The following is a 57,671-nucleotide window of genomic DNA, read 5'->3' as shown; positions in this document are numbered from 1 at the left end:
GGCTTCTCCTGTATCACCAATATGGCTGCAGGCATTCTGGACCAACCTCTGTCCCATGGTGAAGTAATGGAGACGGCGGAGAAGGTTCGTGAACAATTTCTGAAACTGGTACTGGCAATTATTCCACAAATGTAGATGGAATAAAGTTTTCCGTCAGAACGGTAGACATATCCAAAGAACCCCATATCCGAGCGCCTTTTGACGGCGTAGGATACGGGGTTCTTTTTACATGCCACAGTTGAGCACTATCGCCTAGTGAAAAGGGCGTGTGCTCCATATTGCTGTATTCGCTTTTTCTGCTACAGCTAGTCGATGTCGCTCTTGCACCTTGATCACAATCACCATAAAGATAATCCAGTAAATGGCTAAGGAATTCAGGAAACGACTATCCGTTATATTGTTTAATACGATGAACAGGAAAAAAACGACTGCCGTCAGCCATGTATACATATCAGTTTTGCCAATTCTGAATTTAAATAGGGTAGTTACAACGAGTACAACCGTTGCAAGTAGTCCTACAAGACCCACATCAATCCACAGATCTCGAAAGCCGCTATGGCTGCTTGTCAGATCAAAGCGGATGCCATTCGCATAAATGCTGGGCCGGGCTGCCCAGAAGGAGCCGTAACCATGGCCGAACCAGTAGTGGCTCTGAATAGCACCATCAATTCCCTGCCAGATTTCCGTTCTTCCGGTTAAGGTTGTTGTTTTTCCAAATTCCGAGGCAATCGCATCTCCATAAGTAAAGGTAAGGGTCAAACCCAAAAGAACAAGTAAGCAGGAACAGCTCAGAAAGAACCCCCGCAACGCGATGCTTCGCATTCTTTTAAATAGCAATATGAACAAAATAAATACGAAGAGTGAGGATGTCAGCACCAATGAGGTGGTGGACTGGCATTTGATGAGCAATAAGGCATTGAGTAAGATGAAGCCGATATGCAAAGCCTTGCGTGTGCCCCTGAAAAAATAAATAACATGTGCAACAAAACTTAACAGCGAGAGGGTTCCGAGTGTATTTTTATGGCCGGAGATTCCTTTCCACAGTCCAGTATGTTCTACACCGCCATGAATGGCGAAGGAAGGAACGAGCACAACGGCGAGTAAATTGAGTACGCTCAGGATACTTAATGTAATGACTAAAAGGCGTATGCAGCCCTGAGTTGTATAATGGGTGACCAGATAGAGCCCAAAGGTGGAGAAGGCAACAAATTTGAGAACCATGAGCAAGGAAGAGGTCTGCTCTTGTTCAGCCCATAAACAGGAAGCGGCAATGTACATCATGAGTAAAGTCAGCAACGGATTATCAGCCAGGGTTGCGATTAATGACTTGAGTGAAGGTAGAAGCATAGCATAGCTGAACAATAAGATAAGCAGGGAAATCGTGATCACCCTGGGGGACAAACCCTGACAGGCAAAGGGAATCGAGAAAGCCATTAAACCGGCTACTGTGAGTATGTGTTTCACGGTTTCACCGCCTAGATACGTTATGTATCTATAATATACAAAATGTATCTCCTTGTACAATCATAATAAAATTATTATTTTCATTTTTATCGATCCTAGAGCAAGCCTCATGATGCATATACTCAGTCCATGCCAAGAAAATGAAGAATTCTTCGGCATTGTCTGAAGGCGTTTTTCACGTTTTAAACATGGGGGTGTTTGGGTGGCAGATCATTTTACAGAACAATTGAAGTTGAATTTGAGTGGTGCGGGCAAAGAATTAACGCCTCAGCAATTAAATGACAATTTTAAAGCCATTGAAAATGAATTCGTGGAACGCAGTATAAACGTAAGCTGGTTTGGAGCTGCTGGCGATGGTATTCAAGATGACACGGCAGCTTTGCAAGAATTGATTAACAAGACCCCCGATTACTCCATTCTTCACATCCCCAGTGGTCGATACAAAATAACATCTACCCTTCAAGTTCGGAAGCAGGGTGTGCGCATTTTTGGCATTCATAAGGGGAGGTATAGACAAGGTAAGGGAGTTACGTCGATTGAATATTATGGCACCGGTCCTTGTTTCCAAATTGGAGACGAAAGTCTATCATCGTTTAGTGGCTACCAAAATGTGCAGTTCCATGACTTATCGATCCGGTACGAAGGGACTGATACAGCCACCTTAAATAATCCGTTTTCGCAGTCTGTGAAGCGTGGATATTATGGCAAAGGTACAATGGGCATTCAGGATTGGAAAGGCGGAGGCGTTGTCCTCGATAATGTGCTAATTGAGCATTTTGAAACGGCTTTTTGGGGCTATGAAAGTGACGTGAACTTATTTAAATGCACGGAGATTAATTACAATAAAACAGGGATTCACTTGCAGAACAGAAGTTCACAGTTTACTAGCATTGCACTTTTTACACTCGGGAACGATACAGCTTTGGATCTGAACAGCTCTAACGGGGCGAGATTTATGGCTAGCCAGCACATTAAGGATGGGAGCTCCAGTGATATTCCCATTCTAATAAATGATTTTATGAATGCAGAATTTTTAGGCTGCTGGTTCGAAGGATTAAGCAGAGAACACAAGACGACAGTACCTTCTTTTATACAAATTGGTGCTACCAAAGAAACCAAAAATGTTGCCCTGCGCGACTCTATTTTGGCGATAGCAGACAAATACGAGGACACCCAAGCTGTGTGTAACTATTTTGTGGACGTGGTCATTGGTAAAAAAGTTTTGGTGGACGAGGTGGGCGGGTATCCCCGTAATCTGAAGCAGCTTATTAGTTTCTCAGGCAGCTCCTCCACACAGCAGGTGACACTTCGTTCACATTTGGATTTTAGCTATAGCAATCATCGTTATGACGAGAATAATGGGACAGGGCAAGCTTTGTTGCTCGTCGAGAAGTATTCGAATAACGGTATCGAGCATTTAAATGAAACCTTTGTCAAAGCCTACCTCGGTTCAAGGCAAAATATCCCTGCAGGTAGCTGGCAGAAAGTGAAGTTCGATCAAATCAACTATGATGAATTGACCGAATTCGACGCATCGAATAGTCGATGGCGCGCCAAGCGAGCTGGCAAATACAGAATACAAGTCTACATCTCGACCGATCCCCAGGTAGATGGCAACCGGACACGGCTGGCGCTTCATCTGAATGATGAGCAGCTTGCCGGAAGTTCTGCCTATGCTTATCTCGATGACAGGGTGATTGGCGGACGGAACTATGGTGCATTAAGTGGAGCAATGGAACTTAGACTCGAAGCGAATTCTTTTATTGATATACGGGTGTTTAGTCAAAACGCAGTGGATATTTTACCGGGTGGAGGTATTGCATATCTTACCGTTAGCCGAATTTAAACGTTTTTTATAGATCATTTTACAGACGATATATGTTGTGTCGTTTATATATTGGAAAATAGCGCCATGCTGACTCAGCTTGGTGCTATTTTGCGTTTTTATTCATATGGAATATTTTTCTTTCATTCTGACGACAATGGTTAGCAGCACGCGAATAGATCGGAGAGGTTAGCAAATGGGCTCCGGTGCTATACGCCAATATGTTGAGGAGGGAACCGATTGTGAAGAAAAAAATGGTGGCGTTCATCCTGGCTTGTCTGATAGCCTTGACTGCCGTCCCTGTCGGAGGTTGGGCCGAAGAAAGCAGACCTGAAGGCAAAACCAACGAAGGATCAGCAGCTCAGCTGGCTCCCCAGGCTCTTTCGGCGATCTTGATGGATGCAGATACTGGCACAGTTATCTATGAAAAAAACAGTCGTGAAAAGCTTCCTCCAGCAAGCATCACCAAGATCATGACGATGCTGCTGACAATGGAGGCCATTCATGATGGCAAACTCAAGCTGACCGATAAAGTGCGGGCAAGTGAGTATGCGTCCTCAATGGGAGGCTCGCAAATTTTCTTGGAGCCGGGTGAGGAAATGACGGTCGATGAGATGCTGAAGGGAATTGCAATGGCTTCGGGCAACGACGCTTCTGTGGCGATGGCTGAAAAAATTGCAGGGTCTGAGCAGGCTTTTGTCGAGATGATGAACGCCAAGGTGCAGCAGCTTGGGCTCAAAGATACGCATTTTGCCAATTGCAACGGTTTACCCGTAAAAAATCACTATTCCTCTGCGCACGATATTGCGGTTATGAGCCGGGAACTGTTGAAGTATCCGCATATTACAAAATATACGGGAGCCTACCAGGACTATTTGCGCAAATCCTCGGTCAAGCCCTTTTGGCTGGTGAATACGAATAAGCTTGTTCGCTTCTATACGGGAGCAGACGGTCTGAAAACAGGCTATACGTCAGAAGCGAAGTTCTGTCTTTCCGCCACGGCGAAGCGTGATGGCCTACGCGTCGTAGCTGTCGTACTGGGTGAACCGAACACCAAGATACGCAATAATGAAGTAGCTTCCATGTTCGACTATGCGTTTTCGCAATATACGATGAAATCCATATATAAGCCAGGTGAAAAGCTCGGCAGTATAAAAGTTGAAAAAGGTGTATTACCAGAGCTGGAAATTCAGGCTGATCGTTCATATAGTGTGCTGGTGAAAAAAGGTGGCAACAAGCAAACGCTGCGTCACGAGCTGCAACTGTCCCCAAGTCTTAAAGCTCCTGTTCGGGTGGGTGATCCTGTTGGTAAGCTGGTTGTCTATCAGGATGGAAAACATCTGAAGGAGTTCAATATCACTTCGCCTGTGGCGATCGAAAAGGCCGGCTGGTGGAAATTGTTTAAACGTACCATGTCGAATCTATTTTCTTTGTAGATTTTACGGGGTTTTCTTCTAGTTTTGTCGGAGGGCAGGAATCGTCTGCGATTACGTAGAAATCCTTGTCCAAGACCGGGAGGAGAGTGAGTAAGCATGAACCTGCAAATTGAAATGGAGCATCACCGGGGGGTACTTATTGTTAGGCTGTCTGGTGAACTTGATCACCATACGTCGGATATGGTCCGTATGCAAATGGATGAGGCGATTCAGCGCCGGCAATGCGAGCATATCGTGCTCAGCCTGAAGAATCTTCAGTTTATGGATAGTTCCGGCCTAGGTGTTATCTTGGGACGATACAAACTGATCAAGCAAAAGGGCGGGAAAATGGCAGTCTGTGATGTCAATCCGCCGGTTCATCGACTGCTGGATATGTCAGGCTTGTTTAAAATCATGCCCATATATGACAACGAGGGAAATGCGCTCACGGAACTGGAGGTTGTGTCATGAGAGAAGGCACGGGGAACAATTTCATGAGCTTGCAGTTTGCCGCCAAATCGGAAAATGAAGCATTTGCCCGCGTGGCTGTGGCGGCCTTTATTTCCAGGCTTGATCCTACAATGGATGAGCTTAGCGATTTGAAGACCGTTGTGTCTGAAGCGGTGACCAACAGTATTATTCACGGCTATGACAGCGATCCATCGGGTGTCGTAACAATTAAAGTCGGAATTGAAGCGGATGTAATTACGTTGGTCGTTGAGGACGCAGGACGGGGAATTGAGGACCTAGAGCTGGCCAAGCAGCCCCTCTACACGTCCAAGCCAGAATTAGAGCGATCCGGCATGGGCTTTACAATTATGGAAAATTTCATGGATGAGTTCGAAGCAGTCAGTGAGCCGGGCGGAGGCACGTCGGTCCGGATGAAGAAAAGGATTGAATCCAAGAAAGCTTTATATAATTAGGAGTTGATCCTATGGAAGCAGGAGGAAAAAAGACTTCGCACAGCTATTTGGAGGATACAGAAGTCAAGCGGCTTATTGCACTGAGCCAATCTGGTGACAATGACGCTCGTGAGACACTGGTCAATAGTAATATCCGGCTCGTTTGGTCTGTCGTGCAGCGCTTTATGAACCGGGGGTATGAACCTGACGATCTTTTTCAAATTGGTTGCATCGGATTGTTAAAATCGGTGGATAAATTCGATCTCAGCTACGATGTCAAATTTTCAACATATGCGGTTCCGATGATTATCGGTGAGATTCAACGCTTCCTTCGAGATGACGGTACACTCAAGGTTAGCCGCTCTTTAAAAGAAACAGCCAATAAGGTCCGCAAAATGAAGGACGAGCTATCCAAACGGCTTAATCGTCTGCCTACCGTCAAGGAGGTTGCTGATGAGCTGGGAGTGACACCGGAGGATGTTGTTTTTGCACAGGAGGCTAACAAGCCTCCTACCTCCATTCACGAAACGGTATTTGAAAATGACGGAGATCCGATTACACTTATGGATCAGATTGCTGATGAATCCCAGGAAAGATGGTTTGACAAGCTGGCACTGAATGAGGCTATAGACGGATTATCTGAGCGGGAACGATTGATTGTGTACCTGCGCTATTACCGGGATCAGACTCAATCAGAGGTTGCAAGTCGTCTAGGTATTTCGCAGGTGCAGGTATCACGATTGGAAAAAAAGATTTTACAGCTAATCCGCGATCAGATTGCCCAATAATGAGACAGGATTTAGTGAGTGAAATCCTTATACTAACGCATTCTAAAGAGTATTCCAAAGCCATTTGTATGGCGAGGAGTACTCTTTTTTACGTGTGACAAAAGACAAATATACAGAATAGGTTTGCTTGCTTCGTTCCATACTAATCGGTAATTACGAGGATAAGGAGGGAATCGGATGAATCACAGTCCGGCTCCTACAGTGGCTCCTATTGTCTATTTGCGGCTCCGTAGCCGTGTGCGCATGATCCAAGGCCAGGACCTACATTTGGGCGATGTAGCCCATCTGCTGGCGGATCCTGAACGGGAAAAGGATCTGCTTGGACTTGTTCTCAAGCGGCCGCAGAAGCAGGACGGGAATCTGATACTGGTAGACATGCTGCAGATCATATCAAAAATTAGAGACCACATTCCGGGAGTCGTAGTTGAATCTCTTGGGAAACCGCATGTGCTTGTGGAAATCGTGGAGAGACCCCGTAAGCCATCCAAAATACTGTTTGTGTTGGTGTGGCTGCTTCTATTTTTTGGCTCTGCGCTGACGATTATGAACTTTCATGCTGATGTTAACATGATGGAGGTACAGGTTCGGATTGTGGAAATGATTACGGGACAAAAGGATGAACATCCGTACTTGTTCCAAATTGCTTACTCATTCGGCATCGGCTTTGGCATGATCGTATTTTTTAATCACTTGTTCAAGAAAAAATGGAATGAGGAGCCGACGCCACTGGAGGTGGAAATGTATCTCTATCAGGAGAATGTGGATCAGTATGTTGTGGCAGAGGAGTATGAAAAGATGGCTCGCCTGCAGACAAAGGATAAGGAACCATGATATTTATACAGGCCGCACTTCAGATTATTTTGGGCATTGCTGGGGGACTGGCGATAGGTAGCGGTGTGATTGCCTTTTTTATTGTGCTGGATATCATGCCGCGATTAGCACAACTTACCCGAACGTACAAAAAATCGCGTGCATACGAAAAGGCAATGATATTAGGTTCAGTGGTGGGAACCGTGGCTGATTTTTGGAACATCTGTTTGCCGTTACCGGCCATGTTTACATGGATACCTGGGTTATTTTGCGGAGTGTTTATTGGCTTGCTCGCCGCGGCTCTAACAGAGGTACTAAATCTCCTGCCGATACTGGCCAAGCGACTTCATATGACCGTATACATGTTCGGTCTGTTAATGGCAATGGTGCTTGGCAAGGTGATGGGTTCCTTATTTGATTGGTTTGTATACAACCGTTAATAGCGAAAGAGAAGGGGGCAAGAGATATGGATCATAGAACGGAGCAGGATCAGCAGGAGCAACATCATGAAGACGGAGCAATGGGAAGGGAACATGATACTGACGGGGAAAGTTCGGGCTCCCGGAAGCAAGAGCAGGAGCAGGAAGACGCCCATATTAAGCACAAAAAAGAAAGCGAGCATTCTGATAATGTAGAGGAATCCATACGTTATTGGCAAATTGAGGATGATATTTCGCCAAAGATGAAGGAAAATTGCGAAACCCTTAAAATGGTATTGGGCTTGGGAGAGACGTTTGATGTTGTATTCAGGGAAATGACAACGGGCGGTCGCCATATCGGGTACCTGTTTCTGAATAGCTTTGCCAAGGATCAGATCATGCTCGAAGTGTTAAAGCGGCTCACCTATCTGACACCGGATGACATGACTTCAGCTGGGCTTCAAGCGTATTTTGAAAAATTTATTCCACATATACAGGTGGAGAAGTCAGATAAAATGTCTGCTGTCATCAATAAGGTGCTGGCGGGATATAGTGCGTTCTTCATGGAAGGCGAACGTTTTTCTGTCATTCTGGATACCCGTAATTACCCCGTGCGGAGTCCAGAGGAACCTTCCTTAGAGAGAGTCGTGCGCGGTTCACGCGATGGGTTTACGGAAACAATGCTTATAAATGTAGGCCTGGTGCGTCGGCGCTTACGGGATCCCGGACTTAAATTTGAGGCCATGCAAGTAGGACGCCGAACCCGAACAGATGTATGCTTGGGCTACATTGATGATATTGTGGATAAGGTTATGGTTGATACTGTACGAGACAAAATTAAAAATGTTAATCTGGATGGTATTCCACTGGCTGATAAGCAATTAGAAGAGACGATTATCAATAAAGGATGGAATCCATATCCATTAGTGCGCTATTCGGAGCGACCAGATGTCGTGGCTTCGCATATTATGGAAGGAAGACTCGTTATTTTCGTTGATACCTCACCCAGTGTGATGATTTTGCCGACCACTTTTTTCGACCTGTGTCAGCATGCAGAAGAGAATCGGCAAACCGCATTTATGGGAAGCTACTTGCGCTGGGTACGTTTTATAGGCATATTTGCCTCAATGTTCTTGCTTCCGATGTGGTTGCTGATGGTTATCAATCCCGAATTAAAACCAGCGTTTCTCGATTTTATCGGTCCTCAAAAGCAAGCACATCTTCCGCTGATTGCCCAATTTATCATTGTGGAACTAGGGGTTGATCTTATGCGAATGGCAGCCGTGCATACTCCGACACCCCTGGCTTCCGCTATGGGTTTGATCGCAGCCATTCTGGTGGGTGATATCGCGGTTAAGACGGGGCTTTTCGTAAATGAAGTTGTGCTATACATGGCGGTTGCTGCCATAGGAATGTTCGCAACACCCAGCTATGAGCTAGGACTTGCGAATAGACTGATTCGACTTTTCCTGCTGGTTGCTGTTGCTATTTTTCACGTACCGGGCTTTGTCGTGGGTACGACACTGATCATTTTGATGCTGACGCTGCATCGGTCATATAATTCTTCCTATTTATGGCCGTTTATACCCTTTAATGTCAAGGCGTTAGCTTCCATCTTGTTCCGTATGCCTGTACTTAATGCGCCTAACCGCCCGTCATTTAATAAAACAAGGGACAATACGCGTATGCCCCATTCGGATGCCAATACAGATTCGAACTCAGGCAATGGACAGGAGCATTAATGTAAATGATCTGCATAAAAATCCATTGTTCTTGATGTTTTTTTTGCTATACTGGTGTAAACATTCGATGGAATATAACTAGCTTGTTCCAGAAAGAGAGGCGCCAGAACATGTATTTGCATGGAAGCAGTAAAATTAACAGCAATGGACATTTGGAGATTGGCGGATGTGATACCACGCTTTTGAAAGAGCGTTTTGGCACGCCGCTATATATTGTAGACGAACAGTTAGTCCGTCGGCGTTGCCGGGAATTCATGGAAGCATTTCGTGAGACCGGTTTGAAATTTCAAGTGGCTTATGCAAGCAAGGCATTTTGTGTGATGGCGATGTGTGCTTTAGCTGCTGAAGAAGGAATGTCGCTCGATGTCGTTTCCAGCGGAGAGTTGTTTACAGCACTGCAAGCAGGATTCCCGGCTGAGCGAATCCATTTTCACGGCAATAACAAGACGCCGGAAGAAATTGAAATGGCATTAGAGGCGCAGATTGGCTGCTTTGTTGTTGATAGCGAGATGGAATTGCATTTGTTGCAGGCCCTTGCCTTTGAAAAAGGACAGCAGGTGAATATTTTACTGCGGGTTACGCCAGGGGTTGAAGCGCATACGCATGAATATATGGCTACAGGTCAAGAAGATTCAAAATTTGGTTTTGACATTGCAAACGGTACAGCACGTCAAGCGGTCGAACAGGCGATCGAGCTGGACCATCTTAATTTGCTGGGAGTACATTCTCATATCGGTTCGCAAATCTTCGAAGTCAATGGCTTCCAAATGGCTGCTGAGCGGGTCGCAGCTTTTTCCAGGGAGATTAAAGAACAGCTACAGTATTCCTTCAAGGTGATTAATCTCGGTGGAGGATTTGGCATCCGCTACACAGAGGAGGACACACCGCTGAAGCTATCCACCTATGTAAAGGCGATCAGCGAAGCAGTGAAAACTCATTTTTCAGGACTTTATGATGAGCTTCCAGAAATTTGGATTGAGCCGGGGCGTAGTATTGTAGGGGATTCAGGTACGACCTTGTATACAGTAGGAAGTATCAAGGATATTCCGCAGGTTCGTAAATATGTTTCCGTAGACGGCGGAATGACAGATAATCCACGTCCTGCACTGTATCAGGCCAAGTATGAAGCGATGCTGGCTAATCGCGCACAAGATGCGAACGAAGAGACAGTATCCATTGCAGGCAAATGCTGTGAAAGCGGCGATATGCTTATTTGGGATGTAGAACTGCCTTGTCCGAATAGCGGGGATTTGCTCGCTGTTGCCTCAACCGGAGCTTATAATTACTCCATGGCGAGCAATTATAACCGGATACGTCGCCCAGCAGTTGTATTTGTCAACAACGGGGAGGCCGAACTGGTAGTGCGTCGGGAAACGTACGAGGATATCGTTCGCAATGACGTTATTCCACAGCGCTTGGTTCGTGACCAAGCTAGTTCAATGGCTCAGCCCAACGCCAAAATTACGGTTTCGTCCTGAATTTTGGAATTCTAAAATCAAGCAGGCCATTGTGTCGGTAATCATAGACCGGGGACAATGGCCTTTTTTTTGGACAAGGCTTTGCTAAGCGCGCCAATTCATAGTAAACTGGAACTTGATGTTATTTAGTTCTCAAAACAGGTTGAAAAGGAGATACAAACAATGAAAAAAGGTAGAATAGATCTTGAAAACGGCGGCATCGTCGAAATTGACTTTTTCCCAGAAGAAGCTCCAAACACCGTTGCTAACTTTGAAAAGCTGGCAAACAGTGGTTTCTACAACGGTTTGAGCTTCCACCGCGTCATTCCAGGCTTTGTTGCTCAAGGGGGTTGTCCGATCGGTAACGGTACAGGCGGTCCTGGCTACACAATTGACTGTGAAACAGCTACGAACACAACCAAGCATGCCAAAGGCGTTCTGTCCATGGCTCATGCAGGTCGCAACACCGGTGGCAGCCAATTCTTTATTTGCTACGCTCCACAGCCACATTTGGATGGAGTACATACTGTATTTGGTAAAGTAACCAAAGGTATGGAATTCATTGATGCTGTAAAACAAGGCGACAAAATGAAAGAGGTTAAAGTATTTGACGCGTAATTTTACCGTCACATGCCTTCCCTATTTTGAATAGCGTTGCTCGTAAGCCGCTCTGTCTTTGGACAGGGCGGCTTTTGATGTCTTTTGTTTGACGGTTTGCTAATTTTCACAATCACGTACGTATTACAGTGCGTAAGATCACATTCGAAAAGTAAGTGTTGTGATAGCCTTTTCACAAGAGTGCATATTTCCATTTATTTTATATGAGTGTTCAAGCTCAGTAAGAGTTGGAAAAGAAGGGGGCTTATCACATTGTCTATTTTAACGCGCACAAATCGACTCGGATTTTTTGAAATCCGGCTGGAATCCATTGGTGGACTCGGCGCAAATCTGGCTGGCAAAATGTTGGCCGAAACCGGGGTACTTGGTCTGGGACTGAATGCTTCAAATTTCTCATCCTACGGTTCGGAAAAGAAGGGATCTCCGGTTAAAAGCTTTGTTCGCTTCTGTGAGCCGGAGGTGGATATTCGCGATCACAGTCCGATCGAGCAACCGCATGTGGTAGGCATTTTCCATGAAACGTTATACAAAACGGTAAATGTAATCAGCGGCCTGCCAGCAGATGGGATTGTAGTGGTAAATTCCACACGTCCGGCAGAAGAAATACGGGCTGATTTGGGACTGGAATCCGGTACATTAGCAGTGGTGGATGCGATGGGCATTGCACTGGAAGAGCGGACCAAACTAAATACGTCCATGCTTGGTGCCTTGTTCCGTGTCTGTGACTTCCTGGACCCGGAAGCAATGAGATCGGTTATTCGCAGTACTTTTGAAAAGAAAAATCCACAATTAGTGGAACCTAATCTGCGTACATTTAATCGTGGTTTTGAAGAAATGCAACTACATGTATATCCGGTTACTGCTGACGCGCAGGATCGGGTTTTCGAACGTCCGCAGCCTTTGCTAGGGTACGAAACTCAATTGCTAGGGGGCGTTATTGCAACTCAGGGCAACAGCATGACGAAAGATGTTAGTGGTTCACGCCAGGGTTATGTACCTGAGTATGAAGCTGATAAATGTACTCATTGTGCCAAGTGTGATTCGATTTGCCCGGATTACTGCTTTGTATGGGAAGAGCAAGCAGACAAACGCGGAAGAATGATGCCGTTTTTGCAAGGGATTGATTACCAGTATTGCAAAGGGTGTCTGAAGTGTGTAGATATTTGCCCGTCGGGGGCATTAAGCTCGCGTCGCGAGCAATGGGGCTGGGCGGAGCAGAATCGCATTGCCCACCAATTTCCAGTATATGAAGGAGGGCGTGCGTAATGGCAAAGCTGGAGGAAGAACTCAAACAGACGGGCGCCGCACAAGTGACAACATTCGAATCCGGTAATGAAATGGCAGCTACAGCGGCTGCGCAGATCAACTATCATATGATGGGATATTTCCCGATTACGCCGTCGACTGAGGTAGCACAGTATCTGGATCAAATGAAAACGCGCGGTCAGCATAATATTAAGCTGGTTGCAGCAGATGGAGAACACGGATCGGCAGGGATTTGTTATGGAGCTGCGGCGGCCGGAGCACGGGTTGTCAATGCCACCAGTTCGCAAGGTTTCCTGTACATGCTGGAGCAGTTGCCTGTCCAGTCAGGTACCCGTTTTCCTATGGTTATGAATTTGGTGACACGTGCAGTCAGTGGTCCCCTGGATATTCGAGGGGATCATTCGGACCTGTATTATGGTTTGAATACAGGCTGGGTTATATTGACAGCGAGTACGCCACAGGCTGTGTATGATATGAACATCATGGCCCTAAAAATCGCAGAGCATAGCGATGTACGATTGCCAGTAATGGTCGCGTATGACGGGTTTTATACGTCCCATCAAAAACGTAAAGTGCAATATTTTGCCGATGCAGAGACCGTACGCGATTTTGTAGGCCCCAACCCGAACCTGAATTATCCGAATATTACGGATTTTGATCGTCCTGTCACTGTGGGTGCGCATATGAACGGCGATGACCTGACGAATAATCACGCTCAACTATCCAAAGCGTTGAAGCTTTCAGAAGGAGTATATGAGCAGGTAGCAGCAGAATATGCCGCTTTATCCGGGCGGGAATATCCGATTTTGGACCTGTATCATATGGAGGATGCTGAGGTTGCGGTCTTCCTGCTGAACTCGGCGGCCGAATCGGCCAAGGATGTGGCGGATCAACTCCGCACGCGCGGCATTAAAGCGGGCGTGATTCGTCCGAATATCATCCGTCCATTCCCTGCTGCACAATTGCGGGAGGCATTGCGGCATGTCAAGGCGCTGCTGGTGGGTGAACGTGCAGATTCATACGGATCAGATGGCGGTAATTTGACGCACGAAATCAAGGCGGCGTTGCAGGAGGACCCGTTGAACCAAACCATCGTGTTAAGCCGTATCTTTGGCTTGGGTGGTAAGGACTTTTATGCGGAAGATGCAGAGGCCTTCTTCCAGCTTGCGATTCAGGCGGCAGAGGCTGAACGCGCGGAGAAGCCTTTTGATTATTACGGGATTAATCCAGGCTCTCCAGACAAGGTGATGCCGCAAGTCATGCAGCCACCACGTGGCAATGCATACCGTACGGGGCTGATTCAGGTTACACCGGACGAGGCGACTGGGAAGCTCAAGGTCAAGGTACCCCCTTTGCGTTCGTTGACAACCAAACCTCGCCGTCTTACACCGGGTCACGGAGCTTGCCCTGGTTGTGGGGCATTGTCTGCGCTGGAACTGTTTTTTAAAGGGATTGAAGGCGATATTGTCGTACTGTTCCAGACCGGCTGCGTATATGTGGTTACGACAGGATACCCATATACATCACACAAACAACCGATGATCCACAATCTTTTTCAAAACGGGGCCGCTACAATTTCAGGAGCGCTGGAAGCTTACATGGAGATGAAGCGACGTAATGAAATTGAGATATCCGATGATCCAACCTTTATCATGATTAGTGGTGACGGCGGGATGGATATCGGTATGGGGTCTGCAATTGGTGCGGCTTTGCGTAACCATAAACTAATTATGCTGGAATATGACAACGAGGGGTACATGAATACAGGTTCGCAGCAATCGTACTCCACTCCAATGGGGCATATGACCAGTACGTCGGGTGTAGGGAAAATGCAAAAAGGGAAGCAAGGGCATCATAAGGATACTGTGCAAATCATGGCCGCCTGTAACATCCCGTATGCTTTTACAGCAGCCGAAAGCCATCCGCAGGATATGCTTCGCAAAGCTGCCAAGGCTCAATGGTATGCCAACAACGTTGGTACGGCTTATGGTAAAATTCTGTGCGCTTGCCCGCTCAACTGGAAATCCGAAGACAGACTGGGTACTAGCATCGTAGGCGCCGCAGTTGAGTCTTGCTTCTTTCCTTTGTACGAAATCGAGCAGGGAAGCACGACGATTACGTACAATCCGGAAGACAAGGGAAAACGGATTCCAGCTGCAGAATGGCTAAAATTAATGGGTAAAACGAAGCATCTTCTCAAAGAGGAAGCAACGCTGGCTGCTTTTGAGCAGGAGATTGAGCGTCGCTGGACCATTCTGAAAAAGAAACATGAAATTTCGGAGCTATAATTTTAATTTTTTTGCATAATAAATGTGTAACATTGTTAGCCGCTGTTTCGGCACCGGTCTGATAAAGATTCCTTGCGCTTGCTGCGCCAGGAATCTTTTTTTGCGTTTATGGGTTGAAGCATAAAAAAACAGGTAATGATTTCCGATATAGGAGTGGAGGCCTATAGGAGACACGTTATAAAGTTTTCTTTTGAATTTTAAGATGCAATGAGGTGCAGGTAATGATTAAGCTGAATACAGTTGAAATAATTGAAATTATAAAGAAGCAAATCCCCAAGGTCATGAACATCACGCCAGTGGAACTTAAGTTTACGGATGATTTTGGACGGACATCGCTGGCGGCGACAGAACACAAATTCACACTGACGAATCAGCATTATTCTGCCAAGGTGATGGATTGCGTGTTAGAAACACAGGTGCGCCCTATTTTAATGTGTGAAATTATTTATTTTCTAAAATGTGAGTTTATTGATGGACATGTAGATGTACGACTGGAATATGAAGCATGTTCTGAGGGAGGGCGAGAGCCTGTTGCCTCAGCCGTTATTACCTTTGACCATGCTACACAGCTTGGCGTCGACGAACTGGCTGACCTGATTGATTTGGCGCTTCATATGAATGATAAAACCTGGTTTGAAGAACTCTCCAGTCAATATGTCAAAACCATTGCGGGAGCCTCCGTTAGGTAACTTGCTTTTTTTAGAAGTCGGTGCTAATATACTTAACAAGTTTAGTGTTAATTCAATTAAATAAGAGCAAATCCTTCGGGGCGGGGCGAAATTCCCCACCGGCGGTGATGACATGTTTGTAAATCGCTTTTGCGAAATTACCATGTCTTAGTCCGTGACCCGGATGCTGAACAATCAGCAGAAGGTGGACCTGGTGCAATTCCGGGACCGACAGTATAGTCTGGATGGGAGAAGGATACGAAGCGCATGTGGCTGACTTGACATGTGCCAATTTTTAGCATACGTAAATGCAGGTAGAGCTTATTTCGTTATAGGACAGCATCGAATGACAGCTATTTAAGCTTTCTTTTTGATAGACGTTCTGAGCGTTATTAGCTGTATCATTAACCATGCTTTCTTTTGGCAATCCTATGATTTCATGTCATTTTAGACGTAATTATTTGCGCTTGTATACTACATATGTGACTCTCATCACCCCCATGACGGATTGAATCCTGACTGGGGGTTATTTGCGCTTATAGCGGGTGAATTAGGGATAAACTGAAATATAGTGAAAGGAGTGAAAGCATGTTTACCGGTTTGGTCGAGGAAGTGGGGCGCATTCAAAGTATCTCTAAAAGCGGTGAAGCGATGGTGCTGGGGATTTCGGGTTCTGTGGTATTGGGCGACTTGAAAATAGGCGACAGTGTCTCAGTGAATGGTGTCTGCCTGACAGCAATACAGATTGGGACTAAAGATTTTAAAGTTGATGTGATGCCGGAGACTTTCCGCAGCAGTAATCTCAGAGAACTCAGATCCGGCAGCCGAGTCAACCTGGAGCGGGCGATGGCGGCAAATGGAAGGTTCGGAGGACATATCGTACAGGGACATGTGGACGGAACGGGGACGATTCGCAGCGTAACATCAGACCAGAATGCGGTTGTGTTCGAAGTTGAGCCTTCTGATCAAGCACTATTTAAATATGTACTCCTCAAAGGGTCAATTACAATTGATGGTATCAGCCTCACAGTCGCGCAGCGTACGAGGAATAGCTTTGCCGTATCCATTATCCCCCACACTTTAGCCGAAACGGCCTTACAAGCCAAACATGAGGGAGATACCGTGAATATTGAATGCGACATATTGGGCAAATATGTGGAGCAGCTTTTAAATTACAGAGGTTCAGCACCGATGGAGAGAGCAGATCAGGCTCCGCTTAGTTTGGACTATTTGGCGAAACACGGCTTTGCCTGATACAGCCTAATATACCTGTTAGGGAATTTATATCAGGAGCATTCATAGCGCAGGATAAAAGGAGGAACGGAATATGGATAGAGGCATCCAAACAAGTGCAACGGCAAACATCTTAGAGCAGGGCGAGTTGCACCATGGCGAAGAGATTCGATTGGATTCCATCGAAGAAGCTTTGGAGGATTTAAAAAACGGCAAAGTCGTTATTGTAGTGGATGATGAACAGCGGGAAAATGAAGGCGACTTTATCGCTTTAGCTGAAAAAGCATCGCCCGAGGTCATCAATTTCATGATTACAGAAGGTCGCGGGTTGGTCTGTGTGCCGATCACACGGCACAGAGCCGAGGTATTGGAATTGGATCCCATGGTAGAGCAAAATACTGATTTTCACGGTACTGCCTTTACGGTATCGGTAGATCATATGAAGACAACAACCGGGATTTCAGCGGTCGAGCGTTCTTTGACTGTTCGGGCCTTGGCCGACGAAGCAATCACGGGAAACGATTTTCGCAAACCTGGTCACATGTTTCCGCTCATCGCCCGAGATGGTGGGGTCTTGCAGCGTGCCGGTCATACTGAAGCGGCTGTCGATTTGGCCCGGCTCAGCGGCTTCAAGCCTGCCGGAGTCATTTGCGAAATTATAAAGGAAGATGGCTCGATGGCCCGTTTGCCTGATTTGGCTGTGATCGCCAAGCGACATCAATTGAAGCTGATCAGCATTCAGCATTTAATCGACTACCGTCGTCGTTTGTCATTGTAAATAATTCAAAAAAAGAGAGGTTGATCAGCATGGCACGTTTTCTAGAAGGTAATCTCGTATCGAGTGGTTTGAAGTATGGTATTGTAGTGGGCAGATTTAATGAGTTTATTACAAGCAAACTGTTGAGCGGTGCACTTGATGCACTTCAAAGACATGGCGCACAGGAAGATGAAATAGATGTAGCATGGGTGCCGGGTGCATTTGAAATTTCACTGATTGCTCAAAAAATGGCTGCAAGCGGAAAATATGATGCCGTTATTACGCTTGGTACGGTTATCCGTGGTTCTACTTCACATTATGATATCGTCTGCAATGAAGTTGCCAAGGGTGTGGCGGCAAGCAGTCTAAAAACGGGAGTCCCTATTATTTTTGGTGTAGTGACTACGGAAAACATTGAGCAGGCTATTGAACGAGCAGGAACGAAGGCTGGCAATAAAGGATGGGATTCTGCACTAGCTGCAATTGAAATGGCCAATCTCGGTAAGCAGTTCTAATGATATAAATGGCTGAAAGAATGGCATAAACTGCAAAGTGGAAAAGGGATTGGATTGTTAAGCAGGGCGATGACGTATATACTACAGAAAGAGGGATTGATAACGTAGAGCATAAGTGCTAATGGGGAAAGGTATTGTGAATGATGATTGGAGTAAGGCAGGGGGAAGCACATTGACAGTCGTAAATTACAAGCTGGAAACATTCGAGGGTCCTCTGGATCTACTGTTGCATCTGATTGATAAAGCCGAGATCGACATTCAGGATATCCCAATTAGCGATATTACTGATCAGTATATGGCTTTTTTGCACAGTATGCAGGAGCTAGAGCTGGACATTACAAGCGAGTTTCTAGTGATGGCGGCGACGCTCTTATCCATTAAGAGTAAATTGTTGCTTCCCAAGCCACCTGTGATGGAATATGACGATTTTGATTTTTATGAAGAAGAGGATTATGATCCACGTGAGGAACTGGTTCGCAAGTTGGTGGAGTATCGTAAATACAAAGGGATTGCTCGCCATCTGAGTGAACGGGAATGGGAACGAAGTCTGATTTATGGCAAGGAGCCGGAAGATCTGAGTGCATTCCTGCCGACCGAACCCGCAAATCCGGTGCATGGGCTGCATGCAAGCGATTTGGTCGCGGCCTTTCAGCGAGCGTTGCGCAAAGCGGAACGACGTACGACGGTAACCCGTGTCCATCGGGATGAAATTTCAGTCAAGGACCGGATCCGGCAGGTTATCGGGGCGTTAGAGATGGTGGGGACTGGAGGACGGCTGCTGTTCTCCAAGCTGATGCATGAGGACATGTATCGGCATGAGGTGGTTGTGACCTTTTTGGCTATCCTTGAATTGATGAAAATGAAGCAAATTTTCTGTTATCAGGAGAAGCTTTTCGATGATATTGTAATGGAGTGGAGAGGGGATTTACGGGTTAATGGATTATCTGAAGCTGAAATCAATTATTGAGGGGCTGCTGTTTCTCGCAGGAGAGGAAGGACTGTCCACCAAGCAGATCGCCGACATTGTAGAGCAGCAACAAGAGCTGGTTGAAAAGTGTCTGGAAGATATGAAACAGGATATGGAGCAGGGAGGAAGAGGTCTGCAGCTTGTCCGTATTGCCGGTCATTATCAGCTTGCAACTTTATCCGAGCATGCACCTTATTTTGAAAAGCTCGCCTACTCTCCGGCGCGTGCCTCATTGTCTCAAGCTGCTTTGGAGACACTGGCCATTGTGGCCTACCGCCAGCCCATTACAAGAGTTGAAATCGAAGAAATTCGGGGAGTCAAATCCGAGCGGGCCATACATACACTGGTCAACAAGGAGCTCATTGAAGAAAAAGGTCGAGCTGAGGCCATCGGACGACCGATATTGTACGGAACGACGAAATCATTCTTGGATTATTTCGGTCTAGGCTCTCTCGAAGATTTACCGCAACCGGAGCTGTTCGAAGATTCGGACAATTTAGAAGAAGAGACACAGCTATTGTTCGAGCGTCTGGAGAGCAGCCAGCCTGTGGAGATCGATTCGGAGCTGGAATCCTGAGTTACACATTCAAAAGACAGCCAGTCCTTACATTGTTGAGGGCTGGCTGTTTGGCATTTTAAGATGCATGATTTTCCGCCGAAGGGTCATACTATTTTTACCATGATATTCTATAGCGAAAAGGTAGGGAGGACTCGCCAGTGTGGAAATGGATCGGTATCGCCGTCATCATCGTTATCTTAATTGTACTGGCTATTCTGCTCTCCCATATTCGATTAAAGCTGGAAATTGCCAAGCATGACAATGATGACCGGGCGCATCTAGAGATCAGATTTCTATACGGATTGATCAAAATGAATTACGATATTCCGGCCCTTCTCATAACTGGTTTGAAAAAAGGGATACTCTATCGGCTTGACCGCCATAAAAACATACATAAAACGGATGCTTCTGTGGATAGCGGAAATATTGACACTGAAAAGATCAAGCAATTTATACATGATATACAGGTTTTGCTTAAGGGAACGAAATCTTTACGGAGATGGATGCGACATACATTAGCCCATGTAACGGTGTCAAAAATGGAGTGGTCTACCAACATTAGCCTTGCTGATGCGGCTTATACAGCGACCTCAACCGGTATATTGTGGGGATTGAAAACGTCCTTGATCGGTTATACCTCCAGCATTGTACGCATGGATTGTACCCCAAAGGTGTTTGTTGTACCTTATTGGGTGGACCGCCTACGTTTTACTACCATCTTGAACTGTGAAGCCCAAATATCGCTCGGTTATTTAATCTTTTCCATGCTCATTTTGGCTTATCGCATATGGCGTGTTCCGGGAGGGGTAGAGGCATGGAAACGGGTTATTTCCAAAGAACCTGAGAATGATCAAGCCAGCAGTGAAGAATAATCTGCTTAGAGGATTGACATACATATTTCCTTGAACCTTGGCGCACAATAGCGAAAGAAAAGCAGTCTACGCTTGAGATAAGCAGAGGAGGAATAAAACATGTCAGATCATCCGATTCAAGGGCTCATGCAAACCGCGATGGAAAACATCAAAGCCATGGTGGACGTAAATACGATTGTGGGAGACGCGGTGGAAACACCTGATGGTTCTGTTATTTTGCCGATCAGTAAGGTGGGATTTGGTTTTGCAGCCGGGGGAAGTGATTTTAACGTAGATGAAGAGGCGCTTCATTCTTCCTCGGCATCAGGAAATCATAGTGTGAAGGAAGGACATCCTTTTGGTGGGGGTAGCGGCGGTGGTGTATCTATTCATCCCATTGCCTTTCTAGTTGTAGGTAAACAGGGAGCACAAATTGTTCCACTCGATAATCAAACGCATCTGTTTGAGAAAATTATCGACTCTACACCATATCTGATTGATAAGGTTCAGTCTATCTTCCAGAATGCAGGTGGCAACTTCCAGAATGCAGACGGCAACATGCAGACTCCACCCCCACAGGTGCCAGCAAATGCTAATACTGATCAAAGTCAAACGGGTCCGGCTTACTTGTAAAAGTTATTGAAACTAACAGTGTTCTCACAAGAAGGTGTTCCCAAGCCGAGTTTAGGCCTAGGAATACCTTCTTTTCAGTATGCACTCAGGCCCTATTCCTGAATAAACCGCCTGTCGCCAATGACAGCATGGATAGAGTGACTGAATACTTGGTTATAAAATGCATTCACTGATAATTCAAATCGGTTTCCTTCGGGTGCGAACTGGGAGAGATAAACAAAGTCAGGGTAGACCACTTCATTCGTCAAATAAGCAGATACCGTGGCATCCGGTCGACGATGTCGATTAAGAGAATCGATAATACCCTGCGCTGGCAAGATACCAATCCCATGTCCATAGAATAAATCATTCTTCATTTTGACGACATTTTCGCCTTTCCATTCCAATGCATCTGACGACACGTCTGGATTGTTGAAATACAGGATGTCCCCAGGAACCGCTTTATGACTGCCTTGCTGCTGGATGAGCCTGAGATCACTGTCATAGTGCCAGTCATACAACAGCATATCTGCAAAAATCCGATTAAACTCACTTTCCAGAATGGAATCCAATACTCCTTTGTACAAAACAATAACCATTGCAGTTGCACATTCAAAAGCGTATTGTTGACCGTTGATAAAGATATCCCTGATCCCCTGCGCCGGAGTGACGCCTGCCTTGATCCGACAACCGCCTTCTTCCGTTAACTCCCAAAATTGCGGATTACAACGGGTGGTATCAAAAGTGGCGAAGGATACACCACTTTGGTGCAATGCTTGTGCGGATTCTACTATCCGCGATCTTAAAATCGTTTCAAACTGTTGTCGCTGCATGTTGTATCCCCCCGTTATCCTAATTAACGTTTAGTAACTAATATATATGTGTTCAGGGGTGCAAGTTGCTTACTATACGTAAAGAAAGCAAAAAAGAGCGGCTAACGCCTGTCCTGTATAAGGAATTTTATGTTATAAAGGTGGACATACTTTGAACAGCTTGGACATAGAATGGTACAAGACTTGCTCACAACCGGAGGAATCCAAATGTTTAAAAAAAAACAACATCTCCATGCGGATCACGGCCATTTTAGGAATAAGGCACGCACATTTGTTTTGCCACTTGTGTTTATGTTTATTTTGTCATGGCCGCTTACATTACTGAGTCCACAGCCTGTACAGGGAGCGATAAAAACAGAAGCAACTCCGCCCGCGTTAAAAACTCATGCACAGGCAGCTTCATTAATTGATGTTACTTCAGGGCGGATCATATATTCAGCCGAAGGTGACCGGGAGCTCCGTATAGCTAGCCTGACCAAAATTATGACTGCGATCGTAGCCATTGAACATGGACGATTGCAGGACCGAGTAAAGGTGAGTCCAGCAGCATATGCCAAAGAAGGATCATCGCTTTTTCTGAAAATGGGTGAACAAATGACGCTGGAAAATATGCTGTACGGCTTAATGCTCCGTTCGGGTAATGATGCAGCTTCGGCCATTGCTGAGCATGTAGGGGGGACAGAAGAAGGATTTGTCCATTTAATGAATGACAAGGCGATTCAGCTTGGGTTAAACCATACGCATTTTGCTAATCCTCACGGGCTGGACGCCGAGGGACATTATTCCTCAGCCAACGATATGGCCCGGCTTACTGCTTATGCACTGCATAATCCGACTTTTGCGCGTATCGTAAAAACTGAACTGAAAAAAGCACCGAATCCCAACGATTCCTGGGACTATTCATGGCACAATAAAAACAAAATGCTGCGGTTGTATGAGGGGGCTGACGGTGTAAAAACAGGCTTTACCAAAAAAGCGTTTCGCTGCCTGGTCAGCTCAGCTACACGTGAGGGACGTCAGCTTGCTGCTGTTACCTTGAATGATGGAGACGATTGGAATGACCATGCCCGTATGCTTGATTATGGCTTCCGATATTATCCCCTCATTCCGATTACGGACAAGCAGCAGCCAATTGATGGTTATCCGCTCTTGACAGGTGCGAGTTTTTCCTATCCTTTACATGAAGGTGAGAAAAATCAGTTGCGCAAAAGACTGGTGTTGTTTAGAAAATCCGCTTCGGCAGATAGAAATGACGTATCTTTTGGTTTACGGGGACGAGTCGAATTTTTACTGGAAGGTCAATTGGTCGGTTCCGTTCCTGTGTATGAAAAAGGCAGTAGGCTGCCTGCCCAAACTACCAGACAGCCGCAGCAGGAAACTCCAACTACACAAGTTCCTGCAAACCATACTCAGCAACAAGGCTGGAGCAGCAAATGGAATGAGATTCTAAAAAACTTGTTCGGAGCATAAGGCAAGTAGCTCTAGAGACTATAAAGCTGCAGTGTCACAGCATTGGGAAAAGGGGGATCAGTTATGATTCATCTCATATGGGTGGCTTTGATTTGTATAGGATTTGTATTTGCAGCCGCACAGGGAAATATTGAGGTGGTGACGAAGGCGGCTTTTGACGGGGCAACTACGGGCGTTACCGTTTGCTTTGGACTGATCAGTGTGCTGGTGTTCTGGATGGGCATGATGAGACTGGCGGAAGACGGTGGGCTTCTAGAGAAAATAGCTAAGCTGCTTTCTCCCTTGGTCGCCTTTCTCTTTCCTGATATTCCCCGTAATCATCCTGCTATGGGTTACATTTTGTCCAATATGAGCGCCAATTTGCTGGGACTGGGGAATGCAGCGACACCCATGGGGATCAAGGCGATGCAAGAGTTACAAAGGCTTAATCCGGACAAGCAAACCGCTACACCTGCCATGTGTACGCTGCTCGCGCTGAATACAGCCAGTATTACGCTTATTCCTACAACATTAATCGCCATTCGGCTAAATTTTCATTCCGCACATCCGGCAGAAATCGTCGGAACGACACTGGTGGCGACCGCTATAGCTACCTTTGCCGCCATTGCGGCCGATCGTTGGTATCGTAGTCGAGAACTGCGCCGTCGTCCGCCAGCGAATCCGCCGTTCAAGACCTCCACGGGGCCACTTAGCTCACCACCACCAACTTCTAAGGCTGCTTCACCAGTACTGCCTATATCTCCACCTGCCGTACCGCGAACGGGTATCACAGCTACCAAGGGTAGGAACACCACTTGGAAAGGATGAGGGAGGCATGCTGAATTTTATTAACCTCGTATCGACTTGGGCCATTCCGGTTATTCTCGCTTTCATTCCTTTATATGCATATGCCAAAAAGGTCCCTGTCTACGATTCTTTTGTAGATGGTGCCAAAGACGGCTTTTCTACCGCCATCAGCATTATTCCTCATCTAGTAGGCATGATGGTGGCGATTAGCATTTTTCGAGCCTCTGGCGCTTTGGACTATGTAATATCCTGGGTAACCCCATGGATTAAAAACTGGGGCGTACCTAGCGAGGTGCTGCCTTTAGGTTTGCTCCGCCCATTGACGGGCACGGGTTCACTTGCGTTCACGACAGATCTAATTCGCACTTATGGTCCCGATTCCATGATCGGACGGATTGCTTCAACAATTCAGGGCAGCACAGATACTACGCTGTATGTAATAACTGTATATTTTGGTGCGGTAGGTATCCGCAATGGACGATATGCTTTGAAGGTAGGACTTTTCTCAGATGTGGTTGGTTTTATAGCGGCTATTGCTATTTGTTTGCTAGTATTTTGAATTCTGCATCGTTTTTTGCTCGGGGGTTGTGATTTTGCTCATGGATGGGTATCATTAGCATGAGGTGAATTAGCGAACATGGAAAGATTGCAGAAAATATTGGCCCAAGCCGGTGTGGCTTCCAGACGTAAATGTGAGGAGCTTATTCAGGCGGGCAGTGTGGAAGTAAACGGGGTTACCGTAACTGAGCTGGGAACAAAAGCAGACCCTGATCAAGATATGATTACAGTAAAGGGACGCCCGATCAAAACGGAGAAAAAAATCTACTTGATGATGAACAAGCCCAAAGGGGTTATTACGAGCGCTTCTGATCCGGAAGGTCGCAAAATTGTGTCTGACTATCTGAAAGGCGTCAAGGAACGTGTATACCCGGTAGGGCGTCTTGATTACGACACCGAAGGGCTGCTGTTGCTTACCAATGACGGAGAGTTCGCCAATCTGCTCACCCATCCCAAGCATCATGTGCCAAAGACGTATTTGGCAACAGTCAAAGGCGTTCCGCACGGTACTGAGCTGGACAAGCTGAAAAAAGGAATCGTGCTGGAGGATGGCATTACTGCACCGGCCGAGGTAGAATATAAGGATGTAGATCCGGACGGTAAGGAATCTGTGATCCAGATTACCATTTACGAAGGCAGAAATCGCCAGGTAAGACGGATGTTTGAGGCCATTTCACACCCGGTCATCAGACTCAAGCGGATTGCCTTCGGAGATTTATTGCTGCAAAACTTGAAGCGCGGTCTCACCAGACCCCTAACCAAGGACGAAATCAACCGTCTCATTCAACTGGCCAAATCAGACAACACGAAAAAGAAACGGACAGGACGGGGGTCATAACCCCGGCCTTTTTGGTGTAAAGAGACTATTGGATGAGAGTAAAGTTTGACCAAGCACGGGAAAATAGTAAAATAGAGAGAATGCTTTTTTTAGCGAAGGGGCTGGGAATATGTCAGAACAAAGCAACCGCATTTTAATTGTAGACGATGAAGAACGCATTCGCCGCCTTCTGCGGATGTATCTGGAAAAAGAAGGATACGAAATCGAAGAAGCTGAGGATGGCGAGATTGCTCTCCAAAAAGCGACTGCAAGCGATTACAGTATTATTTTGCTTGATGTGATGCTTCCGGGTATGGACGGAATTGAAGTGTGTACACGGCTGCGTCAAACCAAATCGACACCTGTCATTATGCTGACAGCCAAAGGCGAGGAAGTGAACCGCGTGCAAGGCTTTGAAGTTGGAGCTGATGATTACGTGGTCAAGCCCTTCAGCCCGCGAGAGGTCATCTACCGGGTAAAGGCGATTTTACGACGGTCGTCGGAGACGGCCTTTTTAACAAAAGAGGCGGTGCCGAGCAATAGTATTGTTTTTCCGAATCTTATTATTGAGCATGATGCACACCGGGTGACGGCAGGTGGAATTGAAATCAGCCTAACACCTAAAGAGTACGAGCTATTGCATTATTTGGCGGTATCGCCTGATAAAGTCTTCTCACGCGAAGAACTGCTGAAAGATGTTTGGAACTACGAATTTTTTGGTGATCTGCGCACCGTGGATACGCATGTGAAACGGCTTCGTGAAAAGCTGAATAAGGTATCACCAGAGGCAGCGGCTATGATTACGACCGTATGGGGCGTAGGTTATAAGCTGGAGGTTCCAAAATAACGTGAACTTCTGGAGATCGCTGGTAGGCAAGCTGTGGATCACCATCATTTGTCTCGTAGGGTCTGTGCTTATTTTTCTGGGGCTTTTTTTATTGCCGTATATCAATAGAAATTTTGCGGCACATGAATCGACGGAAATCAAGCATTTATTCACCTATACATGTATTGTCGGATTTTTATTGACGACCTTTTTTGCTCTATTTCTTTTTACTAAAATCACACAGCCTATGCAGCTGTTGATTCAGGCGGCGAATGCCATCCGTGAAGGAAGGTATGATACTCGGCTTTCGCTGGTGACCAGCGATGAGATTGGAGAGCTAGCGAAAACTTTTAACCATATGTCTACGGAACTGGAAGCGACGATCCGCAGTCTGAATGAGGAAAAAAACCATTTATCCAGTGTACTGCGTAGCATGTCTGATGCCGTTATTACTTTCGACAGAAGCGGACAAATCATTTTGACGAATCCGCCTGCACAAAATTTGCTGGATGTTTGGAAAAAGCTGGAGTGGCAGGGGCGTGATCTGGAGGAATTCGGAGCTTCTGTGCCTGAGCCTTTGCTGCCTTTGTTCCATACAGTTATGGACAGAGGGGAAGATGTTGGAGACCATATTCATGTCAAGAAAGGCTCCTGGTCAGTGCAAATGGCACCGCTGTATACGGATAACGCTATTCGTGGTGCAGTAGCTGTGCTTAGAGATATTACGGAAGAAGTCAAACTCGAGAAGATGCGTAGCGATTTTGTGGCTAACGTATCCCATGAGATCCGTACACCCTTATCTATGATGCAGGGATATAGTGAGGCTTTGCTTGACGGCATGGCAGGTTCACCAGAAGAGTCCGAGGAGCTGGTACAAGTCATCCATGATGAATCATTGCGCATGGGAAGGCTAGTCAAAGATCTGCTCGATCTGGCCCGAATGGAAGCAGGTCATACGGACATGTACCGTCAGGAAGTGGATGTGAATGAGCTGCTCGAGCGTGTTCACCGGAAATTTACGGTCCGCTCCAAGGAACAGGGGCTGACACTCGATTATCATGAGCCAGGCCAACGCTTGCTGTTGCCTGAGGCAGATGAGGACCGACTGGAACAGGTGTTGACCAATTTGCTGGATAATGCATTCAGGCACACGCCCTTAGGGAAAAAGGTTACCATTGGGGCGGATCAAATTCGGGGAGAACGGAATGAGTTAATCCGTATTCGGATTAAGGATGAAGGTGTGGGCATTGCCAGCGAGGATCTACCTTATATTTTTGACCGCTTCTACAAGGCAGACAAGGCCAGAGTGCGTGGTGAGGACAAAGGGACTGGACTTGGACTAGCTATTGTTAAAAACATCGTAGAGGCTCACGGAGGCTCTGTCTCAGCTGCTAGCGTGCTTGGAGAAGGGACGGAATTTACTATTTTGTTGCCGATCACCAATAAAACAAAGCTGGGCTCTGTAACAAGCTTGTAACAACGGCTCATATATCCCAGTTTGTAGGCATCCTCGGAAGAGGGTGCTTTTTGTTGAAAAATCAACATTTATCTTGTTCAACGTGGAACATTCTGTTTCAAGATTGATGCTTCTATGTTAGATAAGGATATAAGAAGAGGCGCCTCGGTAGCCGGGCGCCTCTCTTTATAGATAAAAGCCAAGGGATTTTTCAACACTGAATGGAATTAATCCAGTACTACTTCCTGGGCAGTATTTAGTTCTGGTAAACCTACGAGTTGAATCAGCACATCTTTAGGTACGGCTTTATCAACAGTCAGGATCATGATGGCTTCACCGCCAACAATTTTACGCCCTACTTGCATAGAAGCGATATTGACCCCGTTCTCCCCAAGCAAGGTGCCAACACGGCCGATAATGCCTGGCTTATCATTGTGGGAGATAAGCAGGAAATGAGCCTCTGGTGCCACGTCTACCGGGAACTGGTTCAACCGAACAATACGTTCACCATAGCCTGCGAGCAGAGTGCCAGATACACGTTGTTCTTCGCCGCTTTGTGTTTTGAGCGTAACGGTGATCAGGTTAGTAAAGCCCTTAGTGGCAGGCGCCTGAGAGACGACGAGATGAACGTCACGTGTTTTAGCAAGATGCACAGAGTTTACAATGTTCACATCGCTGCCTAGATGGCGGCTGAGTACACCTTTTAAAATGTAACGTGTAAGCGGCTGTGTATCCACTGAAGACAAATCACCAGCGTAATCCACCTGGATTTCATGTACAGCCTGGTTGGTGATCTGAGCGGCAAAGCTGCCCAGCTTCTCTCCGAGTGAGAAATATGGCTGCAATTGCGTCATGACATTAGATGGTACTGGAGGCATGTTGACCGCGTTTTTAAAAGGCTCATCACGTAAAATATGCAGCACCTGCTCAGATACATCGATTGCGACGTTCTCCTGAGCTTCGACAGTCGATGCACCCAAATGTGGTGTAACGATAATTTTTGGATGGCTCAGGAACGGATGATCCTGTGCTGGTGGTTCCGACTCGAATACGTCAAAAGCAGCACCGGCAACGATTCCTTCATCAATGGCTTCAACAAGAGCCAGTTCATCGATAACTCCGCCACGGGCACAGTTGATGATGCGCATTCCTTTTTTCATCACTTCAAACTGTGGACGGGCAATCATATGCTTTGTTTCGGGTGTTAATGGTGTGTGTACGGTCATGAAATCTGCGTTGCGGATAATTTCGTCTACGCTGGCCAGCTTGATGCCCAGCTTCTCAGCGCGTTCTTCGGTCAGAAACGGATCATAACCGAGGATGCTCATGCCAAATGCTTTGGCGCGTTTAGCAACCTCACTGCCGATACGTCCCATGCCAAGGACTCCCAGTGTTTTGTTGCGCAGTTCGACACCGAGGAATGTTTTACGATCCCATGTTCCGCCGATGGTTTTAGCGTAAGCCTGTGGAATATGACGAGCCAGTGCCATCATCATAGCAAAAGTGTGCTCACATGTCGTAATTGTATTGCCGTCAGGAGCATTAATAACGATAATCCCGCGTTGTGTTGCTGCTTCAAGGTCGATGTTGTCCACGCCGACCCCGGCACGTCCGACAACCTTGAGGTTTTTACCTGCCGCCATGATGCGTTCGGTTACCCGAGTTTGGCTTCGGACGAGTAATGCGTCATAGTCACCAATAATTTGAACCAATTCATCCTCGCTGAGACCTGTGTTCTTGTCCACTGTGACATCGGCTGCATCCACCAGCTGCTGAATGCCCAGGTCACTGATTGGATCGGATACTAACACTTTAAACATTTGGTTTCCTCCTCAAAGTTAACTTCTTTTATGGACAGGATGTACTTCGAACTGAAATACATTCCATAAAGAACATGAAAAAACTTGAAATGCTTCTAAAAAGTACAGGAGAGCGGTCTAAACATTTGTGTGATAACGCATTGACGCAGAAAAGGGATAAAATAGGATTTTGCACCAAACTGACAACCAAGAGCCTTATGCGGAGTTGTTTTACGGTTTTCGGGCATCAAAAAAACTCCCGAATCACATACTATCTCCATAGTAAGGGACGAGAGTTATCGTGGTACCACCCTAATTCGCAGTCATTTCGCAATGGACTGCCTTCAGCGGTCATAAAATGACCGAAAGGATAACGGTTTTCTGCCGATTGCATCTAATGTCGGGAAAATAAAATCCCCTAGACCTCGATGCAATAACTCAGGAGCGCTGAAAGTAATTACTTCGCCACCGGTTTACACCCAAGCACCGGCTCTCTGAGGACGAAATGAACTACCTTTTCTCCATCATTGTTGTTGTCGCTAATAATTTTTTCATAATGTATCATGGCTTACATGGGCATGTCAATAGGACATGTGACATGTGTGGGTAGGCGACTAGTTACATAGCTACAGAAAGCGAAAAAATTAAGATTTAAGTCTTCTTGAATCCGCCTGACTTTTTGGCTATGATGCTAAAGAAGACTAAGCAGAGGACTAACTAACTATGAAAAAGCTTAAAGTGAAATGGAAAAAAGCGGAAATGAATCAATTAAATGACCGCTTGCTGCTTTACAATTTGTATCTAACTCAGGGGCTGACCCTGCTGATTGGTGCAATCTGGATTATATTTCAGAAAAGAAATGTATTTGAACTGTTTGCATTGCCAAACTCTGTACACGTCTTATGGTGGGGATTGGGACTGGCGGCCGCTATGCTATTGGTGGATTTGCTCCTATCCCGGGTTATGCCTGAGGATGCCATGGATGACGGTGGAATTAATCAAATGCTGTTTCAAAATCGGCCAGTTTGGCATATTATTTGTATAGCTGCTATCGTTTCCATTTGTGAGGAACTGTTGTTTAGAGGTGCGATTCAGTATAATTTTGGTCCTTATTGGACAAGTATATTGTTTGCGGTTATTCATATCCGATATTTACGGCACTGGATTCCCACAGGCTGGGTTTTCCTTAGCAGTTATGGATTGGGATATATCTATGTGCAGACAGGCAGCCTGTGGGCACCGATCATTTGTCATTTTGTGATTGACCTTATATCTGGCTTAGCGTTACGTTTTCGGAGGTATGAAGAATGAATCAGGAACTTAGCAGAGTGCATACCTATGGTAGCCGCCGAAAGGGGCGCAAAGGCAAGGAGGAGGACAGGTCAAAGTCGAAACCGGTTCGCTCCCGTGCTGCACGGCCCATGCCAGAATTGGTTGATGTTGCCGTTGCACCAGAAGTTGCTGTGACAATGGCGGAGGACACTCCTGCCAGTGAGTACCGAACACGGACAGAGATGTTTCCGTCTCGCCGTATTCGGGTAAGCAAGTGGTTTTTAAATTTTTTGAGCACACTTTTTGTGCTTATCACTGCAGCGTTATTATGGTGGGGAATTAAGGGTGCACCACCCATCAGTGAAATGCTTTGGTGATCGGCATGTTACGCGAAAAGGCCTCTCATCTTCCACAAGATATGTGGAGATGAAGGCCTTTTATATATCATATACATTTGTTCACACCAGCATGTATGCAAGTATCTATGAACTGGCAGGGACCTCAATACTTTGTGGATCGACAAATTGGTAGCCCTTCTGCTCAAGACGTGTCAATAGACTGTCCAGCGCTTCGGCAGTCCATGGCAGTTCGTGCATCAAAATATTGCTGCCTGGGTGCAATTGTTCTGTTACGTTTTTGAGAAGTGTCTCCGTTTTATGAGGTTGACTCTTTCTCATGGTCCAATCCAGAGAACCGACGGACCATGTCATATACAAGAGCCCATTTTCCTTGGCCACCTTGCGGCCTACATCTCCACCAGCACCATGAGGAGGGCGGAAGAATACGGGGGCTTGACCTGTAGTGTCTTTAACAATTTTTTGTACCGTTTCAATCTGTTTTTTGACCTCGGCCTCAGACTTGTTCTTGAGAACGATGTGATCCCAGCTATGGTTGCCAATGGGCTGCCCACGGTCATGAATGAGTTTGAGCAGCTCAGGATGTTCTTTTACACGATAACCGTTTACGAAGAAAATCGCTTTTGCTTTGTGCTTATCCAAGATATCAATAATTTTATTAATCATAACCGCTTCCTTGGGGCCATCATCAAAAGTCAGCAACACTACTTTTTTTTCGGCACCTTGCTGGTTAGGGATTACATTGTAAGCTTTGTCCAAGTGATACATTTTATTGGTCGCAGCAGTTGTCGAGTCTGCCGTTCCGTTGCTCTCGGCATCAGTTTTGTCAGTTTGTGTATTTGTTTTACTCACTGTTTGCTGCTCATCACTGTCTGCTTGCTTACTGTTTGCTTTTGGGGAAGAGACACTGCTCTGATCTTTGGCACTGTTACTGGAGTCCACCGAATCCGGTTTGGTTGCAGTGCAAGCACTAAGCAGCAGACATGCGGTCAGTAAAATGGCTGCTGTTTTTGTACCCATTAATTCATCTCACCTTCCTGTATTTATACCGTATGAGTTTGGCTCTGCTGACGAACACTATGCTTGATTCTACCACAAAGGGAGGTTCTAATTGTGAAAACATCTTCATTTTTCCTGGGAATCGTCTTGGGTGCTGTCGCAAGCTCTCTGATCTCTCGTAACCGCAATATGTTGGGTTTTTCCATGGACATGGGAGGAAACAAAGGCGGAAATTTGGTACAGAAAGCCCGTACAAAAATGATGGACGCTGCGTTTCCAGGTATGGGTGATATTTCGCTAAATACACAAAACACCCACAGAGATCACGAGCATCGTTCACAACACGAGCATCATTCGCAAACAGATAAATCCGCTTATAATACCCAAACGGCCAAGAGCAAAGAAGAGAACATGAGATTGATTAAAGAGTTTATTAGCTCAAGTCCCGATGTTAAGCGTGAGGTCGAGCAAATATTGAAAGAAACTCATACAGCCGTACCGGGATTGTAACCCAAAACCTCTATTCCGAATCATTTTGCGGCTTTTTTGTTAAAGCCGTTCAAATGATTCTTTTTTTTATCATTTTTATTCGTGCATTTACGATTATAAAATGATAACATGATTACATAGAACCATTTTCATCACAGGCATCATAATTGAATCATAATCTGCTAATAACACTCGGCTGCCAGGAGGAGGGTCCAGTATGAAAATAGAAAGATTAAGTCAGGACAAGATACGGATTTTCCTTACCTTTGACGATTTGAGCGAACGGGGTATCCAAAAGGATGATATGTGGCAAGAGATCCCAAGAGTTCATGAGCTGTTTACTGAAATGATGGATCAGGCATACAGCGAACTGGGCTTTGACGCCACGGGACCGTTAGCTGTCGAAGTCTTTGCGCTTCCTGCTCAGGGGATGGTTGTTATCGTCACTCGGGGAAAATACGATCACCAGCAGTATGGTTCGGGTCCCGATGAGGAGCTTCCAGAGGAAGTCTACGAGATGGAAGTCACAATGGAGCACAGTGATTCCATCGTTTACGCGTTTAGCGATTTTGAAGTACTCATAGAAGCGGCTCATATGCTCCGCAGTAACACAACGGAAGCAGGTAAGCTGTATCATTATAGAGGAAAATGGGTTCTGCATTTGGAGCCAGAGGAAGTAGAAGAGTCCAAGCTTGCTGCCTTAATTGCGATTCTGGCTGAATTTGGAGAAGGTTCATCTGTAACACCAGCTATGCTGGAAGAGTACGGTAAGCTGGTCATTCCTGAACAGGCAGTTGCTGTCATCTGTACTCATTTTGACAGTCGCTCTTGATTTGGGTTAGAAAAGGAGAATGTAGTTAATTTGTCGGCTCTGCGCTGAAAGCAGGGCCGACTCATTTTTATGGAGGGATGATCGGTGCTTCTGTTTTCAGTTTTAGCGGCAGCTACAGCGCCGGGTCTTGCCTTATTGATGTATTTTTACTTAAAGGACCGATATGATTCGGAGCCCCTGCACATGGTCATCAAAGTATTTTTGCTCGGTTTTCTGGTGGTACTTCCGGTGATGATTTTTCAACGCGGGCTGTTACTTTGGCTAGGGGATGACACGCTTATTCAGGTGTTCGGTATTTCCGCTGGAGTGGAAGAGTTTTTTAAATGGTTCTTGCTGTACCACATTATCTATAACCATACGGAGTTCGACGAGCCTTATGATGGAATATTATATGCAGCCGCAGTCTCACTCGGGTTTGCCACGGTTGAGAATCTGTTATATGCCTGGGCCGGGCATGCTTCGATCAGCATGTTGCTGATGAGATCATTGCTACCGGTATCCGGTCATGCGATGTTTGGCGTTATAATGGGCTATTATATGGGGAAAGCCAAGTTTTCCGAACACCTGAAGAGTAAATATATGTTGCTTCTGTCATTAGTGCTTCCATGGTTTTGGCACGGAGTATATGATTTGATTTTGACGAAATTTTCACACGACTGGATCTGGTTTATCATTCCATTAATGGTCTTTTTATGGTATGGAGGAATGGCAAAAATCAGTCGGGCGAATAACCGCTCTCCTTTTCGGATGTTGAAACGGGAAGAAAAGGTTAATATGTAATGAAATGGGACACACTGATCTGACAAGCCTGTTAGAGGAAGAGGTGTCTTTTTTGCGTATAAAAGTAAGAATCCATTGTAAAAGATGCGGAGAACGCTTTGTGCTGAGAGGACGGATGGAGCAGGGACAGATTCAGACTGGCTTTAAACGCTGTATTTGCGATAACTGTGAGTTTATTATTGAAGTCATGGAAAAGCATGCATAAGAGAGCTTTCTTCTTGTCACACTATCGGTAGTGTATTTGAAGAAAGGAGACTCCCAATATGTATAAGCGACTTAGTGCCGTAATGTTCCCGGTGGTTACCCTGATTATGATAGGAGCGTTTGTATGGGGTTATCAGCAAAACCAGATGAGAAAAGAGGTGTCTGCTCGAGCAAATAGTATGTCGATTAAAGCGGAAAATCAATATCAGCGCGCTTTTCACGATTTGTCGTTCCATATGGATCAGCTGCATTCCCAACTCGGTAATGCGGTTGCTGTCCATACTACTTCACACGCGATGCATCGCAAATGTTTGATGAACGTGTGGAGGATTACAAGTGAAGCCCAAAGTGAGGTTAATCAGTTGCCTCTCAACGTAATGCCTTTTAACCATGCCAAAGATTTGCTGTCACATCTATCTGCATTTTCGTACCAGACTGCTGTTCGTGATCTGGATCACGAACCTTTAAGCGAGAAAGAAATAGCGAATCTGAAAACGTTATATAACAACTCCAAGGAAATTTCGAAAAACATGCACGAGGTCCGGCAGAAAGTCCTAAGCAAAAACTTACGCTGGACGGATGTTGATATGGCTCCAGGTTCTCAAACTGGGCCGAAGGATAACACCATTATTGACGGCTTTAAAACGGTGGACAAAAAAGTAGAGAGCTACAAAGAACTGGATTGGGGCCCCTCTGTCGCAAGCATCTATGATAAGCGTTCAGTGAAAAAGTTGAGTCTCCCGGCAGTGGATGCAGGACAAATTAAGCGGAATGCCGCTGAATTTACAGGAAAACCAGAAAGTCAGATTCGTGTGAACGAAAATGGTAAAGGAACAGAATGGGCGTCTTATACGGCTACGCTGTTTAATAAGCAGAAGCCTGTGGCCACGATGGATTTTACCAAAAAGGGTGGCAAGCTCATCTCTTATCATGACATGAGAGAAATAGGTCCTAAAAAAGCAACTCGTAATGAAGCGATTCGTTATGCAAGTCAGTATCTTGAACAAAAGGGCTACAAAGGCATGAAGCCCGTCTCATATGATGAAAGAGGGAATTTAGCCAACATTACATTCGCGACCCAACAGGGGGATGTGATTATCTATCCAGAAAAAATCTCAGTCAGATCAGGCCTGGATAACGGACACGTGATTGGTTTTCAAGCCAGTGATTATGTCTATGAGCACAGTCACCTTCGGCGTATTCCCCAGGCAAAACTGGATTTAAAAGCAGCACGTGCGAAGTTGAATCCTGAGTTCCGCGAAACTTACCACCGCAAAGCACTAATTGAAAATGAGCTGTCGAATGAAGTTCTGTGCTATGAATTTGGCGGTAAAATCAACGGCTCCATTTATCGAATTTACATTAACGCAAACACGGGAATGGAAGAAACGATTGAACAGGTAAAAGATTCTGATGAACCACAAGCTACGGCAAGTAATGCCTAGTTGATTACACTAAAATGAATCTCTAGTCACTCTTAACCTCCTTTATTAAGGAGGTTTTTTGTGCTTTAGTCATGGTTCTAGCAAATATAATGCTTAATATAGGTATAAAGTCGTGGTATTATATACCTTGATTATAGGTTCTAATGGACAAGGATGGTGAATCATGTGTTTCCGAAAATTAATGATGTGTTATACATACAAGTTGCTGGTAACGACCAGAAGGAGGAATCCTTTGAATTTAAGTCGCGTATTGCGGAAGAAGATTCGCAAAATTTTCTAATTGAAATTCCCATGTCACAAACAAACGGACACTTAAAAAAATTGTTTCTGGGGGAAGAACTGTCTATATTTTTTATGAGCGAAGGCGGGATTAAAAATTACTTTAATACCCATGTAACAGGTTTTAAAGAAGACAATATCCGGATGGTTCGCATTCACAAGCCTGCTCGGGACAGCATCAGCAAAATTCAGCGTCGAAACTTTCTCAGGGTAAAGGCCAACTTGGAAATTGCGGTTAAGCATGGTGCAAACGAATCCAGATTTGTAGCACAAACACATGATTTGGGAGGTGGAGGCGTGTCTTTTCAGACTCAGGGTTCACATTCTCTTGAAGAAGGAGAATCATTGTCTTGCTGGATTTTGGTTCCATATAAAAATGGGACTCAGGAGCATGTTCCCTTCCAGTCTGAAATTGTGCGCATTCAGCAGATGGAAAACGGCCGCAAACTCATTATGCTGAAATATGAGAGAATCGCTGATCAAGAGCGCCAGAAACTGATTAAATACTGTTTTGAAAGACAGTTAGAATTCCGGGAAAAATCGTAGTCACCCTATGATTTTCTTTCTTAGTAAACATGTCGCTTATTTTGCATCGCCTATAAATGTGTGGTATAATTTTCACGTCGCAGGCAATGCCTGCTTTTTTCTTGAGGTTAGGTTAGGAGGAATTCCCTGTTGGCAAGGCAACATGTATCTTCAATTAACAAAATAAATGTAGCCATTGATGGACCTGCTGGCGCAGGGAAAAGTACAGTGGCCCGCTTGGTAGCGAAAGCACTTTCCTATGTATATGTAGATACTGGAGCTATGTACCGAGCAGCAACGTGGTACATGATGTGCAAAAAAATTCCTGCAGAAAATGTACAAAAAGTGCTTCAACATGTACCTGAGCTGGTGATTGAATTAGTACCGGACCCCACAGGCCAAAAGGTTTATTGTAACGGGGAAGATGTTACCACTGTAATTCGTTCGATGGAAGTGACTAGCAATGTGTCACAGTATTCGAGTATTGCTGGTTTACGTACACGTTTGACCGAAAATCAGCGTGAAATGGCCGCGCGTAAGGGTGTCGTTATGGACGGACGCGATATTGGAACAACCGTGCTTCCCGATGCGGAAGTTAAGGTGTTCATGACCGCAAGTGTTCAGGAACGCGCCTCTCGTCGTTTTAAAGAACTAAGCGGAACTGATGATATCACTCTGGAACAGCTTGAACGTGACATTGCGGCACGTGATAAGTTTGATGAGGAGAGGGAGGTATCCCCGCTTCGTTGCAGTGAGGACGCCATCGTGCTTGATACGACCCATATGGGCATTCAGGATGTCGTAGATACGATCGTATCTTATTGCTTAACGGAGAAGGATGGAGAGATCAGCCAATGATATATACTGTATGCGCCAGTATTTTGCGTCTCATTTACCGTGTTCTGTTTAGGCTTGAGGCGGTAGGTAGGGAAAATGTTCCTGCTGAGGGCGGAGTGCTGTTGTGTTCTAATCATATTAGTAATCTTGACCCTCCTACAGTTGGCATTTTGCTGAAGCGAAAGGTTCACTTTATGGCTAAAGCAGAGCTGTTTAATGTTCCTGTACTGGGTCCGCTGATTGACAAACTGGGAGCTTTTCCAGTCAAACGTGGTGGCGTGAGTAAGGAATCTATTAAACTGGCATTGAACATTTTGCGTGACGGTAAGGTTATGGGGATTTTTCCCGAAGGCTCCAGAGGAGCTGGGGGAATTGGTAAAAAGGGTGCTGCCAGTTTTGCACTGCGCAGTGGAGCGGCTGCCGTTCCGGTCGCCATTGTTGGTGATTACAAGCTTTTCCGTAAAACGAAAGTGATATACGGTAAACCTGTTAATTTGGACGCATACCAAAAGGGTGCCGATGTCGAAGGAGATCCTCTTGAACTGGCAACAGAAGCAATTATGTCACGCATTCGCACGATGAAGGAAACGGGTAAGCCTACGAATGATTGAAAGGCTTGCATGAATTGTGTCTAAGCTAGGAAAACTAGAACAAAAATGTATTTTGTTTTGAACTCTGCCAAGCGCAGGTTTAAATAAATGGTTTTTTTGAATTGAGGAGGGTATTGACATGTCGGAAGAAATTAAAAATCAAGAAGCTGCTGAAGCGGCAAATCAAGACGAGCTCGATCAAATCGTCTCCCTGAAAAAAGGTGACACCGTTAAGGGTACAATTGTGAAATTGGAAGATAACCAAGCGGTAGTAAGCATTGGATATAAATACGATGGAGTTATTCCAATTCGCGAATTGTCTTCTGGTCTGGACAATGCAGAAGAAGCAGTACAAGTGGGTCAAGAGGTTGAAGCTAGAATTATCAGCATCGACGATGGCAAAGAAAAACTCGTTCTGTCCAAACGTGCAATCGACAGTGAAAACGCTTGGGAAAAGTTGGAGAAGCTGTTCGAAAGCAAAGAAGTATTCGAAGTGGTTGTGAACGATGTTGTTAAAGGCGGTATCGTAGTAGACGTGGGTGTGCGCGGATTCATCCCTGCATCTATGGTGGAACGCCATTTTGTTGAAGATTTCAGTGATTACAAAGGCCGCACATTGCGTGTTGTTGTAAAAGAACTGGATCGTGAAAACAACAAAGTGATCCTTTCCCAAAAAGACGTTCTGGAAGCAGAATTTGAAGCTAACAAACTTAAAGTAATGGCTGAGCTGAAAGAAGGACAAGAAATCGTTGGTACGGTTCAACGTCTCACTCAGTTTGGTGCTTTCGTAGATGTTGGCGGAGTTGACGGTCTGGTTCACGTATCTGAAATTGCTTGGACTCATGTTGATAAGCCTTCTGATGCTGTTTCCGAAGGAGATCAAGTAAAAGTGAAAGTCTTGAAGGTAGATCCTGAAAAAGGAAAAATCAGTCTGAGTATGAAAGCTGCACAGCCTGGTCCTTGGGAATCTGCTGCTGGACAATTCAACAACAATGATATCGTAACTGGTGTTGTTAAACGTCTGGTTAACTTCGGTGCATTCGTTGAGATCGCTCCAGGGGTGGAAGGTTTGGTTCATATTTCCCAAATTTCCCACAAACACATTGGAACTCCACAAGAAGTTCTGGAAGAAGGACAAGAAGTTAAAGTTAAAATTCTTGAAATGAATCCTTCTGAAAAACGTGTTAGCCTGAGCATTAAAGAAACTGAGGAAGCTCCTGAAGCTGCTCCAAAAGCAGAAAGAGCACCACGTGCATCTCGCGCGCCTCGTGAGGAACTGAATAATCCTAACGTTTCCCTCAACAACTCCGGACTGAGCATTACGCTTGGCGAACGTTTTGGCGATAAGCTGAACAAGTTTAAATGAGTTTAAATCAATATATTTTATAATAAGCACATAACGTACACCATCGGCGGACCCAGAGGGTTCGCCGATTGTTGTTACGTGACCATATCGCCAATAAGTATGTTTTTTGCTATGATGATAGCGGAAGAATTGACAGGAGGAGTGAATTTATGGCAAGACCCGTTGTGGCTATCGTTGGTCGTCCGAATGTGGGGAAGTCCACCATTTTTAATCGGATAATCGGGGATCGTTTGTCCATCGTGGAAGATAAACCGGGAATCACTCGTGACCGTATTTACGGTATATCGGAGTGGAATGGTAAATCCTTCAGTATTATTGACACCGGCGGCATTGAGATTGATGGTGAGGATGTTATTTTAAAATCTATCCGTATGCAGGCCGAACTCGCAATAGAAGAAGCAGATGTTATTGTATTCATGAGCGACGCAAAAGCAGGAATAACGCAAGCGGATGAAGAGGTAGCTCAAATGCTATATCGTTCGGGTAAACCGATCATTGTAGCAGTAAACAAGGTGGACAACCTCAGTCGCGCTGACCTGATCTATGAGTTTTATTCTTATGGATTTGGTGATCCAATTGCTGTTTCTGGTAGTCACGGCACAGGGATTGGTGATCTGTTGGACGCAATTACGTCCAATTTACCTGAGCTAGAAGAAGATCATTATGATGAGGATGTTATACGTGTCGCTTTGATTGGACGTCCGAATGTAGGTAAATCTTCCCTCGTTAATGCCATTTTAGGAGAAGAACGGGTTATCGTCAGTGACATTGCAGGCACAACGCGTGATGCCATTGACACGCCTTTTGAAAAAGACGGTCAAAAATATGTACTGATTGATACGGCCGGTATGCGAAAACGTGGTAAAGTATACGAAACGACTGAAAAATATAGTGTAATGCGTGCGATGCGTGCCATTGAGCGTGCGGATGTTGTATTGGTCGTTATTAATGGCGAGGAAGGCATCATTGAGCAGGATAAACACATTGCTGGCTATGCTTATGAAGCGGGTAAAGCATCGCTGTTTGTCGTTAATAAATGGGATGTCGTAGATAAAGACGACAAAACGATGCACCAGTTTGAGACGAAAATCCGTGACCACTTTCTGTTCATGACCTATGCTCCGATTGTGTTCTTATCTGCAAAAACAAAGCAGCGTCTGCAAAAGCTGCTTCCAGTTGTACAGCATGTGGCACAGCAGCATGTTATGCGTATTCAGACACATCTGCTGAATGATGTAATTTCCGATGCGGTTGCCATCAATCCACCACCAACAGACAAGGGTCGTCGTCTGCGTATTAACTATGTGACTCAGGTTGCTGTTAAACCGCCTACGATGGTTGTCTTCGTAAATGATCCAGAAATAATGCACTTCTCTTATGAGCGTTATCTGGAGAACAAAATACGCGCCGCCTTTAACTTTGAAGGAACTCCAATTCGTATATTTACACGGCGCAAGTCTGACGAAAGTTAGGAGCGAATAGGTTGATTTTACAGATCGTTGCCATCGTACTCAGTTACTTGCTTGGCTCTGTCAGCTTTAGTTTGCTGTATGGAAAATTAAAAGGAATCGACATTCGTCAACATGGAAGCGGCAATGCCGGTGCGACGAATACGCTGCGCGTGCTTGGAAAAGGCCCGGCTATTCTGGTACTGCTGCTTGACGTATTTAAAGGAGTTATTGCAGTGTTGCTAGGGCACTGGTTGGGTGGAGAATCATCCTGGTTACCGGGTTTGTGTGGTATTGCGGCGATTGCAGGCCATAACTGGCCGGTATATTTTCACTTTCGCGGAGGGAAAGGGATTGCGACTGCCATTGGCGTATTGGCATCGCTTGCCTTTCTGCCGGCACTATACGCCGGAATTATTGCGATACTTGCTATCGTAATAACGCGTTATGTATCTCTGGGATCATTAATTTTTGTCATTTTGACCCCTTGGATATTACTCGTACTTGGTTATGATTGGCCGTTATTTTGGACGGCTCTAATCATTTGCCTGTTCGCTGTATGGAGACACCGTACTAACATAGTCAAGTTGGCACGGGGAAATGAGAATAAGCTTGGCTCCAAAGGAGGAGATCGTCTTGTCTGAGAAAATAGCTGTGCTGGTCGCAGGGAGTTGGGGAACAGCCCTTGCTTCCGTACTTGCGTCCAATAACAACGATGTCTCCGTCTGGACGAGAAGCGAACAACAAGCTGCTGAGATCAATGAGAAGCATACGAATGAGCATTATTTACCGGGCTCGACTTTATCTGATCGCATTTCAGCTACAACAGATATGCAGGCTGCGGTATCTGGAGCTAAAGCGGTCATCATCGTATCTCCTTCGTCTGCCGCTCGGCAGGTTGCACGTAGTCTGAAGGCTCATTTTACCAAAGATATGTTGGTAGTACATGCCATTAAAGGCTTTGAAACAGAGACACTCAAGCGTATGTCCACGGTGATCTCGGAAGAACTGGAAATCGCGGAGGATGATATTGCCGTGCTGTCAGGCCCGAGCCATGCGGAGGAAGTGGTGAAGAAATGCCCTACAACGGTTGTTGTAGCTTCCTCCAATGAGAAGGCCGCACAGGCTGCTCAGGGGCTGTTCATGAACTCCTATTTCCGCGTCTATACTAACCGTGATTTGCTCGGTGTAGAACTGTCCGGTGCTTTAAAAAACATTATCGCACTGGGCGCGGGAATGTCGGATGGACTTGGCTTTGGCGATAATGCCAAAGCGGCTTTGTTGACCCGTGGATTAGCTGAGATTACCCGGGCCGGTGTTGAGATGGGGGCAAATCCATTAACCTTTGCCGGACTCGCTGGCATAGGCGATTTAGTGGTCACTGCAACGAGTCGTCACAGCCGCAACTGGCGTGCAGGGTCATTATTGGGACAGGGCCAACAGCTTGATGCCGTACTTGAATCTATGGGTATGGTCGTAGAGGGGATTCGTACGACAAAAGCAGCATACGCCATCTCGCAAAAATTGGGTGTTCAAATGCCTATTACAGAGGTGCTGTATGGAGTGCTATTTGAAGGACGCGACGTTCGCAAGGCCGTTGAGGCATTAATGGGTCGCGATCCCAAAACCGAGATGGAAGTCATGTCGCTTGAAACGTGGGAGCAATGGCATTCATAAGGGCACAAAGGATCTTATAAAGTATAAAGGTTATCTCATGAGTAGATTTTTCTACCATGAGATAGCCTTTTTTGGTTAGGCGCTTGGCATGTCTTTCGTATGCTTAATCACCTTTTGTCTCCACCACTCATAGACTGAGTTGAGCAATGGCGAGGAGGGGAGATTGTGAGTAAAAACTTTCCGAAAGAAGCATTGAAGGCCATTAACAAAAAAGGCGGCAAAAACATATCTGAAAATGCTGTGAAAAAGCTGGCAGGTACGGTAAAGCCGGACACGCTTCAAAATGAGACGCAGTTGCGTCAGCTGATCAAACAGGTGTCTGCGATGGCTAACATTCCGGTGTCGGAGGATACAGTTAGGGATATTGTCGGAGCTGTCAAAAAAAGCGGAATGAATCCTTCCAACATGGAAGCGTTAATGAAAATGATGATGAAAAAGTAAAACACTAGCCGCACGATGCTTGGTTCTATTCACCGTGAACCGGGAAGGTTTGCGGTTTTTTTATATTTTGAGGTAGGGAAGTGCTGTTTTAGCACACAAAATGTCGAACTGCCATGTCGAACATGTTATAATGATGCCCATCAGGAAACGGGAGAAAAAACAGCAAAGGAGGAAACCATATTGAAGGAGGCAATATCATCAGTGTTAGTGGACAGGCTTCCTCACGATCTGGCTGTGGCGCTGGGTAGCTTGACAGAGAGTTGGTCAGCGGTGCCAGTTCCGTGGATGCTCGGGGGAAGCTGTGCACTACTTGTGCAAGAAGTTGAACTGGATCGCTTGCCTCGGGACATTGATATTTATGCAGATATTCATGCAGCAAAGCAGTTACATGCACACTCGCCAGGTGTGGGTATAGACCAGCAGCAGGTTGACCGTAGCGGATCTTACGTTTCATTGCTAAGCCACTATGAGCTAGAAGGATTTCCAGTTGAATTGGTAGGAGGATTCGAGGTTTTATGTAATGGAGCTTTATACCGTTTGGAGGTCGAGCATCTACTCTGGTCGGCTGGGATACAGCTTGATTTGGAAAATACGTCATTACGTTTGATGCCTCTTAGCCACGAGTTGCTGTTCAATCTGTTGCGAAATCGACCTGACCGCTATCAAGCGATTGCAGATGTCATGAAGCGAGACCCGCAACGGCACATCGGGATATTAACGAAGCTATTGGTCAGTAATATTTGGAATAAGGAGCAGCTGGATAAACTCGGAGAGCTTCTCCCTTGGCCAGAGCTACATTCCTTAATCCGAATGAGCAACGAAATATAAGTTACGGGCGGTATTATGAGAAAAGGGGAATGGAGGACCGTTCATGAATGTGCAGATTACGTTCAAGCCGTCAGGCAAGCGTGTACAAGTCGGTCAGGGCACGTCATTGCTCCAGGCTGCCCGTAAAGCAGGTGTGTATATTCCCACTCGTTGTGATGGTAAAGCAGCCTGTCTGATGTGTAAGGTGCGGATAGCACCGGAACAGGCTGAGCTGGCAGGTCGCCCTAATGGGGCTGAACAGCGTAAGCTGGGACCTTTACTGGATGAAGGAATACGTTTATCCTGTCAGGCCCGTGCTCAAGGAGATATGGAGGTAACCATACCGGAGGATAGACTCAAGGCAGCTATCAGGCGGCAACTGGAGCGTCAGGCGCTGGATGATGAGCTGTGGTAATGTCTGTTATATCAGTAGAGCAAAAAACAAAGGATATTTCTCGACGGTAGAAACGGTCAGAGAAGTATCCTTTTTTATTTAAGTCTAGCAACAAACAAAGTCATGGAGGGTTCTTGCTGTGCATATATTAGGTGAGTGGACCCAAACGTAAAAATATTGTTTCTGCAATGTTCGCTGTGACATAATCTATTTTTTTAAAAACTAAACATATTTTACGGAGGGGATACATATGATGGTATCAGTCCAAATGCATGTACGAGTTTACGCCGTTTCGCCGATTCCATCAGTCTCCTGAATCTCGGCGGCGGACGACTTCCGGGCATTTTAAAGGCTGTTCTGCCGCATCTGGGATCAAGCAGTTGGTTGAACACGAAGCGGATGCTCTTTAAGCATTTTTCCTTCGGAGACTTTTGAGGAGGGGATTTCATTGGAGAAAGTGGACATTTTTAAAGACATTGCCGAACGCACCGGAGGAGACATCTATCTTGGGGTTGTCGGCGCAGTCCGAACAGGAAAATCAACGTTTATCAAGCGGTTTATGGAAACGATTGTTCTGCCCAACATTACGAGTGAGGCGGACCGTGCCCGTGCCGTAGATGAGTTGCCGCAAAGTGCGGCAGGGAAGACGATTATGACGACGGAACCTAAATTCGTACCGAATAATGCCGTCCAGATCAAAGTAACGGAAGGACTGGACGTGAATGTACGTCTGGTTGACTGTGTGGGATACGCCGTAGAAGGTGCAAAAGGCTACGAGGATGAAAATGGTCCAAGGATGATCTCTACACCATGGTTTGAAGAGCCCATTCCTTTTCAGGAAGCAGCAGAAATTGGTACACGTAAAGTTATTCAAGAGCACTCGACACTCGGTGTGGTAGTCACCACAGACGGGACCATTGCTGAAATCCCGCGTAGCTCTTATGTAGAGTCGGAGGAACGCGTCATTGAAGAGTTGAAGGAAGTTGGCAAGCCATTTGTGCTGGTTATCAACTCCACGCATCCACGCAGTGATGAAACACTTCAACTCCGCAGTGAACTGGCTGCCAAGTACGATATTCCAGTCATGACTCTCAGCGCGGCGACCATGACGGAAGATGATGTTACGGGTGTACTTCGTGAAGTATTGTATGAATTCCCAGTGCATGAGGTGAATGTGAATCTGCCGAGCTGGGTTATGGTATTGAACGAAAATCACTGGCTGCGTAGCAACTATGAAAATTCCGTTCGTGATACGGTTAAAGATATTCGGCGTCTGCGTGATGTAGATCGAGTGGTCGGCCAGTTTATGGAATATGAGTTCATCGACAGAGCCGGCTTAAGCGGAATGAATATGGGGCAGGGCGTAGCTGAAATTGATTTGTATGCGCCTGATGAGCTATATGACCAGATTCTGGTAGAAGTCGTTGGGGTAGAGATTCGCGGCAAGGATCATCTGCTGCAAATGATGCAGGATTTTGCCCACGCTAAACGGGAATATGACCGCTTTGCCGAGGCACTGGAAATGGTCAAGACAACGGGATATGGTATTGCTGCTCCGTCACTGGCTGAGATGGCGCTGGACGAACCACAGTTGATTCGACAGGGTACAAGATTTGGTGTGAGGCTTAAAGCGACAGCTCCTTCCATTCACATGATCCGTGTCGATGTGGAATCGGAATTTGCTCCAATTATCGGAACAGAGAAGCAAAGTGAGGAGCTTGTACGTTACCTGATGCAGGATTTTGAGAATGATCCAATCAAAATTTGGGAGTCAGACATATTCGGACGTTCGCTACATTCTATTGTACGTGAAGGTATTCAGGGCAAGATTGCCATGATGCCGGACAATGCACGCTACAAGCTTCAGGAAACGCTGGGTCGCATTATTAACGAAGGCTCTGGTGGTCTTATTGCTATCATTCTTTAAGGCTAAGCTATACCAAATATGTGTAAAAGTAATACCGTAGAGGGCTGGCTGCTCTTTACGGTATTTTTTTGTGAATTTGTTGTTTTTTGATATGTGAGGACGTGAATTTTTTTATATTTAATAAAACCTATTTACATACTTGGTTTAACGCGATATATTAAGTATCAAATTTGAATCATTTTGTGGAACAAGGGGGAAACAAATCATGTATATCCAAAAAGGGCTCCAAAAAAACAAGAAGCTAGGGCTGGGAGTCATTATGCTGCTGGTGCTGATTATACTGGTCACAGCATGTGGTGCGCCGAAAACAGAGAGCGGCGCTCAGGGGACAAGCCCTGCAGGAGCGAATACAGGAGACGGAAAAGCGGATAGTTTAAATCTAAAGGGTAAACGGGTTGCTTTGATCATGGAGTTTAACACGGGTACGTTTTCGCAGCAGTATGTTCAAGGCGTGGAAGATGAAGTTAAGAAATTTGGCGGTACGTTGACCAAGTTTGTTGCTAATAACGATAAGGCTAAAATGGCTTCTTTGCTAGATAGTGCCGTTAACCAGCAGTTTGATGTCATTTTGACTGATCATGGTGACGCATTGCTGGAGCCAGGTCTTAAAAAAGCAATCTCCCGCAATATTCCAGTTATCGTGTTCGATGCGGCGGTCAATGTTCCAGGCGCGGTAGTGCTCTCACAGGATGACCAAAGCATGGCGGAGCTGACGTTGGAGCAGATGAAGAAGGACATCGGTGGCAAAGGAAACATTGTCAAAGTATGGGTTGCAGGGTTTGCGCCAATGGAACGTCGTCAAGTTGCTTATGATGCATTTTTGAAATCCAATCCAGATATTAAAGAAATTGCGACTTTTGGTTCGGCTCAGAATCCTGCTTTGGATACGCAAGCCAAAATGGAAGCTGTCTTAAAGCAATATCCTAAGGGTCAAATTACAGCAGTATGGGCGGCTTGGGATGAATTTGCCAAAGGTGCTGCTCGTGCAATACAGCAAGCTGGGCGGACGGAAATCAAAGTTTACGGGATTGATATGAGCGATGAAGATTTGCAAATGATTCAGGACCCGGAAAACCCATGGGTGGCTTCAGCAGCCGTAGATCCAACAGATATTGGACGCGTACAAGTGCGCTATGCATACCAGAAGCTGCATGGGGATAACCCGGAGGAGAAGGTTGTACTGAAGGCAGTATATGTGCAGCGCGGAGAGTTGCCAGATAAGCAAATTTCCACATCCGAGTTGTCTCAATATGTAAAAGGATGGGGCAAAAGCGAGCAGGGCTACAAGGAATGGATGAAGGAATATGAAACATCCAAATAAAATGGATGCATAACGCAAATACAAAGGCGCGCTTCGGCGCGCTTTTATCATAAGCGGGAGTGAGGGGGCACCATGAGTTCACAAGTATACACATTGGAGATGAAAAAAATCAGCAAACAGTTTGCTGGTGTAGCTGCGCTGCGTGCCGTGGATTTTACGGTGCAGGGTGGCGAAATTCACGCTCTGCTAGGTGCCAACGGGGCAGGGAAAAGCACATTAATGAAAATCTTGTCCGGTGCGTATTGTTTCGATCAGGGAGCAATCGTAGTGGATGGCAAGGAACTGATTATTCGTTCACCGTGGGAAGCCAAAAGAGCCGGAATTCATTGTGTGTATCAAGAAGTTGATTCGGCGCTCGTGCCTCAGTTAACCGTCGCTGAAAACATTGTAATGGACGATTTGTCTGCACCTGAGGGTCGATGGTGGGCTGCACCATCAACCATGCGCAGGCGAGCACGTGAAGCGTTAGCACGTCTGGAAGTTAATATAGATGTCCGGCGATACGTGTCTGAATTGACGTTGGCAGAAAAGCAGCTTGTACTCATTGCACGGATTTTGACGCAACAAGCGAATACTATCATTTTTGATGAGCCAACGGCTCCGCTGAGCGAGGAAGAAACACGGCGTTTGTTCCGCACCATATATACCCTCAAGGATGAGGGAGTAGCATGCATTCTCATCACGCACCGGTTGCCAGAGGTCATTGAGCACAGTGACCGCATTACGGTGATGCGTGATGGTGAAAAAGTGTTTACGGGGTCTGCCTCTGATTTAAGTGCAGGTGACATTGTTACGCATATGCTTGGGAAAACATTTGATGAGGAATTTCCGAAAACAGAGGTACCCATTGGTGAAACGGTATTGGAAGCAAGAGGGCTCCGTAAGGGATTGCGGGTTCACGGTGTTGATTTACAGGTCAGACGCGGTGAGATTCTGTCGATTGTGGGTTTGGTCGGTGCGGGCAAGACGGAGCTATCACGGCTGCTTACAGGAGCAGATAAGCCGGATGAAGGGGAGTTGACCTTCAAGGGGCAATACATTCGTTTGCGAGAGCCTGCGGACGCGGTAGCTCAAGGAATTGTGTCCATTCCCGAGGAGCGGCGAAAGCAGGGGGTGCTGATTGAGGAGAGTGTGGAACGAAACCTCAGTCTTCCACTCTTGGGCAAGCTCAGTGTTCTTGGTTTCATCAGTCGGCTGAAAGAACGTAATAACGGTAACGAGGTTGTCGCCTCTCTTGGTATTAAGACGCCTTCGCTACGCCAGCATGTTAAGTATTTGAGCGGTGGGAATCAACAAAAGGTTGCGATAGGGAAGTGGCTTCATTCGGGGGCGGATATATTTGTTTTTGATGAGCCAACGAAGGGTGTAGATATAGGGGCCAAAAGCGATATTTTCCGTATTATCGGAGAACTGGCTGCACAAGGAAAAGCAATCATTTATCTTACCTGTGAATTTGCGGAAGGTATTGGCATTGGTGATCGGATCGCAGTGATGTATGACGGCAAAATAATAAGGGGATTTGCGCGAGGCGAAGTTGAACAGGAACAGCTTCTGTTGTACGCCAGCGGCAGTGAAGAGGTGCATTTATGAAGGAAAAATGGTTAAATGTCTCATTTCGTTACGGTGCTGTAGTGGTAATTATAGGTGTGTTGGCATTTTTCTCAGCTACCTTACCTTATTTTTGGACGTATGATAATTTAATGGATATTCTTGGCTCAATTGCGATTGTTACTTTCGTGGCCATTGGTGTGACGTTGTCACTTATCGTAGATGGTTTTGATCTGTCGGTTGGTGCAACAGTATCTTTGACGACAGTTGTCTCAGCTTCGTTAATGGTCTGGTATGAACAGCCCGTTGCAGTGGTCATTATTGTGTCTCTGATCGTAGGAGCTTTGGTGGGGCTGCTGAATTCACTATTGATTATTAAACTGCGTATCCCTGATTTGCTCGCAACTCTAGCCATTATGTACATTGTAAGCGGGATTCATCAGACGTACGCACAGGGCTATACCATCTACAATCATATGCAGTTTCCTGACGGCAGTAAGGCTCCAGGGGAGATATCTCCAGGATTTCTTTTACTAGGACAAGGTAAATGGTTGGGTATTCCGATATCGGTTATTCTACTGTTACTAGCTGTGGCGGCGGTGCATGTTTTTTTGACCTACACGAAGCACGGGCGACAGATGTATGTAACTGGCGGAAATGAGGAGGCTGCTCGTCTGTCTGGCATACGGGTAAAAAAAGTTCGCACACTGGCTTATGTGGCTTCAGGCGTATTTGCAGCCATTGCTGGTATTTTGTATGCCTCGCGTGTAGGTTCGGGCCAAATTGACGCTGGCTCTCCTTTGCTCATGGAGGCGGTAGCTGCAGTATTCGTTGGCTTTTCTGTGTTTGGTGCGGGTAAACCGAACGTCATTGGTACATTTATTGGTGCGGTGTTAATCGGCGTATTAGTTAATGGACTGACGATGATGAATGTGCAATATTTTGCCCATGACATTGTCAAAGGAGTAGTGCTGGTGCTTGCGCTGGCTGTTACTTTTTATGTGCTGAACCGTCGTCGTACTTGAAATTGTCTGTGGACTGTATTACTATAAACCTTGTTCCACGCAAGAAGGGTGCCATAAAACGCCAGTTTCGGCCTATATGGCGGTGGTTAGGTATATTATATGTATATTTAACGACGAAACGGAAACAGATGATAACATTATGGAAGGCAGTATGCCGCCCGGGTTATTTTATACAGGCGACTTCATTATTGGTGGTCACACCGATAACCTTAATGCTGGACTACACTTGAATTGGGAGGTGAATATATTGAATAAAACGGATTTGATCAATCAGGTTTCTGAGAGCACTGAATTGTCCAAAAAGGACGTAACGAAAGCAATCGATGCAGTATTTGAAGCGATCGCTGGAGCATTGCAAAACGGAGACAAGGTACAGCTGGTAGGTTTCGGGAACTTTGAGGTTCGTGAACGTTCCGCACGCAAAGGACGTAACCCGCAAACAGGAGAAGAAATCGAAATCCCTGCGAGCAAAATTCCGGCATTCAAACCGGGTAAAGCGCTCAAAGACGGAATTAAATAAGATTTCTTACATATTCCCAATGCGCTGAAAAGACCGTGAATTTGATTCACGGCCTTTTCTTTTTGTCCTATTTACTTTGTAGTAGAGGTGCCATGGACTGAAGAAGAGGAAGTTGTCCTCCCGTTTCGCGAGGCATAAGCGATCAGCACTAGGGGTTCACCTGTCAGCTCGGCAAATTCATGTTCCAATCGTTGAAGTTGTTCGATCTGAGCAGGACTGAGATTAGCGGGACGATAGTTTTTCATCAGATCTATTCCTTTCGTTAATAGATGAGACTGCACACATAGTATGGCACAGGACGCACTAATTGTTGCAGGCAGCGGGGGGGAGCATGTAGTTGACAAAACAAGCTTAAATCTCCATCATAAAAAGTATAGCTTCGGCTCTCAGGGAGGAAAAGGACATGGAAGATAACGTGACAGGCAGCAGTGAGTACGTCGTAATTAAAGCAAAAAGCAATGGATGTCAGGTTTTTGGTCTGACCAGAGGTCAGGATACACGCCTGCATCACTCGGAAAAGTTGGACAAGGGTGAAGTACTGATCGTCCAATTTACGGATCATACTTCAGCCATCAAAATTCGCGGCAAGGCCGTTGTGATGACCAAGCACGGGGTTGTAGATACAGAGGAGTAAAATGCAGGCATAGCCTGCTTTTTTTTGTTGTACAATGAGAGTGAGGACCTTTACCGTAGCAAACCCACATTATCGGGTAGGGGTCAGGGGAGGCTCTGATGAAACCTTGGATTGTACTCGGTGGTTCCATTCTCATAACCACTGCAGCAGCAATATTGCTGCCGTCCTTACAGATGCTGGACTCGGGAACCGCAGCAGTTCGTGAAACACAGGCGACAATCTCGCCCCAGCAACGAGTGCTGCTGACGGATGACAATCTGGTAGATACACTGAATGAGCTTCCATTGACTACACCGATTGCAAGTGTAAGCTGGGAACATTCAGTCCTGACCCTGGATGTTAAGCTGTCCAAGGAAGAAACGACGCCGCTGGAGATTTATCAAAACATGGCAGAGCTTGCCGCTTTTAGTTTTTACGGAACGACGAATGTACGGCAATTGCTGTTGCGGGTTGTGGCGCAGGACGAATGGTCAGGGCAACGTCATTTGCTGCTGGCATCCGATATACGCCGTAACGAGTGGACGAACGAGGCGCTGGAGCAGCTAAGAAATCGGGAAGGTGCTGAGCTGCCAGAAGATTTGAAATCTCGTTTCCGCATTACAGTAACACCCATGTGGCAAAACAGGTTTAGCGGTGTATATACAAACTAGATGTTTCTACCGCCGGACCTACAGTACTTTAGTCGCGAATCATTTTAAATTGTGATATAATATAAGGCATTGCAATTATTTGAGTATACCAGAAAGTCATGGCTCGGAGGCTTAGGATGAAACCGTATCGCGTACCCCAATTAGCAAAGAAATATGTGGAATACGACATGATTCAACAACATACGGAAATGCCGGCTTTTCCTGACAACCGCACCCGTTTGCTGTTTGTGTTTTTGAACCGGAATGCGCAAGGGCTGCATGCCAGTGAGGATGAACTGTACGCTTTGGTTACATCACTTGTGCAGATGGGGCTGGATACGCATGATATGATTGATACTTTGTCCGGTATACGAAGCCCGGAAGAGATGCGTTCCAGACAGCTGAAGGTGTTAGCCGGTGACTACTTCAGCAGCCGTTTTTATCAGCTACTTGCACTGGCGGGTCGAATTGAGGCCATTTCAAAGCTGAGTGATGCTGTATGTGAAGTGAACGCAGGAAAAATGAGTTTGTACTGGGAGATGAAGAATTTTCGGTTGGATGGCGCTCAGTATTTATCTCAAATGGTTCGCTTCAAACAGGAGCTTTTTTTATCATTTACTTCTCTCATTGCAGAACAGGATCAGGAAGTTTGGAAGCAGCTTCTTAACGAATTCTCTCTCTGTGATACGCTAATGGAGGAGTGGGAGAAGCGGGCAGAACCGGACAAGTCCCGTTTCGGATATATGTTCTGGCATATTTACGGCAACGGAGACCAGCATGAGCAGCTGCAACTTTCAGAAGGCGGTGCTAAAACAGAAGTTTGGCGTAAGCTTGTTCTGAAATATAAGGCCGAGGATGCGATACTGGACAAGCTTCGCACGGCTGTTACACACATCCGGCAGGTTCTGTCAGATGAACAAAATACGGGGATTGAGGAATTTGAATGCATGCTTGAGCCTTTCCTGAAGCTGCTACATAGTTCGCACCCGGTTGTAAGGGAAGGTTAGGTGAACGTCATGGGATCAAGCGACACCAAGCCGAAAGAGCAATTCGTTCATAGCGTGTTTGAGAGTATAGCCGGGAAATACGATTTGATGAACGATATACTGAGCTTTCGCAGACATAAGGCTTGGCGGAAATTTACAATGAAAAAAATGAACATGCATCGCGGCGATACGGCAATCGATCTTTGTTGTGGGACGTGTGACTGGACGCTTGCGATGGCGCGTGCAAGTGAAAGTGGTCACATCATAGGACTGGATTTCAGCCAGAACATGCTCAATGTTGGCGAGCGTAAGATAACATCAGAATCCCGTGAAAAGCAAATCAGGCTTGTTCAAGGCAACGCGATGGATCTACCTTTTGAAGACAATACATTTGATTATGCGACGATTGGCTTCGGTCTACGTAACGTGCCGGATCTGCGCCGGGTGTTGCAGGAAATGCAACGAGTCGTCAAGCCTGGCGGGCAGGTCGTATGTCTGGAGTTGTCCAAGCCTACTTGGCAGCCGTTCAAGGGAATTTACTATGCATATTTTCAACACATCTTGCCCATGCTCGGCAAATTGTTCGCCAAACGTTATGAGCAGTACAAATGGCTCCCTGATTCGTTGGCGCTTTTTCCAGGAAGGGATGAACTGGCTAACATCTTTCGTGAAGTCGGATTGAAGGATGTTCAGGCTCATTCTCTCACCGGAGGCATTGCGGCATTGCATATTGGAATCAAGGAGAGTCAGCATGTTTAAGAAAATTGCTATTTTTTTGGAAATGATTAAAATTGAACATACCTTATTTGCGCTCCCATTTGCATTTATGGGGGCTGTCTTGGGGTCAGTTGTCGTGACAGGCAACCTTCCCTCATGGCCGCAGATCGGTTGGATATTGTTGGCTATGGTTGGCGCGCGTAGCGCAGCCTTCGGCTTCAATCGTATGATTGACCGTGTGATTGACGGGAAAAATCCGCGTACAGCAGGACGTGCTATCCCGGCAGGGCTGCTCAAATCAAGCGAAGTGGTGATTTTCATTATCGTTAGCTTGTTGCTGTTATTCTGGGCATCATTCAAGTTAAGTCCGCTGGCGTTCAAGCTGTTCCCGCTGGCCTTTTTTATGCTTGTTTTTTACTCCTACACCAAGCGTTTCACTTGGCTTTGCCATATTGTACTTGGTTTGACCATTGGTTTGGCGCCGCTAGGCGCATGGGTTGCAGTAACGGGACAAATAGATTTGACTGCTATCGTACTTTACCTCACGATTGCATTTTGGACCGCTGGATTTGATGTTATTTATGCTTGTCAAGATATTGATTTTGATCAGAGCGAAGGGGTTTATTCTATTCCTGCCCGTTTTGGTATAGCAGGTGCTCTGAGCCTCGCTCGGGCGTTCCATGTCATTACGGCGATTGGATTTATTGTACTGTTCTTTATTGCAGATTTGAGCTGGTGGTATCTGGCGGGCATGATTATTTCATACATTATTTTATTTTATGAGCACTATATTGTATCTCCAAAAGATCTAAGTCGTTTGCAGACGGCATTTTTTACGATGAACGGTGTACTTAGCATTGTCGTATTTGCTTTTACACTGATTGATTTGGTGGTGCGTTTATACTAATGGATAATCAGGTGAGCAACCATCAAGGCAAACGAATCGTTATTGGTATTACAGGTGCGAGCGGAAGCATTTATGGTGTACGACTGGTAGAGACACTGCTGGACTTGCAGTATACAGTTCACCTGATTGTATCCAATGCTGGCTGGCGGGTATTGAAAGAGGAGCTGGGCTGGAATGTGACTGACCGGGAAGGAGCTTTGAATGAACAATTCGGAGGCCGTCCCGGTTCTCTTGTATACCATCCGTTTACAGATATTGGAGCTTCGATTGCGAGCGGTTCTTATCTGGTCGATGCCATGATTATCATGCCATGCTCGATGGGGACGTTGTCAGCGGTAGCGCACGGTTCGTCTGATAATCTCATGGCACGTGCAGCAGATGTTATGATGAAGGAAGGGCGCCCGTTGATCCTTGTGCCTCGCGAGACGCCGCTGCATGCCATTCATTTGGAAAATATGCTTAAGCTTGCGCGACTCGGCGTCAAAATGATTCCGGCCATGCCAGCTTTTTATTTTCATCCGAAAACACTGGATGATATTGTACTGTTCCTCGTAGGCAAAGTATTAGACAGCTTGCGTATAGAACATCAACTGTTTACGAGATGGGGGGATTCCGATGCCGACACCGGACACCAAGACAATCACAATCGGAAAAATTAAATACACAAACGCTTGGCCTATTTTTCATTACTTTAATCCTTCAAAACTTCTCCATTCGGCGGAGATGGTTTCCAAAGTTCCGGCTGAATTGAATCGAGGCATGCTGAATGGAAGTTTGGATATGAGTGCGATGTCCTCCTTTGCGTATGCATCAGGTGCTGAGGAGATGCTGTTATTGCCGGATTTATCCGTCAGTGCAGACGGTCCGGTCCAATCCATTTTACTATTTTCACGCAAACCGCTAAATGAAATCATTAACGGTACCATTGCATTGACGAATACCTCAGCCACCTCGGTGAACTTATTGAAAATTTTGATGAAAAAGGCATGGGAAGGCCAGCCTACTTACTTTGACTGTGAACCAGATCTTGATTTAATGTTGGAACAGGCAGATGCAGGGCTGCTGATTGGAGATCACGCGATCAAGGCGTCCTGGCGAAGTGAGGGCCTATATGTAACCGACCTCGGAGAAGAGTGGAAACGCTGGACGGGCTACAGTATGACTTTTGCTGTATGGGCAGTACGGCGTGCTGTTGCTGCTGAGAACCCGGCTGCGGTGGCTGAAATTGCGAGTGCGTTCCGTGTAAGCAAGCAGCGTAGTCTATCTGATCTGACATCTGTTATTGCTGAAGCTTGCAAGGAAATCGGAGGTTCAGAAGATTATTGGGAGCGCTACTTTACGAATCTGTGTTATGATTTTGAAGAGAAGCAACAACAAGGTTTAGAGCTTTATTTTAAGTATGCATATGAACTGGGGCTGCTTGACCGACTAGTGAAGCCGCTTCTCTGGAGTGACAATACGCTGACACGGGTGAAAGAATGAAACGATTGGATTTGTTCGGTTTATTAAAAAAGGATATGAACTTCATAGAAGAAGAGCTGTACCGTAGCATTGACAGTAGGGAGCCGTTGATTAATGATACGTCGCTTCATCTGCTTAAAGCAGGGGGCAAGCGTTTGCGTCCCGTATTTGTATTGCTGGGAGGCAAGTTTGGAGAATATGATCTGGATAAGCTCAAGCGCATAGCCGTACCTCTGGAACTGATTCATTCAGCCTCTCTCGTTCACGACGATGTGATTGACGATGCGGAATTAAGACGCGGTCAACCCACTGTGAAGTCCAAATGGGACAATCGGGTGGCTATGTACACCGGAGACTACATATATGCACGCGCACTATCTATTGCCGCCGGACTGCCGAATCCCGATATCCACCGGGTGCTGTCTAAGGCATTGGTACAGATGTCGATTGGTGAAATGGAACAAATACGTGATTTTTTTAATGTGGATCAGAGTGTGCGCAATTATTTGCTGCGCATACGACGTAAAACGGCATTGTTGATCGCGGTTAGCTGCCAGTTGGGAGCTATGGCTGCAGGTGCACAGGAAAAAGTCAATTCTCTGCTGTACAGCTATGGCTATAACGTAGGAATGGCTTTTCAGATTCAAGATGACTTGCTCGATCTATGTGGAACGGAAAAAAAGATTGGCAAGCCGCCAGGCAGCGATATGAGACAGGGCAATATTACGCTTCCGGTTATTTATGCGCTTGAACAACCCGAGTTGCGGGACGATCTGCTGGCTGAAATCCGCCGGATTCAGGATGGAGATGGGCAAGGAGACGCCCGCGAAGCGGTGGATATGATCAAAAAAAGTGAAGGAATCACTAAAGCTGAAATTCTCGCCGACCGATATATTAATAAAGCGCTAAATGCGCTGGACTTACTACCAGATGTCAAAACAAAAAAGACGCTGCGCGATATTGCTCATTTTGTAACACGCCGCTCCTACTAAAGTTTTATTTTAGGTTTGCTGTGACAAAATTCTTTAACCGTTTCCAAGCTTTCTGTTACAATACAGATTAGTACTGTATAAATACATTAGATTGGATTGGGAGTGAGCCGATGGATCGTACGTTTTTGATGGTTAAACCGGATGGTGTACAACGCGGACTGATTGGACGTATTGTCAGTCGTTTGGAAGACAAAGGCTTCAAAATGGCGGCTGGCAAGCTGGTGCAGGTATCTAGAGAACAGGCAGAACGGCATTATGCGGAGCATGTGGGCAAGCCTTTTTTTGAGGAGCTTGTAGGCTTTATCACATCAGGTCCTGTATTTGCCATGGTCTGGGAAGGGGATAACATTGTTACACTTTCCCGCTTACTGATTGGTAAAACACAAGTGACCGAAGCTCTTCCGGGCACCATTCGTGGAGACTTTGCTGCACATACACCGTTTAACCTCATTCATGGTTCAGATTCACCGGAGAGTGCAGAGCGCGAGATTACAAATTTTTTCACACCGGAAGAATTGGTTCGGTATGAAAAAACTGTAGCGACCTGGGTATAAGTTTAATT

63 protein-coding genes, 1 riboswitch and 1 other annotated feature (1 of these 65 only partly in view) are annotated in these 57,671 nt (G+C 45.9%); of the genes, 58 read left to right on the top strand and 5 right to left on the bottom strand.

The window, feature by feature from the left end:
* Positions 1-135, top strand: the 3' end of a protein-coding gene (locus FKV70_RS06070) for a purine-nucleoside phosphorylase (RefSeq protein WP_142612113.1). It extends 690 nt beyond the left edge of the window; only the last 135 of its 825 coding nucleotides appear in the window; its start codon lies off the left edge, out of view; the stop codon is at positions 133-135.
* Between the two features lie 117 nt (positions 136-252).
* On the opposite strand, the gene FKV70_RS06065 is transcribed toward FKV70_RS06070, so the two are convergent.
* Entirely contained in the window at positions 253-1,464 is a 1,212-nt protein-coding gene (locus FKV70_RS06065) for an O-antigen ligase family protein (protein ID WP_142612112.1), read from the bottom strand.
* Between the two features lie 202 nt (positions 1,465-1,666).
* Between FKV70_RS06065 and FKV70_RS06060 the strand changes: the two genes are divergently transcribed.
* The 20 genes from FKV70_RS06060 to ytfJ all read left to right on the top strand — a co-directional run bounded on the left by FKV70_RS06060 (position 1,667) and on the right by ytfJ (position 21,177).
* Positions 1,667-3,310, top strand: a complete 1,644-nt coding sequence (locus FKV70_RS06060) for a glycosyl hydrolase family 28-related protein (protein WP_142612111.1) — start codon at positions 1,667-1,669, stop codon at positions 3,308-3,310.
* Between the two features lie 221 nt (positions 3,311-3,531).
* Entirely contained in the window at positions 3,532-4,725 is a 1,194-nt protein-coding gene (locus tag FKV70_RS06055; protein ID WP_142612110.1) for a D-alanyl-D-alanine carboxypeptidase family protein, read from the top strand.
* A 96-nt stretch (positions 4,726-4,821) separates the two neighbouring features.
* Positions 4,822-5,175, top strand: a complete 354-nt coding sequence (gene spoIIAA, locus FKV70_RS06050; protein WP_013310782.1) for an anti-sigma F factor antagonist — start codon at positions 4,822-4,824, stop codon at positions 5,173-5,175.
* Entirely contained in the window at positions 5,172-5,627 is a 456-nt protein-coding gene (gene spoIIAB, locus FKV70_RS06045) for an anti-sigma F factor (protein WP_013310781.1), read from the top strand. Before spoIIAA ends, spoIIAB begins: the two co-directional genes overlap by 4 nt.
* Positions 5,628-5,638: 11 nt before the next feature.
* Positions 5,639-6,394: an RNA polymerase sporulation sigma factor SigF gene (sigF, locus tag FKV70_RS06040; protein ID WP_063213532.1), complete on the top strand. Its 756-nt coding sequence runs from the start codon at positions 5,639-5,641 to the stop codon at positions 6,392-6,394.
* 177 nt (positions 6,395-6,571) lie between these two features.
* Positions 6,572-7,225, top strand: a complete 654-nt coding sequence (locus tag FKV70_RS06035) for a stage V sporulation protein AA (protein WP_142612109.1) — start codon at positions 6,572-6,574, stop codon at positions 7,223-7,225.
* Positions 7,222-7,644: a stage V sporulation protein AB gene (locus FKV70_RS06030; RefSeq protein ID WP_063213530.1), complete on the top strand. Its 423-nt coding sequence runs from the start codon at positions 7,222-7,224 to the stop codon at positions 7,642-7,644. The genes FKV70_RS06035 and FKV70_RS06030 overlap by 4 nt, the downstream gene beginning before the upstream one ends.
* Before the next feature lie 26 nt (positions 7,645-7,670).
* Positions 7,671-9,365: a spore germination protein gene (locus FKV70_RS06025; protein ID WP_142612108.1), complete on the top strand. Its 1,695-nt coding sequence runs from the start codon at positions 7,671-7,673 to the stop codon at positions 9,363-9,365.
* A 110-nt stretch (positions 9,366-9,475) separates the two neighbouring features.
* On the top strand, positions 9,476-10,843 hold the full coding sequence (lysA, locus tag FKV70_RS06020) for a diaminopimelate decarboxylase (protein WP_142612107.1): 1,368 nt from the start codon (positions 9,476-9,478) through the stop codon (positions 10,841-10,843).
* Between the two features lie 162 nt (positions 10,844-11,005).
* Positions 11,006-11,440 (top strand): peptidylprolyl isomerase, encoded by a 435-nt coding sequence (locus FKV70_RS06015; protein WP_007430881.1) that lies wholly within the window; start codon positions 11,006-11,008, stop codon positions 11,438-11,440.
* A gap of 252 nt (positions 11,441-11,692) precedes the next feature.
* Positions 11,693-12,706: a 2-oxoacid:acceptor oxidoreductase family protein gene (locus tag FKV70_RS06010; RefSeq protein ID WP_063213527.1), complete on the top strand. Its 1,014-nt coding sequence runs from the start codon at positions 11,693-11,695 to the stop codon at positions 12,704-12,706.
* Entirely contained in the window at positions 12,706-14,994 is a 2,289-nt protein-coding gene (locus tag FKV70_RS06005; RefSeq protein ID WP_142612106.1) for a thiamine pyrophosphate-dependent enzyme, read from the top strand. The genes FKV70_RS06010 and FKV70_RS06005 overlap by 1 nt, the downstream gene beginning before the upstream one ends.
* A gap of 221 nt (positions 14,995-15,215) precedes the next feature.
* On the top strand, positions 15,216-15,683 hold the full coding sequence (locus tag FKV70_RS06000) for an IDEAL domain-containing protein (RefSeq protein ID WP_063213525.1): 468 nt from the start codon (positions 15,216-15,218) through the stop codon (positions 15,681-15,683).
* Between the two features lie 67 nt (positions 15,684-15,750).
* A riboswitch (FMN riboswitch) is annotated at positions 15,751-15,923 on the top strand.
* 327 nt (positions 15,924-16,250) lie between these two features.
* Positions 16,251-16,916, top strand: coding sequence for a riboflavin synthase (gene ribE, locus FKV70_RS05995; protein ID WP_063213524.1), 666 nt, complete (start codon positions 16,251-16,253; stop codon positions 16,914-16,916).
* 73 nt (positions 16,917-16,989) lie between these two features.
* Entirely contained in the window at positions 16,990-17,673 is a 684-nt protein-coding gene (gene ribB, locus FKV70_RS05990; protein ID WP_280115062.1) for a 3,4-dihydroxy-2-butanone-4-phosphate synthase, read from the top strand.
* Positions 17,674-17,702: 29 nt separating this feature from the next.
* Complete coding sequence (gene ribH, locus FKV70_RS05985; protein WP_013371724.1) at positions 17,703-18,167, top strand: 6,7-dimethyl-8-ribityllumazine synthase; 465 nt, start codon at positions 17,703-17,705, stop codon at positions 18,165-18,167.
* A gap of 121 nt (positions 18,168-18,288) precedes the next feature.
* Positions 18,289-19,134, top strand: coding sequence for a segregation and condensation protein A (locus tag FKV70_RS05980; protein WP_419866093.1), 846 nt, complete (start codon positions 18,289-18,291; stop codon positions 19,132-19,134).
* Positions 19,103-19,711 carry an SMC-Scp complex subunit ScpB gene (gene scpB, locus FKV70_RS05975; protein WP_142612105.1) on the top strand — a complete coding sequence of 203 codons (609 nt, stop codon included), beginning with the start codon at positions 19,103-19,105 and terminating at the stop codon, positions 19,709-19,711. The genes FKV70_RS05980 and scpB overlap by 32 nt, the downstream gene beginning before the upstream one ends.
* Positions 19,712-19,851: 140 nt before the next feature.
* A complete protein-coding gene (locus FKV70_RS05970) occupies positions 19,852-20,565 on the top strand; it encodes a DUF2953 domain-containing protein (protein WP_142612104.1) in 714 nt (237 codons plus the stop codon).
* Positions 20,566-20,664: 99 nt separating this feature from the next.
* Complete coding sequence (gene ytfJ / locus FKV70_RS05965; RefSeq protein ID WP_142612103.1) at positions 20,665-21,177, top strand: GerW family sporulation protein; 513 nt, start codon at positions 20,665-20,667, stop codon at positions 21,175-21,177.
* Positions 21,178-21,269: 92 nt separating this feature from the next.
* Here the strand turns inward: ytfJ and FKV70_RS05960 are convergent, their stop codons facing one another.
* Positions 21,270-21,989: a protein-glutamine gamma-glutamyltransferase gene (locus tag FKV70_RS05960; RefSeq protein WP_142612102.1), complete on the bottom strand. Its 720-nt coding sequence runs from the start codon at positions 21,987-21,989 to the stop codon at positions 21,270-21,272.
* 207 nt (positions 21,990-22,196) lie between these two features.
* Here FKV70_RS05960 and FKV70_RS05955 point away from each other — a divergent pair, with 207 nt between their 5' ends.
* The 6 genes from FKV70_RS05955 to FKV70_RS05930 all read left to right on the top strand — a co-directional run bounded on the left by FKV70_RS05955 (position 22,197) and on the right by FKV70_RS05930 (position 27,923).
* Entirely contained in the window at positions 22,197-23,459 is a 1,263-nt protein-coding gene (locus FKV70_RS05955; protein WP_142612101.1) for a D-alanyl-D-alanine carboxypeptidase family protein, read from the top strand.
* A 63-nt stretch (positions 23,460-23,522) separates the two neighbouring features.
* On the top strand, positions 23,523-24,266 hold the full coding sequence (locus FKV70_RS05950) for a nucleoside recognition domain-containing protein (RefSeq protein WP_142612100.1): 744 nt from the start codon (positions 23,523-23,525) through the stop codon (positions 24,264-24,266).
* A 7-nt stretch (positions 24,267-24,273) separates the two neighbouring features.
* A complete protein-coding gene (locus tag FKV70_RS05945) occupies positions 24,274-24,804 on the top strand; it encodes a spore maturation protein (protein ID WP_142612099.1) in 531 nt (176 codons plus the stop codon).
* 78 nt (positions 24,805-24,882) lie between these two features.
* On the top strand, positions 24,883-25,641 hold the full coding sequence (locus FKV70_RS05940) for a pseudouridine synthase (RefSeq protein WP_063213516.1): 759 nt from the start codon (positions 24,883-24,885) through the stop codon (positions 25,639-25,641).
* Positions 25,642-25,750: 109 nt separating this feature from the next.
* On the top strand, positions 25,751-26,467 hold the full coding sequence (locus tag FKV70_RS05935; protein ID WP_013371713.1) for a response regulator transcription factor: 717 nt from the start codon (positions 25,751-25,753) through the stop codon (positions 26,465-26,467).
* 1 nt (position 26,468) lies between these two features.
* Positions 26,469-27,923, top strand: a complete 1,455-nt coding sequence (locus FKV70_RS05930) for an ATP-binding protein (protein WP_064796383.1) — start codon at positions 26,469-26,471, stop codon at positions 27,921-27,923.
* 206 nt (positions 27,924-28,129) lie between these two features.
* On the opposite strand, the gene serA is transcribed toward FKV70_RS05930, so the two are convergent.
* Positions 28,130-29,722 carry a phosphoglycerate dehydrogenase gene (serA, locus tag FKV70_RS05925; protein ID WP_142612098.1) on the bottom strand — a complete coding sequence of 531 codons (1,593 nt, stop codon included), beginning with the start codon at positions 29,720-29,722 and terminating at the stop codon, positions 28,130-28,132.
* A 261-nt stretch (positions 29,723-29,983) separates the two neighbouring features.
* Positions 29,984-30,238 (bottom strand) — a binding site (T-box leader).
* A 186-nt stretch (positions 30,239-30,424) separates the two neighbouring features.
* Here serA and FKV70_RS05920 point away from each other — a divergent pair.
* Together FKV70_RS05920 and FKV70_RS05915 are read left to right on the top strand one after the other, a co-directional pair.
* Positions 30,425-31,012 (top strand): type II CAAX endopeptidase family protein, encoded by a 588-nt coding sequence (locus FKV70_RS05920; protein ID WP_142612097.1) that lies wholly within the window; start codon positions 30,425-30,427, stop codon positions 31,010-31,012.
* The gene (locus FKV70_RS05915) at positions 31,009-31,350 is read left to right on the top strand and encodes a hypothetical protein (protein WP_063213512.1); all 342 of its coding nucleotides are present in this window, start codon (positions 31,009-31,011) and stop codon (positions 31,348-31,350) included. Before FKV70_RS05920 ends, FKV70_RS05915 begins: the two co-directional genes overlap by 4 nt.
* 105 nt (positions 31,351-31,455) lie before the next feature.
* On the opposite strand, the gene FKV70_RS05910 is transcribed toward FKV70_RS05915, so the two are convergent.
* A complete protein-coding gene (locus tag FKV70_RS05910) occupies positions 31,456-32,349 on the bottom strand; it encodes a polysaccharide deacetylase family protein (protein WP_142612096.1) in 894 nt (297 codons plus the stop codon).
* 93 nt (positions 32,350-32,442) lie between these two features.
* Between FKV70_RS05910 and FKV70_RS05905 the strand changes: the two genes are divergently transcribed.
* The 20 genes from FKV70_RS05905 to FKV70_RS05815 all read left to right on the top strand — a co-directional run bounded on the left by FKV70_RS05905 (position 32,443) and on the right by FKV70_RS05815 (position 50,783).
* The gene (locus tag FKV70_RS05905) at positions 32,443-32,838 is read left to right on the top strand and encodes a hypothetical protein (protein WP_063213510.1); all 396 of its coding nucleotides are present in this window, start codon (positions 32,443-32,445) and stop codon (positions 32,836-32,838) included.
* Between the two features lie 196 nt (positions 32,839-33,034).
* Positions 33,035-33,649, top strand: a complete 615-nt coding sequence (locus FKV70_RS05900; protein WP_063213509.1) for a genetic competence negative regulator — start codon at positions 33,035-33,037, stop codon at positions 33,647-33,649.
* Positions 33,650-33,733: 84 nt separating this feature from the next.
* The gene (gene prsW / locus FKV70_RS05895) at positions 33,734-34,429 is read left to right on the top strand and encodes a glutamic-type intramembrane protease PrsW (protein WP_142612095.1); all 696 of its coding nucleotides are present in this window, start codon (positions 33,734-33,736) and stop codon (positions 34,427-34,429) included.
* Between the two features lie 52 nt (positions 34,430-34,481).
* On the top strand, positions 34,482-34,634 hold the full coding sequence (locus tag FKV70_RS26065; protein ID WP_167669713.1) for a hypothetical protein: 153 nt from the start codon (positions 34,482-34,484) through the stop codon (positions 34,632-34,634).
* 58 nt (positions 34,635-34,692) lie between these two features.
* Positions 34,693-36,078 carry a germination protein YpeB gene (gene ypeB, locus FKV70_RS05890; RefSeq protein WP_063213507.1) on the top strand — a complete coding sequence of 462 codons (1,386 nt, stop codon included), beginning with the start codon at positions 34,693-34,695 and terminating at the stop codon, positions 36,076-36,078.
* Positions 36,079-36,243: 165 nt separating this feature from the next.
* Positions 36,244-36,903, top strand: a complete 660-nt coding sequence (locus FKV70_RS05885) for a flagellar brake protein (RefSeq protein WP_063213506.1) — start codon at positions 36,244-36,246, stop codon at positions 36,901-36,903.
* A gap of 129 nt (positions 36,904-37,032) precedes the next feature.
* Positions 37,033-37,740 carry a (d)CMP kinase gene (cmk, locus tag FKV70_RS05880; protein ID WP_142612094.1) on the top strand — a complete coding sequence of 236 codons (708 nt, stop codon included), beginning with the start codon at positions 37,033-37,035 and terminating at the stop codon, positions 37,738-37,740.
* The gene (locus tag FKV70_RS05875) at positions 37,737-38,330 is read left to right on the top strand and encodes a lysophospholipid acyltransferase family protein (RefSeq protein WP_063213504.1); all 594 of its coding nucleotides are present in this window, start codon (positions 37,737-37,739) and stop codon (positions 38,328-38,330) included. Before cmk ends, FKV70_RS05875 begins: the two co-directional genes overlap by 4 nt.
* A gap of 118 nt (positions 38,331-38,448) precedes the next feature.
* Positions 38,449-39,675, top strand: coding sequence for a 30S ribosomal protein S1 (rpsA, locus tag FKV70_RS05870; protein ID WP_063213503.1), 1,227 nt, complete (start codon positions 38,449-38,451; stop codon positions 39,673-39,675).
* Positions 39,676-39,824: 149 nt separating this feature from the next.
* On the top strand, positions 39,825-41,147 hold the full coding sequence (der, locus tag FKV70_RS05865; RefSeq protein ID WP_013371698.1) for a ribosome biogenesis GTPase Der: 1,323 nt from the start codon (positions 39,825-39,827) through the stop codon (positions 41,145-41,147).
* Positions 41,148-41,158: 11 nt separating this feature from the next.
* A complete protein-coding gene (gene plsY, locus FKV70_RS05860; protein WP_064796387.1) occupies positions 41,159-41,767 on the top strand; it encodes a glycerol-3-phosphate 1-O-acyltransferase PlsY in 609 nt (202 codons plus the stop codon).
* Entirely contained in the window at positions 41,760-42,800 is a 1,041-nt protein-coding gene (locus FKV70_RS05855; RefSeq protein WP_142612093.1) for an NAD(P)H-dependent glycerol-3-phosphate dehydrogenase, read from the top strand. Before plsY ends, FKV70_RS05855 begins: the two co-directional genes overlap by 8 nt.
* Before the next feature lie 165 nt (positions 42,801-42,965).
* Positions 42,966-43,241 carry a stage VI sporulation protein F gene (locus FKV70_RS05850; RefSeq protein ID WP_063213500.1) on the top strand — a complete coding sequence of 92 codons (276 nt, stop codon included), beginning with the start codon at positions 42,966-42,968 and terminating at the stop codon, positions 43,239-43,241.
* 177 nt (positions 43,242-43,418) lie between these two features.
* Positions 43,419-44,069, top strand: a complete 651-nt coding sequence (locus FKV70_RS05845) for a hypothetical protein (protein ID WP_142612268.1) — start codon at positions 43,419-43,421, stop codon at positions 44,067-44,069.
* A 43-nt stretch (positions 44,070-44,112) separates the two neighbouring features.
* Positions 44,113-44,463, top strand: coding sequence for a 2Fe-2S iron-sulfur cluster-binding protein (locus tag FKV70_RS05840; RefSeq protein ID WP_142612092.1), 351 nt, complete (start codon positions 44,113-44,115; stop codon positions 44,461-44,463).
* Between the two features lie 427 nt (positions 44,464-44,890).
* Complete coding sequence (gene spoIVA, locus FKV70_RS05835; RefSeq protein ID WP_013371689.1) at positions 44,891-46,369, top strand: stage IV sporulation protein A; 1,479 nt, start codon at positions 44,891-44,893, stop codon at positions 46,367-46,369.
* Positions 46,370-46,574: 205 nt separating this feature from the next.
* A complete protein-coding gene (locus FKV70_RS05830; protein ID WP_142612091.1) occupies positions 46,575-47,690 on the top strand; it encodes a sugar ABC transporter substrate-binding protein in 1,116 nt (371 codons plus the stop codon).
* Between the two features lie 72 nt (positions 47,691-47,762).
* Positions 47,763-49,280, top strand: a complete 1,518-nt coding sequence (locus FKV70_RS05825; protein ID WP_142612090.1) for a sugar ABC transporter ATP-binding protein — start codon at positions 47,763-47,765, stop codon at positions 49,278-49,280.
* On the top strand, positions 49,277-50,263 hold the full coding sequence (locus FKV70_RS05820; RefSeq protein ID WP_063213496.1) for an ABC transporter permease: 987 nt from the start codon (positions 49,277-49,279) through the stop codon (positions 50,261-50,263). Before FKV70_RS05825 ends, FKV70_RS05820 begins: the two co-directional genes overlap by 4 nt.
* Positions 50,264-50,510: 247 nt before the next feature.
* On the top strand, positions 50,511-50,783 hold the full coding sequence (locus FKV70_RS05815; protein ID WP_014599981.1) for an HU family DNA-binding protein: 273 nt from the start codon (positions 50,511-50,513) through the stop codon (positions 50,781-50,783).
* Positions 50,784-50,854: 71 nt separating this feature from the next.
* On the opposite strand, the gene FKV70_RS26060 is transcribed toward FKV70_RS05815, so the two are convergent.
* Positions 50,855-51,028 carry a hypothetical protein gene (locus FKV70_RS26060; RefSeq protein ID WP_167669712.1) on the bottom strand — a complete coding sequence of 58 codons (174 nt, stop codon included), beginning with the start codon at positions 51,026-51,028 and terminating at the stop codon, positions 50,855-50,857.
* A gap of 158 nt (positions 51,029-51,186) precedes the next feature.
* On the opposite strand from FKV70_RS26060, the gene mtrB reads away from it, so the two are divergent.
* From mtrB to ndk, 9 genes are all read left to right on the top strand, one after another.
* Complete coding sequence (gene mtrB / locus FKV70_RS05810; RefSeq protein ID WP_063213495.1) at positions 51,187-51,417, top strand: trp RNA-binding attenuation protein MtrB; 231 nt, start codon at positions 51,187-51,189, stop codon at positions 51,415-51,417.
* A 98-nt stretch (positions 51,418-51,515) separates the two neighbouring features.
* Positions 51,516-52,067, top strand: a complete 552-nt coding sequence (locus tag FKV70_RS05805) for a hypothetical protein (RefSeq protein ID WP_063213494.1) — start codon at positions 51,516-51,518, stop codon at positions 52,065-52,067.
* Between the two features lie 116 nt (positions 52,068-52,183).
* Positions 52,184-53,053, top strand: coding sequence for a heptaprenyl diphosphate synthase component 1 (locus FKV70_RS05800; RefSeq protein ID WP_142612089.1), 870 nt, complete (start codon positions 52,184-52,186; stop codon positions 53,051-53,053).
* A 9-nt stretch (positions 53,054-53,062) separates the two neighbouring features.
* Complete coding sequence (locus FKV70_RS05795) at positions 53,063-53,791, top strand: demethylmenaquinone methyltransferase (protein ID WP_142612088.1); 729 nt, start codon at positions 53,063-53,065, stop codon at positions 53,789-53,791.
* Positions 53,784-54,656 carry a UbiA-like polyprenyltransferase gene (locus FKV70_RS05790; protein ID WP_063213491.1) on the top strand — a complete coding sequence of 291 codons (873 nt, stop codon included), beginning with the start codon at positions 53,784-53,786 and terminating at the stop codon, positions 54,654-54,656. The genes FKV70_RS05795 and FKV70_RS05790 overlap by 8 nt, the downstream gene beginning before the upstream one ends.
* Positions 54,656-55,315 (top strand): UbiX family flavin prenyltransferase, encoded by a 660-nt coding sequence (locus tag FKV70_RS05785; protein WP_064796396.1) that lies wholly within the window; start codon positions 54,656-54,658, stop codon positions 55,313-55,315. Before FKV70_RS05790 ends, FKV70_RS05785 begins: the two co-directional genes overlap by 1 nt.
* Positions 55,272-56,138, top strand: coding sequence for a menaquinone biosynthetic enzyme MqnA/MqnD family protein (locus tag FKV70_RS05780; RefSeq protein WP_142612087.1), 867 nt, complete (start codon positions 55,272-55,274; stop codon positions 56,136-56,138). The genes FKV70_RS05785 and FKV70_RS05780 overlap by 44 nt, the downstream gene beginning before the upstream one ends.
* Positions 56,135-57,109, top strand: a complete 975-nt coding sequence (locus FKV70_RS05775) for a polyprenyl synthetase family protein (protein ID WP_142612086.1) — start codon at positions 56,135-56,137, stop codon at positions 57,107-57,109. The genes FKV70_RS05780 and FKV70_RS05775 overlap by 4 nt, the downstream gene beginning before the upstream one ends.
* Before the next feature lie 110 nt (positions 57,110-57,219).
* Positions 57,220-57,663 (top strand): nucleoside-diphosphate kinase, encoded by a 444-nt coding sequence (ndk, locus tag FKV70_RS05770; protein WP_063213487.1) that lies wholly within the window; start codon positions 57,220-57,222, stop codon positions 57,661-57,663.
* Positions 57,664-57,671: the final 8 nt, after the last annotated feature.

The organism is Paenibacillus ottowii (genome assembly GCF_006874425.1).
GTDB classification, from domain to species: domain Bacteria; phylum Bacillota; class Bacilli; order Paenibacillales; family Paenibacillaceae; genus Paenibacillus; species Paenibacillus ottowii.
Note: the sequence above shows the minus strand (reverse complement) of the source record. Positions and strands in the feature narration are given on the sequence as shown.

What these genes read in the sequence shown, in the direction of transcription:
- FKV70_RS05780 (WP_142612087.1), top strand. Translation starts at nt 55,272, where the DNA reads ATGCCGACACCGGACACCAAGACAATCACAATCGGAAAAATTAAATAC.
- FKV70_RS05935 (WP_013371713.1), top strand. Translation starts at nt 25,751, where the DNA reads ATGTCAGAACAAAGCAACCGCATTTTAATTGTAGACGATGAAGAACGC.
- FKV70_RS05800 (WP_142612089.1), top strand. Translation starts at nt 52,184, where the DNA reads ATGAAACCGTATCGCGTACCCCAATTAGCAAAGAAATATGTGGAATAC.
- FKV70_RS06035 (WP_142612109.1), top strand. Translation starts at nt 6,572, where the DNA reads ATGAATCACAGTCCGGCTCCTACAGTGGCTCCTATTGTCTATTTGCGG.
- lysA (WP_142612107.1), top strand. Translation starts at nt 9,476, where the DNA reads ATGTATTTGCATGGAAGCAGTAAAATTAACAGCAATGGACATTTGGAG.
- FKV70_RS05915 (WP_063213512.1), top strand. Translation starts at nt 31,009, where the DNA reads ATGAATCAGGAACTTAGCAGAGTGCATACCTATGGTAGCCGCCGAAAG.
- FKV70_RS06005 (WP_142612106.1), top strand. Translation starts at nt 12,706, where the DNA reads ATGGCAAAGCTGGAGGAAGAACTCAAACAGACGGGCGCCGCACAAGTG.
- spoIIAA (WP_013310782.1), top strand. Translation starts at nt 4,822, where the DNA reads ATGAACCTGCAAATTGAAATGGAGCATCACCGGGGGGTACTTATTGTT.
- FKV70_RS06015 (WP_007430881.1), top strand. Translation starts at nt 11,006, where the DNA reads ATGAAAAAAGGTAGAATAGATCTTGAAAACGGCGGCATCGTCGAAATT.
- FKV70_RS05950 (WP_142612100.1), top strand. Translation starts at nt 23,523, where the DNA reads ATGATTCATCTCATATGGGTGGCTTTGATTTGTATAGGATTTGTATTT.
- FKV70_RS05955 (WP_142612101.1), top strand. Translation starts at nt 22,197, where the DNA reads ATGTTTAAAAAAAAACAACATCTCCATGCGGATCACGGCCATTTTAGG.
- mtrB (WP_063213495.1), top strand. Translation starts at nt 51,187, where the DNA reads ATGGAAGATAACGTGACAGGCAGCAGTGAGTACGTCGTAATTAAAGCA.
- FKV70_RS05820 (WP_063213496.1), top strand. Translation starts at nt 49,277, where the DNA reads ATGAAGGAAAAATGGTTAAATGTCTCATTTCGTTACGGTGCTGTAGTG.
- FKV70_RS05840 (WP_142612092.1), top strand. Translation starts at nt 44,113, where the DNA reads ATGAATGTGCAGATTACGTTCAAGCCGTCAGGCAAGCGTGTACAAGTC.
- FKV70_RS05805 (WP_063213494.1), top strand. Translation starts at nt 51,516, where the DNA reads ATGAAACCTTGGATTGTACTCGGTGGTTCCATTCTCATAACCACTGCA.
- FKV70_RS06030 (WP_063213530.1), top strand. Translation starts at nt 7,222, where the DNA reads ATGATATTTATACAGGCCGCACTTCAGATTATTTTGGGCATTGCTGGG.
- sigF (WP_063213532.1), top strand. Translation starts at nt 5,639, where the DNA reads ATGGAAGCAGGAGGAAAAAAGACTTCGCACAGCTATTTGGAGGATACA.
- serA (WP_142612098.1), bottom strand. Translation starts at nt 29,722, where the DNA reads ATGTTTAAAGTGTTAGTATCCGATCCAATCAGTGACCTGGGCATTCAG.
- ribB (WP_280115062.1), top strand. Translation starts at nt 16,990, where the DNA reads ATGGATAGAGGCATCCAAACAAGTGCAACGGCAAACATCTTAGAGCAG.
- FKV70_RS05775 (WP_142612086.1), top strand. Translation starts at nt 56,135, where the DNA reads ATGAAACGATTGGATTTGTTCGGTTTATTAAAAAAGGATATGAACTTC.
- ribH (WP_013371724.1), top strand. Translation starts at nt 17,703, where the DNA reads ATGGCACGTTTTCTAGAAGGTAATCTCGTATCGAGTGGTTTGAAGTAT.
- FKV70_RS06000 (WP_063213525.1), top strand. Translation starts at nt 15,216, where the DNA reads ATGATTAAGCTGAATACAGTTGAAATAATTGAAATTATAAAGAAGCAA.
- FKV70_RS05940 (WP_063213516.1), top strand. Translation starts at nt 24,883, where the DNA reads ATGGAAAGATTGCAGAAAATATTGGCCCAAGCCGGTGTGGCTTCCAGA.
- FKV70_RS05830 (WP_142612091.1), top strand. Translation starts at nt 46,575, where the DNA reads ATGTATATCCAAAAAGGGCTCCAAAAAAACAAGAAGCTAGGGCTGGGA.
- FKV70_RS05980 (WP_419866093.1), top strand. Translation starts at nt 18,289, where the DNA reads ATGGGGAAAGGTATTGTGAATGATGATTGGAGTAAGGCAGGGGGAAGC.
- FKV70_RS05875 (WP_063213504.1), top strand. Translation starts at nt 37,737, where the DNA reads ATGATATATACTGTATGCGCCAGTATTTTGCGTCTCATTTACCGTGTT.
- ribE (WP_063213524.1), top strand. Translation starts at nt 16,251, where the DNA reads ATGTTTACCGGTTTGGTCGAGGAAGTGGGGCGCATTCAAAGTATCTCT.
- FKV70_RS05900 (WP_063213509.1), top strand. Translation starts at nt 33,035, where the DNA reads ATGAAAATAGAAAGATTAAGTCAGGACAAGATACGGATTTTCCTTACC.
- FKV70_RS05785 (WP_064796396.1), top strand. Translation starts at nt 54,656, where the DNA reads ATGGATAATCAGGTGAGCAACCATCAAGGCAAACGAATCGTTATTGGT.
- FKV70_RS05960 (WP_142612102.1), bottom strand. Translation starts at nt 21,989, where the DNA reads ATGCAGCGACAACAGTTTGAAACGATTTTAAGATCGCGGATAGTAGAA.
- FKV70_RS05945 (WP_142612099.1), top strand. Translation starts at nt 24,274, where the DNA reads ATGCTGAATTTTATTAACCTCGTATCGACTTGGGCCATTCCGGTTATT.
- spoIIAB (WP_013310781.1), top strand. Translation starts at nt 5,172, where the DNA reads ATGAGAGAAGGCACGGGGAACAATTTCATGAGCTTGCAGTTTGCCGCC.
- ndk (WP_063213487.1), top strand. Translation starts at nt 57,220, where the DNA reads ATGGATCGTACGTTTTTGATGGTTAAACCGGATGGTGTACAACGCGGA.
- FKV70_RS05910 (WP_142612096.1), bottom strand. Translation starts at nt 32,349, where the DNA reads ATGGGTACAAAAACAGCAGCCATTTTACTGACCGCATGTCTGCTGCTT.
- FKV70_RS06025 (WP_142612108.1), top strand. Translation starts at nt 7,671, where the DNA reads ATGGATCATAGAACGGAGCAGGATCAGCAGGAGCAACATCATGAAGAC.
- ytfJ (WP_142612103.1), top strand. Translation starts at nt 20,665, where the DNA reads ATGTCAGATCATCCGATTCAAGGGCTCATGCAAACCGCGATGGAAAAC.
- ypeB (WP_063213507.1), top strand. Translation starts at nt 34,693, where the DNA reads ATGTATAAGCGACTTAGTGCCGTAATGTTCCCGGTGGTTACCCTGATT.
- FKV70_RS26060 (WP_167669712.1), bottom strand. Translation starts at nt 51,028, where the DNA reads ATGAAAAACTATCGTCCCGCTAATCTCAGTCCTGCTCAGATCGAACAA.
- FKV70_RS05790 (WP_063213491.1), top strand. Translation starts at nt 53,784, where the DNA reads ATGTTTAAGAAAATTGCTATTTTTTTGGAAATGATTAAAATTGAACAT.
- scpB (WP_142612105.1), top strand. Translation starts at nt 19,103, where the DNA reads ATGGATTATCTGAAGCTGAAATCAATTATTGAGGGGCTGCTGTTTCTC.
- FKV70_RS05920 (WP_142612097.1), top strand. Translation starts at nt 30,425, where the DNA reads ATGAAAAAGCTTAAAGTGAAATGGAAAAAAGCGGAAATGAATCAATTA.
- der (WP_013371698.1), top strand. Translation starts at nt 39,825, where the DNA reads ATGGCAAGACCCGTTGTGGCTATCGTTGGTCGTCCGAATGTGGGGAAG.
- rpsA (WP_063213503.1), top strand. Translation starts at nt 38,449, where the DNA reads ATGTCGGAAGAAATTAAAAATCAAGAAGCTGCTGAAGCGGCAAATCAA.
- FKV70_RS05795 (WP_142612088.1), top strand. Translation starts at nt 53,063, where the DNA reads ATGGGATCAAGCGACACCAAGCCGAAAGAGCAATTCGTTCATAGCGTG.
- FKV70_RS05825 (WP_142612090.1), top strand. Translation starts at nt 47,763, where the DNA reads ATGAGTTCACAAGTATACACATTGGAGATGAAAAAAATCAGCAAACAG.